Origin of the sequence: Paraburkholderia sediminicola (assembly GCF_046026675.1) — a bacterium.
Classification (GTDB): Bacteria; Pseudomonadota; Gammaproteobacteria; order Burkholderiales; family Burkholderiaceae; genus Paraburkholderia; species Paraburkholderia sediminicola_F.
Genome location: NZ_JAQQEY010000003.1, coordinates 288,357 through 343,329, shown reverse-complemented (window position 1 = coordinate 343,329; position 54,973 = coordinate 288,357). Strand labels below are relative to the sequence as shown.

Below are 54,973 nucleotides of genomic sequence, written 5' to 3'. Positions count from 1 at the left end.
GAATATCGGGATTATTGTCGCAGGCGTTGAAATCGCCAAGCCAGATTTAATGGGGATTGAAAGGTTTACGCGCCGCTTGCGTGGGCTACCGCACCTTCAGACCGGGAAAGTCGTTATGTAGTCGGCCATCCAGCATCCGGCCAGCGGCCTGTTTGCCGACGCGGCGCATCAGGGCGTCATCCGATCGGAAATCGCCATGGTTGTCGTTACACGACTTCACGATACGTACGAGGCCGCGGCGCATATCTCTCCCAAGGTCCCGGCCCGTGGCCGCGTCGATCTCGACCCACTCGCCGTGCTGTTTGAAAAAGAAGTGGATGCCCGCGGCGGCACACTGATTTCGCAACGACCGAGTCCACGCTGGATGCATTGGCCGTGCGTCTGGACCGCTCTCGCCCCCGACAATGACCCAGGCGATCTGGGTCAATAGCGCGACAGGGAGGGTGACCTCGCCGAGCAAAGGCTCCATTGAAAGAAACCGGACCCGCGCCGGCAGCTGGATCAGTTTCGGAATGTCGCGATCTGCCTCTTTCTGGTTGACCACGGTGGCACCGATCCAGACGTTCGCTGGCCAGCTGTTCGGCGTAAGCCATGCAGCCGGAACCATCCGCGCCACGTTACCGACACGTTTCGTGAGCAGGAGGTGATCGAGATTCGGCGTGCGCGAGACATATTCCCAGTGGCGTTCGCGCACCCCGGCGGGGGCAAACCTGTCGAAGAGGTCAGACATGCTGTTCGTGAAGACCCGCCGACGGACCCCTTCCTTCGCCGCTTTTCCGTCCCAGCGAAGCAGTTCGTTCCAGTGTTGTTCATTGAACTCGCGTTTGGGGGCGTCGTCACCCCAGCTATAGCCGAAGCGGTTGGCAAGCGCTTCCGCATAGCACCGGTCACAGGCGGGACTGATCTTGCTACACCCCCAGTGAGTGTTGAACGTGTGATCAGTCCATTCGATAGTTGAGTTTTCGCTCACGCAGCCTCCGTCATTGGCGAGCCAGCGTGAGAGTTCGCCGCGACCGGCGGTTTGCCTGCGGCGATGACGTCGATGAAGCCACGCGCACGTCTTTCGGCAGCGTCGAGCAGGGCAAAAAACCGAAGGGTATCGCCACATTCGCCGGTGGCCACATTGAGAGCGACGCCGAGAACTGGCTCATCCTCGGCGATCCGGAGCGCACGCAGTTCTGCTTCGGTGCTGACGACCCAGAAGTTCCAACGACGGACGAAGTACCACCATGTTTTCGCGCGCTCGAGCTCGTCCCAGGTCGCGCTAAAGTCGAGCACCGATCCGTGGTTGCTGAAGAAAACGCAACGCACGCCCGTGGAACTGGTTGTGGCAGCAACGATCTGGCGGCCGTGTGACATCGAGTCGGGAATCTGGCTGGACGCGCTAAGCGCTGGAAACCGACATTGCCAGTCGCGCGTCCTGGAAATGAGACGCTCCATAAAAAGAGTTTTGCCCTGCATGGGGACCTCGCGTTGATTGCGTGCGAAGAGCCGCACGTCTTGAGAACAGGTTGCCTGAGTTCTGGCGATGTCAAGGAACCGGTGCGCCGGCTGCTGGCGATGCACGGCCGGGACATGGTCTATGCTGGACTGACGCGTCGCGCGGAAAAGGAGGGGGCTATGTGGGAGTGCATCAGGTGCCATCTGCTGATCGACTTCAGCGCTGTCGAACCTGCGATCGACAGCTTCGGTATCTACTTCATCTGTCCGGTTTGCCGGCGCCGCAACAAGCTCATCAACGTTGGCAGGCGGGGGCGGATTGCGCTCCAGCAGACGGTGACCTGAGCGCGGCGATCGCGCAATCCGGGAGACGCTCTCCACTTACGTCAATGGCGAAGACACTGACCGCGGCGGGTCCGAAGTGCGAATGGGTAATTGTGCGCAGGACATAGCCGCGCCACGGCAGCAGTTGCTGTCGCGCAAAGTCGTCTGCGCGCGGATACCCGCGCGTCAGCAGCACGAAGTCGTAGTGGCGACCGACGAGACGCTTGCGCCAGTAGTCACTGGCCAGCCGGAACTCTTCCGGCTTTCGTCCCGCGCGTATCTTGTCGAAGTAGAACGCTTTCAGTGGCAGGAATAGAATCGTCGCGCTCACGGCGTTCCTTTCGCTGATACGGGTTGTGCCGATGCCCGTGCGATCCCGGTTCGCAGACCGTCTTTCCACGCGTCGCCTAGCGCAATGACCGTGTCGCTCGGTAAATTGGGGTGCGTGCGACGCAGCCATTGGCCGAACAGGCGCTGCTCATCATCGGACCATCGGCCGTCGTCTGATACGGCTGTGGGGCTTGTCTCCAGGTCGAGATCGATGCTCGCGAGCAGGCCGAGCACAAGGGCGCGCAGCCCATTGAGCCAGGCGGGGTCCGCAGACACGCGACCTTCTACGATGGCAGGGTTAGCCGCGTAACGGGCAATGTCGAGCGATTCGCGCAGGGTGCGCAGTGTGGTTACGGGCATACCGGTTCCTTGTTGATTGCGGGCAAGACCCATCTTGCCCAACCGTTCCGCAAGTCAAGCTTCGTTACCTGGCCCCTCCCCGCCACCGCTTCGTCTATTTCCGACGCCGTTTGATCTGACCGATCGTTTCGAGAAGCAGATCCGTGCTATCCGTGACGTCGATGAAATCGTTCGGGATATTTAGTGCGTCGCGCACGAGCGCAAGTTGGCGGCTGACGTTCTGAAATGCCGTCCGGTATTCGTCGAGCTCAGAGGCGTGGTCGAGCAGTTCCTCGGCCGCCTCGTAGACGCCGTCAGGGAGGCCGGGCAACGGCATGCGGGTGTGCACGCCGTGGCGCATGAAAATGTCGTGGATAGCGACGCGATTGATAGCCAGATATCGATGCGGCCGCACGGGTGCCAGGCCTTTGAGGAAATCGTCGGCGGCATAGCACCATTCGCGATTGCGTTCGTCGCGCGGCGCAAGCGATCGCAGCGCAGTCAATGCGAGGCGCTGGAACTGCTCGTCCGTCGTCGCGGGAGCGCCGTCAGGTCGCTGCACGCGCAGTCGCTGGCCGTCACGCCAGGCTTTCCGCAGAGCAGCTTGCATTTCGTCCGATTCGTTGGGATAGTTTTTGGTTACCCAGTCGTGACTCAGGATACGTTCTTCGTTCGTCCAGCCTTCGCAACCGTCCGCGCCGTCGCGATCGAGCGAAGCCAGCGCCGCGGTCGTTTTCTCCGTCAGAGCGGCCAGTCGGTCGCGCAGCGCTTCGAGCCACTGGCGAACCGAATCGGGGCGACCGTTCAGGACAAACGGAGCTGCCGCATAGCGTGTGAAGTTGAGCGTGTCCTGAAGGATCTCGGCAAGTCGAGGCAGCATGAAAACTCCAGTAAGACTTTGGGATGACATCGCGATCACGGTAGACCGCGCACCGCATAGTCAAGTCGTGGCGACACGTTTCGCGCCTACGCGTGGAAGCCGGATTGCACTGAGTGCCTCCCGGTCGACATCCCATTCGATCGCGGGAATCCGACGGGCGAGTCGCAGCGAGCGCTTCTGTTCCTTTCGCGCCTCGTAGGAGGCGAGGCCATTCATCCCGTAGACCTCGATATGGGTCGGCGTGTCGGTGTTGCGCATGACAAAGTCGGGCAACATCGAGTCATCCGGCGCCATGCGGAGAGGTTTGAGGAAATCCCGATGCTCGGCGACGAGGCGGTTGGCCATCGCCACCTCATGAATGGAATCGCACGGAATGAAGGTCGACGAGCAGAGCATGGCGGCCAGGTCGATCAGCTTCAGATGGCCCTTGGGTGTGCGTTCAACGAGAAGAAGGGCAACGACGCGTGCGGCGCGATCGCCGAGGGCGCCCCATGCATACCGGTAGGCGCGCGACGCATGGTCGATGAGGTTCGAGCTGGCGTAGTATATCCGCGAGCTCTGCCGCAGACTCAGGGCGTGGCCGTACTGCGTCGGCGCGATTTCGTTGATTTCTCCGATCACGAGGCCGCGATGGGTCGCGCCCTTATCGCCAATTGTGAGTCGCGCGATGAAAGAATCAAACTCCGCATTGATCGCAGCGCGATCGGCTTCGTCAAAGCGGCGCATGATGTGCAGTACCTTCTGCGCGTCTGCGCCGTTGATCAGTGCAGTGCCGGCCTCAGCGAGCAGCATTGCGTTGCATAGCCCCCAGTGACGCGCTGTGCCCAGACCCGTCCAATGGTTGAGGCCTGCCTCGGACCACAGCGTCTGAAGGAATGCGAGAAGGCTGGCCGACCTGCGGCTGGTACGGTCTGATGACTGTGCTGGCGAGCCGCGTGAGCCGGACGTCGTCTCGCGCAGGGTGAGCGAGACATCCAGCTTCACGTTCAGCCCTGTAGGCGTTGCCATGATCGCCGCCGTGCTGTCGCCGCCGCCAGGTGGCTTCGACGCGTTTAGGTCCTTGTGAAAAGCGCAACCGCGCTTGTGACGATGGCCGTCGTCTGGCCATCCGGCCAGGTGAAGCAGCGAGCCGTAGCGGCGAATCACGAGTTGCAGCGGAGGGATGTCGGTCTCGCAGAGGCAGACAGCGTAGCCGGGTGTGACCTTCGCCCGCTCAAGGCGTCTGACGTAGCGCGCCGGGTTTTCCTGGACGTCGCTCAGCGCAAACGTGTCGCCATCGAAAGATACGTTGAACATGTGAAAGCACCATAGGAAATGGCCGCGCATGACGGCCATGGTTCAATATGACAGGCTGGCCAGGATCATCGACCGGTGTCGCTCTGCTATGTGTCTGGCTTGTCCTGTGCCGGCTGCAGCGTAGCCGCAGCGGTGCCCGCATCCCTCGTCTTGCCAAACTTGAACGAGTGCGCCGGACCGTCGTCCGGTTCGAACTCGCGGCCCGTAGCCCTGTCAGTCAGAAACCACTCGCCGCTGGACAGTCTAAGAACGTGACAGCCCGGGTAGCGCTGCTCCATCACGGACAGTTCCCTGCGTTCGCGTCTCATACGAACTTCATCGATGACGCCCCGGATCACAGCGAGGATGGCGAGCGTCGCGATTGCGGCGGCGATGCAGGCAATCGGTGCCCACGACGGCCAATGCTGGGCCAGCGCCACGCTACCCAGCACGCGCCAGATGGCGGTAAGGAGAAGGGCGCCTGCGATCGTGGGGACGATCACGAATTCTAGGATCATCGGCTGCTCCACGCCGGCTTTGTCGCCGCGTTCGCATCTGTAGTCGATTGCAACGACAGCGTGCCGTCGCTTGCGCAATTGACGCTGCGGCGAATCCGGCGATGCACGTCGCGCCGGAAGACGTTAGCCAGACCGAGGTCAAATCCGAAACTGAAGCTGGCGCCCATCACCAGAATAAACACGGTCTGAGAGAGCACGATGAGCGTTGTGGCCGCGCGTGGGATATCGCCGGTTTGCAGGTGCGCGATAGCCGACATCGTCGCCTCGAAAGGTGCGGGTGCGATCGACGCACTGATTACCGACGCCCAGAACAGAACGAGTGGCACTAGCACGAGCGACACGGCCGCGCTGCGAAGGGCAAAACCGATGACATTGTGGAGCTGCGCCGCGTAGTTGTGTGGATCGCGGAGTGCATCGAGTTTGAGGCCAATGAGGTCTGTCCCGGTTATCTCGCCGACCCGCGCGCCATTGACAACGACGGCAAGCAGCGAGCCTGCACTCGACGCGTTAAGCTCGTTGACAAGCTTACGGATAACGTTGCGACGGGCCGCCTCGACGCATACACCGGCCAATATCGCCAGGAAGGCTGGCTGGAGATACCCGCCTTCATGGCAGAAGGGAAGTAGGAATGCGAAGACGCAAGCCGCGACGGCAGATGTGAAGGCGATGCTGCCGGGGGTGTTGACTGGGTAGTTCACGCTGGCCATATTTGGTCCCAATTCAGTTGTAGAAGAAAACGCGCGTTCAGACGATCACTTCGACTTCGGAATCGGACCCGCGCCAGAACGAACCGTCGACGACATCGAGCACGATCACGGTACGAGTCGCCCGATCATGACGGGTGACGAAGCCCTCGCCGAACCCGGAATTTTCTGCCGGATATCGCACGCGACGCTTCCACAGCGACGTGTCGTCGTGTGGCAGTGGCGGGGCGTGAAGCATTGGCTCGGGTCTCCGGAATCGTCCCCGCGCGCGGGTGTAATCCATTGTCGTTCCGGACGCAACCGCGATCGGGCGCAAAAGACGCAAGGTTTGCAGCCGCTTTTGCGAATCTCGCGTCAACGATGAAGAGAGCTTGGCGGCAGAACCGGGATTTTTATTCCGTTGCGCGAGTCGGATGCAGCGTCAGCTTGTATTGATCGCGCAGCGAGACGGTTACCGAATCGCCCAAAGTGATCTTTACGGTTGTGCTGTCGCTCCAGCCATGCGAGAGCGGGCGCTGCGTCGCGAAGCCATCGTTCTGAATCGTTTGCATGCCGTCCAGCGTCTGGCGATTCACCCACGCGGCGAGCGAGACGGCTTCAGGCGTTGTGTCGGCGAGCGCTAGCTGCAGCGTATTGCCGATGTCCTCGGTTTCGATGCGGCACTTCGGTTCATCAGTGACGATTCCTGAGTCCGGCCGGCACGACGCGACGTAGCTGACCCGGACGTAGCTGGTGCTCATATCCACCGGATTTCGTTTGGACAGGGCTACGCGCCCACTCGCGGCAACGTTTCCGGACGCGTCGACGAGCCGGTATTCAAGCGTATAGACGATCGGAGGCGCGTCGGCGGCTGCGGCCGTCGTGCCAGAAAGGATGATCGGTGCGGCGAGACAAACCAGCAGTTTCTTGAGCATGAGGGTTTTCAAATGGGTGAGTGTCAGAGGGCGGTTCGTGCCCACACCCATTTTGAATTCGCGCTTTCGAAGTCAAGGTCTCGAAAGGGCGGTCAGAGCATGCGTCTTTTCCAGTTGTCCCGTTGCGGCCAGATCGTTCGTCGGCCAGGTCGAAAGCCATACGTTTTCGTGAAGCATTCCGGCTTAAACCCGTCAACCGGTTGACGGTACGCAGGCGCTGCCAGCGCAATGAAAACGCCGGGGTGCACACATTGAGGCTCTGCAGGAGCGGTCTATCCACAGGGTTATGAACAGAATCTGTGGATAAGTCCGGTTGGCCGGTCGATAAAAGCTGCGTTGTTTGCGCGCCCATATTCGATCCGCGTGTGGCATCCGTGCCGTTACGATTGTCCGATCTTCCGCGTCTCAGACGCATCGACCCACGCCCCGCTATGCGGGTGCTTTCAACTACCCCGACGGGCATGCACGCCCGTCCTGGGTGTGTTCCCGTCTTTCCAGATACGGGAGCACCATGGCTCGCGAACGCATCCTCCGCTTCGCAATGATGTTGTATCAACTGTACGGTCTGTCGAATAGCGAGCTCGTACGTATCGCCAAGGCGAAAAGACGTTACTCGACGCACCACCGTGCAGCCGCACTGCGCCATCTAGTCATCGACGCACCGCTCGCGGTGACCGGCGGCCAACCGTTCGCGGAACGGCGTCGCCGCGTGCGCAAGCATTACGGCATCTGATCACTCGCTGTCCACACATCTTCATTTCCCTTTGGGGCATCAGCCCTAAGGGGCATGCCTCGTTCATTTCAGGAGTCGGGCATGTACAACCACTTCATCAATACTTTCATCGACGCGCAGACAGCAGCACACCGCCATTACAGCGCCGTCGCTGCAACAGAACGGCGCCTCTTCGGCGCGAGTGGTGACCAGGCGGTCAAAGTGCCTGGCACTCGCGAGGTTGTTGCCGAGCTGCGCCACGCGTATGAGACGCTGGCTGCGAGGATCATTGCGAAAGCGAGGCGTCAATTTTCGCGGGGTGAAGCGCAACCTGTCGTCAACCGGCAAGGGGTTTTCTCGCGGGCCGGGTTCGACATCGAACGCTCACTCACGCTGGGTGAGGTGCCGGACTTCGACCGCCTCTGGGCCGTCCTCGAGGCGCAACTCGGTGGCATCGGCGCCGCGGCCGGAGAGGAGCAATGAGCCGTCGCCAGCGGGTCGAGCGCGCGGCAATGGGCGGCGATCCATACAAGACCGCAATCATCAAGTCGATGCGAGAGTTTTCGCATTCGCATGATCCTTACTCCGTCTTCTCGGACTTCGTTGAAATCTGTGCGCTTGCGATCAGCAACCGTGTAGATAGCACGCAGGTCGAGCCACGCGAGAAGCGGTATCTGGAGATCGTCGGGAAGTACAAGCCCGAGGAGGTCCAGCGTTTTGCCGCGATGTTTGCGCAACTGCAACTGTGCTATCGCTCGCGCGTCGACGCCATCGGAGACCCTGGTGGCGCTTGGGTGCCGGATAACGGACTGGGCGACGTGCTTGGCGAGCTTTTTATGGCGCTCGAGCTGGGCAACGATCGTGCGGGTCAGTTCTTCACGCCTTACAGCGTGTCCCTGTTGATGGCAATGATGACGGCGGGCGACGGCGCCGATGTACGCGATAAGGGCTTCGTCACTCTGCAGGAGCCGGCATGCGGCTCGGCTGGCATGGTGGTGGCGACCGCGCAGACGATGCATCAGGCCGGTCTGAACTATCCCGAGACTCTGCACGCAACCTGCGTCGACATCGACCAACGTTGCGTTCATATGGCGTATGTGCAGCTGTCGTTGCTAGGTATCCCCGCGGTCGTGGTTCACGGCAATGCGTTGTCACTCGAGGTCTGGGGTGTCTGGTACACGCCGGCGCATGTCCTTGTCGGCTGGAATCGCAAGCTCCGGAGACGCCGTGAGGAGGAAACAGACGCAGCCTTGCGGCGCCGGCAAGAGGACGAAGCGGCGACGCCCCGTCCTGTGATGTCAGACCTGCCGATATCGAACGCGCCACAGCCGACGCCGGCGGCTTGCCTGGAACATCAGGAAGTTGCTTGCGAAGAAGACGACGGCGACGTTGCTGTCGCGGTCCGCAGCGAATGCGGAGTCCATGCAGCCGGTACTTGTGAGTCGGTCGTAGACCTCTTCGACCAGTTGACTGAAAACGCTCGCGCCGCTCATGGCGAGGTTACGATCTTTGATCGTATTGGGCAGATGACATTGTTCTAGTGGTTGGCTAATCTCTGGCGGCTATCCACGTGAGGAGCATTCACGAGAACGCGAAGTGTGTTTAGAGCCCGGTCTGACGACCGGGTTTTTTTTCGACTGTAGCGGGTCAAAGACGCTATGTTTTCCGCGTCTTTCCGCCGTATCACCGGTGTTTGCTGAAGGTATCTTTGCTGTACCTACCGCGTCTCTGACGCATCGATCCGCCGGCATGCCCGGCAAGACGCTGTTAAACCCCATCGGGAACCACTCCCGAACGGGAGCAGGTTCCCTCTCTGGAGAACCTGCAATGCAACAACCTACCCATCCTGTTGGACGTATCAAACGCGCGCACAATCCGCGGAAGTATTTCGATCCAGCCGAAATGGCCGAAATGCGAGCTTCGGTAAGAGCGGTCGGCGTTCTTCAGCCCGTCGTCGTTAGACCCCTTGACGAGCCTGGCTTTGATTTTGAACTGATCATCGGTGGCCGTCGTCACTGGGCCGCCAGCGAGGAGCTCGGGCCGGAATACGACATGCCCATCGTTGTTAAAGACGTGGGTGATGCCGAGGCACGCGCGATGGCGCTCATCGAGAACATTCAGCGCGCCAACATGGCGCCGTCTGAAGAAGCCGTCGAAGCAGCCGAACTGGTCGGAATCTACAAGGGCGATCGGGACGAAGTGGCTCGCATCTTCGGATGGAACCGCGCGACGCTTGATGCACGCCTCGCGTTGATGAACTGCAGCGCGGGCGTTCTCGATGCCCTGAACACGCGTCAGATCCTGCTTGGTCACGCTGAGCTACTCGCGGCGTTGTCCAAGGAAAATCAGGATCGGCTGCTGCCAGTGGTTGTCGCAGAAAAGCGATCGGTCGCAGACGTGAAGAAGGTGATCGAAAGCGCGTCCTGCTCCCTTGTATCCGCCATTTTTGACAAAGCAGACTGCGCGGCGTGTCCACATAACTCCACCACTCAGTCGGAGATGTTCGGAGAGTCGATTGCCACCGGCAATTGCACAAACCGGACCTGCTTCAACGAGAAGACGGAGAGGCAGCTTGAAGCGATCGCGGTGCCGTTGCGCGATGAGTTTCAGGTCGTGCGTGTCGTACGCGCTGGCGATAACAACACCCGCGTTCAACTCGCAGTCGACGGACCGAAGGGCGTTGGGCTGGAGCAGGCGAAGGCCTGCCATGCCTGCTCGAACTACGGTGCTGCGGTTAGCGGTTTGCCTGACGCCATGGGGAAGGTCTATCGAGGACAGTGCTTCGATACGGTCTGCAACATGAAGAAGGTCGGCGCTCGGATTCAGGCTGAAAAAGCTGCAACGGCACCGCAAAAGACTGCCGCTGACAAGGGCAAACCGGCGACGAAAGGGACGGGTGCTGCATCTGCCAAGACGGCGCCCGCGACTAACCCGCCTGCGACGGTCGTGGCCGAGTCCGAGAAGGTCAAGTCCTATCGTGTGAAGCTGTGGCGCAAGGCGCTGCGTGCCGACATTGGCATGAATCATGATCTGGCGCGCCAGTATCTGATCGCCGTGGTGCTCAGTGGTCATGCCCGACAGATTGACGATGCCGTCTATCGCAAGCTGTTCGAGCGGATCACTGGCACAGACGCGCCCGTTGCCAACCTGCCCAAGGCCGTCGAAGTCGTGCAGGCGGCAAGCGCCGATGCTCAGGCGAACCTGATGATCGGGATGCTGTTCTCCGCGATCGACGGACTCGATGTGACTTACCTGACGCAACTTTGCAAAACCCACGAGCTGGACCTGAAAAAGCACTGGAAGCTCGACAAGGAGTTTCTTGAGTTGATTACCAAGTCCGAAATGATGGTCGTGGCCGACGAGTTAGGCATTTGTGCCGCGCTTGGCGACAACTTCAAGAAGGTTTTCTCAAAATCGAAACCAGAGGTCATTGAGGCTCTGCTTGCCGTCGAAGGCTTCGACTACGCGAGCAAGGTGCTGAAGGTTCTCAAGTTCTGACGTGCGCCCGGGTCTACCGAAGCGCTTTCCCATTCAACGCCGCCATTGCGCGGCGTTTCTTTTTTCCGGAGTTTCCATGTTTCAGGCAATTGAAGCGCTGGTCCGTACGACCGGCAAGCTGGTGCTGTCGCTATCAATGGATGGCGACAGGATGGTTGTGTTTCTGACGCCTCAGGGCGACTCGAAAGAGGCTGTTCTGCGTCAACCGTTGATTCTGACGGCGACCGCAGCGGAGCTCGATGAGGGTTTCCTCGCCGCGGTTCGGTCGTATTCGAGTGCGCATAAGTCGCTCGATGAGCAGGTCGCGGCGACAACGGCGATCCTGCAGCAGGCTGAGAAGTCCCAGGCGGGGAAGGCGCAGAAAGCGCTGTCGAAGAAGGCGACGCCGGCATTGCCGGCGCCGGCTTCGGATAACGACGATGACGAGGAGTCTGATTCGGGCGAAACGTCAAAACCGGGCAGCGAAGCATCGATGCCGCAAGCGGCTGACAAGCCGGCCGGTACCGACCTTGCGCAACTTCTTCTGTGAGGTAAGCCATGTCTATCAGCATTGCAGCGCTGCTTCGCGAGTTTGCCTATAACGGCATGACTCTTCTGGACCCCGGGCCGTCGTTCTCGCCCGATCAGGTACGCGATCTGTACACCGCCCAGTATCCTGAACTGACGACCGCAGCGGTCGACGGTCCAGAAATGGCAGGTGAGGTCGCCCGCTACAAGTTTGTGCGCGCTGCCGGGGCTAAGGGCTCCGATGCGTAAATCCACCCTGCTCAAAGCCCTGTCCGATCCGGACTCTGGCTTCAACTCCAAGGAACCGCCCGAAAGGGCGGTTTTTTTATATGACGAGGATGTCAAAACATGCTGCTCGATTCTTCATCGGTTGATCGAAGCGTCGCTGCGTGCACCGGCGCGACATGGCAATCGTCACGCGTTGCCGCTCCCGGACGTCGACTTGCCACTGATTTTCTAACCCTTCCAGACCTTGATGACGGCATCCCGCCGTTAGCCAGGGTCAGCCACCGCGAGGAAGCGCCTTTCGTGGATCTCGTCATTGCCCAGTTCCAACACGGCCCGTTGCGTGCAGGTGATGTCAATGACCCGGTCGACGTGGGCGATGCGTTCCAGCAGGCCTTCTATGCCTGGGTGCAGCGGCAACTCCCTAAAACGCAGCGTCTCTGTTTCGGAGCTGAGCTAATGGACTCGAACGCGGTACGAGACGCAATCGAGCACCAGTACGAACGGAATGAGTTCACTCCGACCTCGCCGTTGCATCTGGCCATGAAGCTGCCCGAAGAACATCTCTATGTCATCGGGGCAAGGGGAGACGAGCTTGGTGGTGTCCACCCATTGTTGCTGCCCAGTGTGCTCCGGCTTATCGATCGGGCGTCGTGGAAGACGCTGTTTGTCCGGACGCCGGGCTGGTTTCTCAATGAGTTTTCCTGCTGGCATTGGGAAGGCGACGAAAACGCGTCCGACGATGAGGTGCGGGAACTCATTGCGGACTATCGCGGACTCGAAGGCGAAGATGCCGACCGTTATTTGCCGTCAGCGGTGAAGCCGGAGTTTTATCCGGATGAGCTGCGCCAGCCCGCCCGTATCGCTGGGAGGCGTCGAAAAAGCCCGCTGCTGAGCGAGTGCGAGCTCCTCAAACTGCGTACCCGTTGCCGCGGAATGGCCCGGCGAGTGTGTACTGAACTGATCGCTCTCACCCGCTTGCTTCGGCACGCCGGCAGGAGAGATCTGTTTCAGGGTGCTCACGACGGAAGTCCTGCCTATGCCGCCTGCAGCATCGCGTTGACCGACAGCGAGCGTATCGGCGAGCTGCTCGACGATCACTTCGAGCAGGAATCGCAGAGTGGGGAGTACACCCTCTACTCGGGCTTCAGTCCCTTTGCTTCGACTCGAGGCGCTATCCGTCGGCAGTACGCCGACTGGGCGCTCGCGTTCCAGATCGTTACCCATCTTGATCGCCTTCTGGCGCTCGTCACTCTTTGAAGGAAGATCCCATGACTGGTATTGCAAAAGGCAACACCGGCAGCGAAGTTCACCTGTCGTATGCCATTCTTTTTTATTCCGGACAGACGGGCGATCAGTTTGCGACCGTCCATCCTGTGTCCCACGACCCGAAGACTTCCCGCCCGCTGATTGGGGCTGGCCGTCCGCTGGATCGCAACGCGTTGCTGGACACGCTGCGCAATCTCGACAGAAATGCGGTGCCGAAGGCTGCGTTTCTGCCCGCGACGGTGCTCGCCGTATTGCCTGACGCGATCACATGGTGGTGTGCTCCTGCATCCCGCCGCGTGTTCGTCGACTGCAAGGAGCTCGGCAAGCGTAGCGCCGTTGTGCCGCATCCGGGTCTGGTCTTTCGGGCTGCGGCAAACGGCTTTAGCGTGTTTGCGCTGAAAGGCGCGGGGCGCCCTGCCCCAGAGTCGGAGCTCTTCGAGCCACCGTATTTCAACACCTGGGATAAGGGCCAAATCTGCATTGGCTCGGCGCACGTTCCGCGCCGTATCGATGTGGCGTCGATAGATGGTTGGGAGTCAGGTTTCTTCAATTCGGCTTTCACGCATCCGAATGTGGGCGGCAAGCGCGTCGACTACGAAGCGGGCTTCTTTGCGTTCTGGCGCGACATGCTCGATGGCAGGTTCGAAGGCGGGTATCCACTGGACGTCCTGGTTCCGGTCAAGTCGACGCTGGCTGACCTGATCAGCGGCAAGATCGGGAGCCAGCGATGAATCCGGTCGATCTGGTCCTTCAGCGTTCGTTCCCGTCGGTGATGGTGCCGGCGCGAGAACCGCTGGCCGCTATGGCGGGGCCCGGCGAGCGGCTGCTTGTCGCGGCCGACGGCGTGTATCTGGAAGTCATGCGGGCGTGGATTCACATCGTCAGGCGCATTGCGCGCTACGAAGTGGTTACTGCGATACCGTACGGCGCCGTCGAGCAGAAAACGCAGCTGCTCTGTGGACCGGTGCCCCCGGCTCTCGTTGGCGAATTTCTGCGGATGGCTCGCAGAACGCTTCCCAACGAGGCGGGAGCCTGGATCGTGTGGAACGCGGTGACGCTCGAGTTTCGACTCGTCGCGCTGCCGTCGCTCTCACACGGGCCAGGTTACCTCGTCTATGAGCGGCCGCCACTGGCGGACGGTGATTGTGTGGTCGTGGATTGTCATTCGCACGGAAGGGGGGAAGCCTTCTTCTCGCGTACCGACAATCAGGATGACCAGCACGACGTGAAGTTTGCGCTTGTGCTCGGTGAATGCCATCGGGAACCGTCGACGGCGCTGCGGCTATGCGCCAAGGGGATTTTCGAAAAGATAGCGACGATCCCCGAGCCGTGGGCAAACGCGCTTTCAGCGGAGGTGATGCGATGAGTCAGCCGATCACGCATACCATTCCGCAGGTGATGATCCAGCGGGCCTGGAAAGTCGTTGTTGTCGGGGCGGGTGGTACCGGAAGCGCATTTCTTCCGAGTCTCGCGCGTCTGCATCATGCGATGGTCGAACTGGGGCATCCGGGCGGTATCGAATGCACCGTGTTCGACGACGACACAGTGAGTGAAACGAACGTCGGACGGCAGGGGTTCTATCCGAACGACGTCGGCCAGCACAAGGCCCTTCTGATGGTCAATCGCCTGAACAACCTCATGGGGACCCGCTGGAATGCGGAGCCGCGGAGGGTGGATTCGAGCGTCAGGTTAGATGCGGATCTGGTCGTTGGATGCGTCGATTCACGTCGCGCGCGTCACGCGATTGTTCAGGCGGCGAAGCGGGGGCGTTGTTCGTATTACCTCGATTGTGGCAACGAGACGGATCGCGGCCAGGTCATTCTGGGCGAATTCGGCAAGGCACGGCATGACAGGTTGCCCCATCTGGGTGATCTGTTTCCGGACCTGCTGAACGCGAAGAATGACAAGGGCGACGACACTCCGTCATGCAGCATGGCGGACGCGCTGCGCAAACAGTCGCTCGTCATCAATCAGGCGATCTCGGTGCAGGCGTTCAATCTGCTGTGGACCCTGTTTCGCACCGGGTCGCTGACCTACTCGGCCGTTTTCGTGAACCTAGCAACGGGGCGAACGAATCCGATCCCGATTGACCCAGCGGCATGGGCGCGCTTCGGATACGAAGCGCCGCCCGCTCCGGTACCGAAGGCTCGCAAGAGCCGAAAGTCGAAGGCAAAAAGCTGAAAAATGTCGCCTCCACAAGGAGCGGCACTCCCTTTAAACAGCGCCGCCCCGTCAAACGGGCGGCGCTTTTTTGCTTTCTGGCGTGGCGTTTTCTCCGCGCGGAATGACGCCTGTTGGGTCTTCACTCGTAGTTATCCGATCGAACAGCCCGAAGCGTGGCGGACCGTATGTTTGTTTTGCGACGCCGTGGCAAGGATCGTTGAGGCGCGTAAGCTGGTGCTCGAGGACATCGCGCAGAGCGACGTTCACGTTGATAAGGCGGCTATCGGACCTGGTACTCCCCGGCACCACACCGATTCGTTTCCATGTCACGGCCGATCTGGTGTCCAGCGTCGTCGGAGTCACCTGCCCGACGTCTTGACGAAAACCGAAAGGTATCGCCATTTGGCGATGATTCCGGCTATCGGTAGGGAAGCGGGACCTTAGACTGTTCTCATTCCTCGCGCTTTTGCGCATCGACTTCACCGCACCGGCGCAGCTGGTGTGTCAGTTCTCTCCGCCGATCACTCGGTACGTTTGCGGGCGAATCATCGCTCGCGCTCTTCTTCCCCGTCAGGGCAACCTCCCTGGCGGGTCGGTTGCCCTTCATTTTTTAGAGGCAACCATGACGAATATTCAGACGCAACCGATCAAAGCAACCGTCTCTTCGGCTGCTGCTTACAGTAAGTCGCGCGAATTGCTGGATTTGGTGTACAGCCAGGGTTTCGACCAGGCAAAAACGGCGTATGCCTTTGATGCTTTCCTCGTTGATATTGGCAATGAATTTCCTGACGCCACCCAGGCAGAAGGGCGCATTGCCGGGACCGACGAACAGGTCTTCTGGATGGCAAACGGTCAGATTGTTGCGATCTGGAATCCGGAACTGGCTGTCGGCGTGAGCGGTTATACCAATCAGGTGCGCGTTGCTCCTGTCGTTCACTAAAACGCTTCATTTCAATCAGGTTCACCTTTCCGGGTGAGCCCGTCGCATCGTAGCAATACACCTTCCCCTGTCAGGGCAACCCCCTGACGGGCGGTTGCCGATTTTCTTCGAGGCAACCATGTTCAAGCTCATCACCAGCATCGTTCTTCTTTCCCTTCTGACGGCATGTGCCGGTACCGACTTCGGTTCACCGAATACGTATCAGCGCTACGACGTCCAGCGCGCAGGCACTCTCGAAGAGGGCACCGTCGTTCGCGTGCGCAGCATCACGATCGAGGCCAGTTCGGATAACTCCGGGCTGACTTCTCTCCTGAGCGCGGGGGTTGGTGCCTTTCTTGGCACTCGCACCATCGGCAGTGGTAACGGTCGTTACATCGCTGGTGCCATTACCGGTGCTGCTTCCGGCTTCATCACGCAGAAGATTTCGTCGGTCCTGTCGCATCACGCGGGGCTCGAGATCATCGTGCGCACGAACGCTGGTCGCACGCTGGTCGTCGCGCAACCCGACGATCAGGCGTTCGCTCCGGGTGACCACGTGCTTCTCGTGTCGTCCAACTCGGGACTGCGCGTCACGCATTAACGCAATTCACCACGCCGGCAACCGCTGGACATCACATGCATAGCGAGGTCTTCCGAAAGGGAGCCTCGCTTTTTTTCTTTTCGCGAGTCACTCATGCTGAAAATCCCCAAGGTGTTCTACGCCGATCGCCGCAGTGCGGGCGTGTCGACAGACGCCGTCATCACCGATCACGCTACGCGCATGTTGCGCCGCGTGGCGCGCGATCTTCGCCTTCGCTCCGGCGAGCACGAAATCGTCGCCGAGTCGGCACGCCGCGGTCGCGGCTGTCGCGTTACCCTCCGTACCCCCGCTGTCATGCTGGAACTCGCTGACTCGCCCACACGGCAATCAGTAGCGATGTCGTTCCGCACACGTCGCGGCCGCGCCGATCTGTCGGGTGGCGGCGACAACGCGGTACCGCTCGAGCAGCTGTCCTCTCGCGACGGTTACGATTCGTTGCTGGGCGGCCTGCGGCTCGCCGCTGGTCTCGACGCGGAACGCCGATAGGAGACGCCATGGAAATCGTGGATATCTTCGTCGAATACCCGTCGGGTATGAGCATCGCCGACCGTGCGACGTTCATTCAGCAACTCGAAACTGTGACGCCGTCCGAACGGCTCGCGGCGATTCTGCGCGAGTTGGCTACGTCCGAAGCACCGCCGGCAGTGACGGCGGTGATCGGTGGCGTCTCGGTGCGGCTCGATGCCCGGGTGGACGGCACGTTTTCTGTGTCGCGCGAGAGCGCTTCATCGAAAGAGTCTCGTTCCGGGTTTCGTCTGTTCAACCTCGGGCGTTCGTGGAGCAAGGACCAACGCCAGCAGTTTGGGCGCTTTGCTCATACGTTGTCAGCGGCCTCCGCCGTGGGCGCCATCGGCTACGGGCATTCGACAACGGTCTGGACGCTGGCTGCCGTGTTTAACGCTTCGGCGCTCGTCGTCCTGTTTGTGGTACTGTTTTTAATAGGCATGGATTCCATGAACGGAGAATGAACATGGGTTTAGGACTTTTTGCATTGGCCATTGGCCTGGCGGTATGTGCGTATGGCTCGTACATGACCAACCGGGGCCGCAAGGCAGATCGCGAGCGCAGTCATTCTCGTGTTTCCCACTAGACCAAAAACTGACTTTGGGCTGCGCTACGCAGCCCGCCAACAATCAAAGGCCACACCTTCGGGTGTGGCCTTTTTTCATTCTGGAACCCAACCATGTCTCAACTGATGGATTTACCCGTCGAGCTTGCCGCGGCGCCATTCGATCCGGTCGGAAAATCGGTGATCGATGTCGTCCGTCAAGTCGAACGGGCTCTTGCCCGCACGGAGATTGAGCCGGAATGGGTCTCGGTGGCTAACACCGTCGATGATCCCAAAGAAGAACAGTACGGGCTACGGTCCGCGACTGAATGGCCAGATACCTTCGCCCGACGCCGCCGGCTGAGCCTTTCCGTTGAGCGCGGGACGTCCGAAGGCTGGATCATCCAGGCAGACTTCGTCCGTTTCTTTGAAGATGGCGCAGGTAGCGGCCGTTGGCAGAGCTTCCCGCTGATGCGCATCAAATCGCTGTCGCGCTCGCAAGCCTGGACGGTTGCGGCGGTCGTCGCACGGCTGCTCGATATCGACTGAGCACCACCAGTTTCATCCTTTCCCATATGGGGCAATCGCCCCGCGGGGTGATTGCCTCTCCATTTTTCCGCAGGAGGCAAGCATGTACACCCTGACCACACCGATTTCCCAGTTCACACTTCAGACGTTGATCGAAGTGTTCCAGTTATTCCAGAGCGAACCGACTTTCAAGACGGTGGCCACGGCCGACGTCCAGCTTTATCGCGACGGGTGGCCGGTGAACGTGACCCGCTTCAATGGGGCGCTGACAATCCGTCAAACGCTATCGGCATCGGATTTCGCGACGGCACTCGTCGACGAGGTCGCGACGGCCTGGTTTGTCCGTGGCAACGAGATAGCCGCACCCTGGCAGGTACGCCCGCACCACTGGGAGAGCTTCCAGGCGCTGTTCGGCCTGGACAAGGATGTCCGGCTGCTGTTCTCGTCGAGCCAGATCGAGGCCGAGAAGGCAGCCGCAAAGTCTCGCGGCGAACACTTCCAGTTTTCAAACTGCGTCGGCAGGGCCGCGATGGAGCGCCTGGGGTTCGGGTTCAACGGCCCCCTTGAACCGGTTAGCCGTCAGATGAACGGCCGGCACGAGGTGCACGTCGCTTACGCGCTAGTGAGCAATCGACCGGTTCCAGAATCGGTCATCGCCGATTACCGCACGATGGACGACACGTTCAAATATGGCCTGGAATGGGCACGGCCGCTGCTCGATCTGCCGGAACTTCGTGGTGCATTGCACCCACGCAAGTGGGCGGCGCTGGCGCAAGTGCTCCGGCACGAGAAGATCACGCTCACCAGCGAGACCGTGCCCGTGTATGTCGACGCTGTGAGGTCACTGCCGGACGACGTCGATCCGCTCGCCGTCGACGATCGGCTCTATGAGGTCGGTTTGCTGCAATCACTGCCATTGCCAGACCGGTTCATGTCTCCGGTCGACGTCGGCACGCCGGTGTCGGAGCTCGCCGCGCGCTTGCGTGGACTGGCGGCCGATAACCGACGAACTGTTGATCTGAAGCGGGCCGAGGAGGAGCTTGCGAAAGGCCGCATTAGCAAACGGCTGTTCGAGCTACAGCGTCAGATGGTGCTTCTCGATCACGGCCGTTCGACTTATGAGTGGCCGAATCGGTTAGCGACGGGGGTCGCCGAGCGGAACGTTGGGTACCTGCTGTCGGTGCTCGATACGGCAGACGATCGCAACCGGATCAGCAAGCAGGCAGTGCGTGAGGTGCTTGGCGTGAAACTCCGCGGTCTGAAGCCAGCCGATCGGCGTCGGGCGGTCTTCGCACTTTGCGGCTTCGATGAAACGGCCCAGTCTGCATGGGAGGCCGCGGAGGCAGTCCGGCGCGAGGCGGAACAGCACGCGGAGGACGCGAGGCGGGCGAGAGAGGCGGCCGAGGGCTCGAAGTACCGACGTCCTGATGGCTCCCTCGTGAGCGGTGCGGCCCACGTCGACGAGTCGATCGCTGCGGGCGTTGTGGAAATTCGCGACTGGCGCAAAGGTGCGAGCAGGGAGTATGTGCTCGTGAACCCTGTCAGCAAGGAAGGTCGCGCGCTGCGCGCGAAAGACGGCACCCTGGCGTACGCCAGGACCGTGCTGGATGCGCGGCTCGCGGCCTGATCCTTTCGGTTACCGTTTCAGGAGCGAATTATGAAAGACATCATTGTTGATTGTCTTGGGCGGTTCGGCTGGCAAAAAGACCGGATTGTCGATGCTTTCAGTAAGACATTCGAGACCGTTGTCGCGCCGAAGCGGGCCAGCATCTGGTTGAGTTTCGATCAGGAGGGCAATCGGTGGTGGCTCACCAGGGGCGACTTCACCAGTGCCGGCGAAAATGTACTAGCTGCCAGCTACGCGATTTTTCCCGACGGCATGCTTCGGAGCGAAATCGAGCAGACCGTCGCGGCGCTTGTGGTCGAGATGGAGTGCAAGATCGCAGGAGCGTATTCGGTTCGTCTGTTAGGAAAATAAGCTGTAAAAACACCACCCCAAGAAGTATTCGTCGTCGTTTCTCAGCCCTCCGCGCGCAACTGCGTCTGGAGGGCTTTTTTATACCCGATTCCAGCGCCTTTTGTCGGCGCTGCTTTTAACTGGAGACCGATATGCGTTTTGACCGCAGACCGCGTGTCGAAGGCCTGACGTGGACCGCACGAAGGGAAGCTGCCTACCTGCGACGGCACAAGCGGGCTCAGGAGAAGATTGACCGCGAGTATCCGCTGTTCGCGCATCAGTTTGCACCGGCACCGATGAATGACGTCGACGCCGAGAAAGAGCGTCGCGAACGGATGGCGCTTGCAGGTGACCAGCGTATGCGCAACCTCGAGGCGAAGCACTGGCGTGAGGGCAGGGCCGCGGACTTCGCGTGTGAGCCGAGCGTTCGCGGGCAGATCATCGCCGAGTGGACAGGTTGGCGAGGTCCGGCGAGAGCCGGCTATCTCATCTACGTCGTCGAAAAGCACAGCGGGGCTGCTGACGAAAGAGCGCGGCAGTATCGCGCCAGAGTCGCGAAGTTGCGCGCACAGATCGAGAAGCAGCTCGATGCTGAGTGTTCCCTGGCGCTTTTCTAATAATCGTTTGAACGGGCCGGCGCTTACGCACCGGCTTTTTTTTTGAGCTACAGGTTTGCTCGCCTGCCCAAAGCTGGGTCGAAAATCGAACCTTTCTGCAGAGTGCTATCACGGGAGGGGCCTAGACTTCAGTAATCACCTGCGTCCATGACGCATCGATCCGCCGGTCTCCGGCATCCATTTGCCCCGTCGGGAACACGTCCCTTCGGGCGTTGTTCGTGGGGCTCACGAAGAGGTACCCCATGAACCAGCAACCCGCACGACCTGAAGAGCCGCACGTGACGATCGTTGACGTTGAGAATGCGATCAACGTCTGGCGTAACCGGTCGCCATCGCCAGTAAGCGACGACGAGCCATTGATCCTTTGCACCCAGGCACGCACTCTTGCGGACCTCTACGGGCGCATGATCGTGGAACGGCGCACGAGCGTGCCGATAGCGAAAATCTCCACCGCGCAGAAAACTGCGTTGGAACAGGCGAAACCGTAGTACTGCATTTTTCCGCGTCAATTGACGCATCGATCTGCCGCTTCGCGGCATTCCATCTTCCCCACAGGGACCACGTCCCTGCGGGGCGTCGTTCGTGTGGGGTTTTCTTTTTCAGGCAAACCCATGAACGCACCTGCATCCCCGGTCGCCACGCGACCCATAGTCAACCCATCCCAACTCATCGAACTCCTCACGGCCTATGTGCCGGCGCGTCTTCCAACACTCATCACCGGCATTCCGGGCATCGGCAAGAGCGACATCGTCGAGCAGGTTGCGAATGCGACTGGTCACGACTTGCTCATCAGCCATCCCGTTGTCGAGGACCCGACCGACTCCAAAGGCCTGCCGTTCCCCTCGGCTGACGGAAAAAGCGCGGCGCATCTGCCGTTCGGCGATCTGGAACTCGCCATGAATAGCAAAGCACCGCTTATCTGGTTTCTGGACGACCTCGGCCAGGCGTCGCAGGCCGTTCAGGCGGCGAAGATGCAACTGCTGCTTGCCCGGCGTGTTGGTAGCCATAAGCTCCCGCCGCATGTGACGTTCGTCGCCGCCACCAATCGCCGTACCGACAACGCAGGGGTGACAGGGATTCTCGATCCAGTCATTTCCCGTTTCGCGACGGTTGTCGAGTTGCAGACGTCGGTCAACGACTGGACGGTGTGGGCGGTTCGCAACGATGTGCCGGTCGAGCTGATCGCCTTCCTGCGTTTCCGTCCGGATCTGCTCGTGCTCCCGAAAAAGAGCCGCGATATCGAGAGCTCGCCGAGTCCGCGAAGCTGGGGGTTTTTGGGAAAGACGATGCCGGTCGTGCCCAGGGGATTGGAACTGCTCTCCTACTCAGGGACAGTTGGGTCAGAGGCTGCGTCCGAGTTCATGAGTTTTCTCGGAATCTACCGGCAGCTTCCATCGCCGGATTCAATCCTGCTCAATCCCGATACAGCCCCGATCCCGGAAAACACCTCCGCGCTCTATGCGGTGACCGCGGCTCTCGCCGCGTATTCCAACGAAGGCAACTTCGATCGCGTGCTGACGTACACGGACCGAATCATCAGTGGTGGGGGCCGCGAGTTCGGGGCTCTGCTCGTGCGCGATGCGCTTCGTCGCACCGCCACGCTCGCAAACACCGACGCATTCGTTCGTGCGCAGGGCGGCGAGATCGGCAAGATCATTCAAGGCAACTGATCCATTCTGTATTTCTGTTGTTTCTGGCTACGACCTGCACCCGCACGTCGTGGCCTTTTTCTTTCTGCTTCATCCATCTCTTACTTTTCTGGAGTTATCCATGAACATCACCGATATCAAATCGAAGGTCATGCTGTCGTCGGTCACGATCTCCGCGTGGCACGCCCGTTGTTTCGACGGGAAGGTTACTGAGGAGGTCGAGAAGTCGCATCAGGCCAAAGGCATCGGGCGCTTTAACAAGCGGCTTATGCCGGAGCATGCGCCGAGCTACAAGGAAGCGGTGTCGATCGGGAACCGCATCCGCGCGTACTACTACGATCATTCGCTGGACTACGACCAGCTGGGCGTACGCCTCCTGCCGACGATGATCTACATGGACTTCGCCGACCACATGCGCAAGCTGAAGGATGAGTTCGATCTGGCCGTTTCGGTTTTCCTGACGGACTACCTCGACCTGAAGGAACAGGCGCGCGCTGAGTTGAACGGACTGTTCAACGAAGCGGACTATCCGAGCCTCGCGCAGATGTCCGGCAAGTTCGGCATCAAGATGGCTGTGCTGCCATTTCCAGACGCAAGCCAGTTCGGTATTGATCTGCCGGAGAACGTACTCTCGTCGCTGCAGGGCGAGATCGATCAGCACGTGCTGGCCAGCATTTCGACGGCTAACAACGATCTGGTTGGCCGTCTGTACGAGGCTACCTCGAAGCTGGCTGACCGGCTGTACGCGGAAGGCAACGTCCGGCTGGACGTGACCAACCAGGTGCGCGAACTTTGTGAGCTGCTGCCGAAGCTGAATTTCAGCAACGATCCGAAGCTCACGCATATTCTCGATCAGGCGACGAAGCACCTTGCCGTTCATACCGGCGCGGATCTGAAAGATTCGCGCGTGCTGCGCTCACAGGTCGCTGCAAAAGCCCAGGAAATCGAAGGGCTGATGGCGGCGTTTATGGGCGGCACGCCGGAGCCGATGCAAGATCAGGCGCCGGCGCTGGAAGATCAGACGCCGCTTCTGCGACTCGTTGCCTGAGGTACGCATGGATCCGCGAATCTCAAAGCAGCGCACCGCGCTTGTTCTGGATCAGCCATTCTTCGGTGCGCTGGCGCTTCGTCTGACCGTCGTGGAGGATCCGTCCTGCGAGACGTTCTGGACTGACTCGGAGCGGGTAGGTTACAACCCGGCGTATCTGGCGAGTGTGAACGATCTCGAAGTTCGGGGCGTGCTGGCGCACGAAGTACTGCACGTGGCCAACGGTCACTGCTGGCGTATGGGCGATCGTGACCCGGACCTCTGGAACGACGCCTGCGATCATGCGATCAACCCGATCCTGAAATCGGCGGGATTCATTCTGCCGGCCGGGGCTCTGATCGATCCGCGTTTTTCCGGAATGGCGGCCGAAGAGATTTACTCGATCCTCGCGCAGGAGGCGCGGAAGAGGGAGAAGGGGAAGAAGGAGGGTGGCAAAACGGGCGGGAAGCCAGGCGACGAGTCAGGTGGACAATCCGGGGGCAATGCCCCGCCGCAATCCGCGAACGGCGCGAACACTCCGGACGCAACCCCGAGCCCCAAATCCGCGCCTTCATGCGGCGAGGTGCGTCAGTACAAGGGTGACGACAAGCCGGTGAAGGAAGCCGAATGGAAGGTTGCCGTGCTTCAGGCTGCGAAAGCGGCCCAGATGCGCGGTGGTCTGCCTGGCGGGCTGCAGGCGATGGTCGGGCAGGCAGTTGAGCCGATTGTCGACTGGCGCTCGATCCTGCACCGGTTTGCGCAGCAGGCGTCGCCGACTGATTACAGCTTCGCGATGCCTAACCGGCGCTATCTGCATCTGGGGCTGTACCTGCCGGCACTTCATGAACCGGCTGTGGGTGACGCGGTGTTTGTGCGCGATTCCAGTGGCTCGGTTTTCGACGAAACGCAGGCCCAGTTTGACGCGGAGATTCTCGCCGTGAACGACAGCCTGCGGCCGCGGCGCCTCATCGTGATGGATTGCGATGTGCGCGTCACCCAGGTGCAGATTTTCGAGCGGGGCGATCCGATCGAGCTTCTTCCAGTGCGAGGTGGTGGTGGCACGGCGTTCGTCGATCCGTTCACGCGCGTCGCGGAAGATGGGATTAATCCGGCGTTTCTCGTCTATCTGACGGATATGGAGGGACGGTTCCCGGATGAGGCGCCCGGGTTTCCCGTCCTGTGGGCATCGACCACACCGCTGCGGCGCGCGAAACAGGCACCGTTCGGCGAGACGATGGAAGTGATCTGTTGAGTGGGCTTGTTGCTGCTGCCCGTTTCCCTGACCCAAGCCCGGCTATCCAGCCGGGCTTTTTGTATGGACGCACGCTATTCGAAGAGGTCGGCCTGCCTGTAGACCGCGTTTGGCCTGTGCTTTTGCTTGTCCATCGGCTTTTCTTCGATACGGAAGAAGTCAGGATCCACGCCCGCGTGTTTGGCGGCCGCAAGCCAGTCGGGCATCGGACCGACCCCGTTCCAGTCGTTGCCTCGCGCATCACGATAAATCGGCGGGTGTGCGAGATCTTCTTCTATCGACGCGCCCAGCGCTTCGAATGTGATGCCGAACTCTGCCATGCGGCGGCGGATCCAGATGATGAGGCGGTCGCGCGCCTCGCCGTCAGCTATTTTCCCTTTCATTCTGAGATACCGGTTTGAGTTGCCGGATTATAACGAGAGGCAGAAAAAAGCCCGCCTCAAGGGCGGGCTGAATCCATATCGGAGGAGACATGGAGGAGACGGGATTAAGTATAAACCCGAATCCGGAAAGCTGCATGCATCGCCCGAACAACACTGAATTGCAAAACTGGCACTCAGGCGCGCTTGCGTGCGACCTGTTCGAAGGATTCGCCTGCCCGGAAGCGGTCAAGTCGGTCGCTGGCATCAGCGATTACCGATAACGGCGCGCGCTGCAACTGGTAATCGTAAGTGGTTGCGATGGTCGCAAACTGCGCGAATCCATCCTCGTCGAGTATCCAGACACCGGTGTCACGGCCGCGATCAAATGCCGCCGAAATGACGCTTTCCGCGCTCTGCATCTGATCGAATGTCGCCGCGCCATATCCAGCCTCGGCCAGCAGACCGGTGAGAATCATTGCCTGGGTCATCGTTTGCGCAGCCTGTACGTTGCCGCAGCCGCGCCTGAGCGCGTCCAGCGCGATGTGAACCTGCAGCGAAAACTCGTCGGCCGATGCGCGGGGCATCGGCAGCAACAGGGTCTTCGCGCGGCGCGCGCGGGCCGCCTGCGGGTTTCGGTTGAACGGAATCGTTTTTGCCATCGTTGAAAGTGGTTAAGTCTGGTCGTCGTCCGACGTCGAACGGCGCGCGGCCTTGAACGCCTCGACATAGCGTAGCGCCTGTTCGCATTGGTCAAGAGTGAGCGCGTGGATGGAGGCCGGCACCGGATCAAAGCCTGATTCGGTTGCAACCCAGCGGATCGCTTTCGCTCGGGCTTCGAACGCGTTCACACCGTCACGGCGGACTTTGCCCGCGACGAGCGGCTCGAGCGCATCGTGCAGTCGGCTCTTCGCATCCCGCAACGATGCATTCGCCAGTCGCCCAAGCGGCACGTTACGCGTGCTACGCGCATGGATACCGATCCATGCCTGACAAGCGGTGCAGATCCACACGGGCCCATGGTCATCGCGATAGGGATAAGTGTCATCATCGCAACGGGTGAGCGCGGCGCGCCCACCGCAGTAGTCACACAACGGTTGCGGCAAGGCCTTGACGGGTTTGCCTACGCGCACTTTGGCGCCTCCACGGCAGCTTCAGGGTGATTCATGACAGTAAGCGGATTATCGAAATGGGGCAAAAGCTATACGATTTTCGTGAGCTTACCGGGTTAAGCCCGTCAACCGGTTGACGACCCGGGGCTATGCCGACGATCAACGAACTGTGATCGGGCGCGGATTCGACGACGTTGAATAGGGAGACTCATGTTGGCGCGCCGCTGTGTCGCGTTGCTGGCAAAAGCTCCCTTATTTGGTCGCTCTTTCGGTCTGCTTCGGGCTTTGCCAGCCTGAACAATAGCAGCATGACTGAATCTGCCGAAAATCCCCTGCTCAAGCTGCGCCCGCTCGAAGAGAGCGCGGTCAGGATGTTTTTCGAATCGTTGATGCCGCTGCGAGAGCATTTCGAGGCGCCGGACGTTGCCGAAATCATGATTAACAATTTCGACAACGTGTTCGTCGAGCGGCGTGGGCAGATGCATCGGCTCGATCTTCGACTGAATCAGGCGACCCTCAACGGGGCCGTTCTCTCGCTTGCGGCGTCCGTCGATAAATCGGCGCGCGCCGGAACGTCACAGGGGATCATCAACGCCGGCCACAAGGGCTTGCGGATCGCAGCCGTGATGCATCCGACTGCGATTGACGGCAACGCCCTGTCGATCCGCAAACACCACGACAAGCACCTATCGCTTCCCGACTACGTTGCGATGGGCGCGTTCTCGCGGGTTCATGCGCTTCACGACCGCACGGACGAGAATCCCTTTTTTCCGGGCATCGAGAACGAATCGCTGATGGCCGCGGTGAGCGAGCTGATCCTCCAGCGCAAAAACATTCTTGTCGCTGGCGGCACGTCGACCGGCAAGACCACGTTCCTGAACGCGTTGGCCACGCAGATTCCTGCGGATCAGCGTGTCATTACCATCGAGGACACGATGGAGCTGAAGTTGCGCGTGCCCAACCTCGTGCGCTTCCTTTCAAACCCCGAGAAGGGCGTCACGACACAGGCGTTAGTCGCGCTGTGTCTGCGGTTCCGGCCCGACCGGATCGTCGTTGGTGAAGTTCGCGGGGGCGAGGCATTCGACTTCATCCAGGCGCTGAGCACCGGGCACGACGGCGGCCTCGGCTCGATTCACGCGAACAACGCGCGCGGTGGTCTGAGCCGTCTGGAAAGTCTCGCGATGCTCGGCATCCCGACTGGCAGCCGATGGGACCTTGCCGACATGCGCAAGTCGATAGCCGACTGTTTCAACTACGTCATCCATCTGCGCCGCACCGGCGAGATGCGCCACGTCTCCGAGATCGTTGAGATCAAGGGTTTCAAGGATGGGGATTATGTCCTCAATCGTGTTTTCTAACTGATTGGAGCTTTGCAATGAAGTATCTCGACTCAACCCGTACCCGACTGCGTGCGCTCGCCGCTGGCACGTTCCAGCGCTTTCTCAGCCGCCGGGAGATCCGCTCCACGCTTGTCGCCGGAGCGCTTGCCTTCTTCGCCCCGTTTGCCTCCGCGGTCAGCATGACGGACCTGGGGCCGGCCACGGATGTGATCTGCCTGATTCAGGCCTACATCAGCGGGCCGTGGCTGTATGGGATCGGCATCGTCCTCATCATCGTCGGCGCCGTAGCAATCGCGAACTCCGAAAGCACGATCGGCAAGATCATCTCATCCGTTTTCGTCGGGCTGGGTCTGGCGGCTTGCGCGGTGAACATCGTCAAGAACCATCTCGGCATCACATTCGCCTGTGCGTAATCCGACCAAGGTCAGTCGAGGTCTTTCGCTGCCGCGCCAGATGGGTGGGGCAGACCGCGGCCTCGCCATTGCCAACGGCACGATGACGGTGTTGCTCTGCTATTCGAGCATGACGCCGACCTTCCTCGTCGTTGGCATTGCCGTGCACTGGCTGCTGCGTTGGAAAAGCTCGAAAGACCCGTGGTGGAAGCAGGTGATGACGGTCTATAACCGCTACGCGGACGTTTATCAGCCGATGCCGACCACGAAGTTCTCGGCGCGTTTCAAGCGCCCCTACGGTTTCGATCAGGATCTTCAATGCTGAAGAAGAAGCTTCTGGCCCGCTCGATCCAGGAGATCGCGCCCTGGGCAACGATGGTCACGCCTGAACTTGTCCTGAATAAGGACGGGTCGTTGCTGACCGCCTTTACGTTCGGCGGGATCGACGCCGACAGCCCGAATACGGCGGACATATCGGCAGCGCGTGACAACCTCGACCGCGCGTGCAAGAACTTCGATCATCGCGTTACTGCGTGGTGGCGGCTGGCGCACCGCCGTGTCAAGGGCGAAATCGAGGGCGAATTCGCCGCGGACATCGACGAGCGTATCGACTCGATAAACCGCAAGCACGTGGGCAGCGGGAAGTATTTCCGCAACACGCATTCGCTCGCGCTTGCCTATACGCCCGAGACGGGCGTCAACAAGATTTTCGACAAGATTGCCTATCACATGACGGTGGGCGGCAAGTCGATGTTCTCGGCGATGCTCGAGGCGGCGAAGGATTCGATCCTGGCCCGTAGCGCGTTCGTGTTCGATATCGAACGGCTGACCACCGACATCAAGCGGTTCGAATCGGTGCTCGATGCCTTCAAGGGGAGCGTAACTCGCCTGAGGATGACGCGCCTGCTGCTACAGGATTCGCTCGCCTTCCTGCACCAGAGCGCCAATCCTTCCGTTCCGCCGCGCCGTGTCCGGTATCCGGTGACGATGCTCGACTCGCACCTGACCGAGAGCGAGATTACGGTTGGTGCGGACACACTCATGTTCGACTCCGCATACGGCAGGCGCTACGCCAGGATTGTTGCCGTCAAGGAATGGATGGGCTTTCAGGAGGCTGCGCTCGACGTTCTCGCCGAAGTCGATGCCGAGCTCGATGTATGCGTGATGTTCCGTTTCCTCGATACCGCGAAGGCAACCGGCTATATCGAAAAGATCCGGAAGTTCTACAAGATCGCCGCCTTCAATCCGTGGTCGATCCTCAAGGCGTATTTCTCGAAGGAAGAACAGAAGAACGACAAGGGACGCGAGCGCCTGGCTGACGAGGCGGAAGACGCGCTTGAGAAGCTGGTTGCCGACGGTCAGCAGTACGGATTCGCGAACGTCTCCGTCATCGTTTATGGCGACACATTCAAGGAATGCGAAGATGCTACCCGAGACGTCGTCGGAAAAATCGGTAGCGCAGGCTTCGGTGTGATTGTGGAGCGCGACAACCTCTTCGCAGCCTGGTCGTCGACACTGCCCGGACGCTGGGACCAGCAGCGTCGCCTGCAGTTTGTCGAGACAGCCGCGGCGTCCGACATAGCGCCCGTGCGTAGTGTCTCCGAGGGTAGCACGGTGAATGCGTGGCTCACTCAGCAGTCCGGCCAGAAGACCGGCCCGCTCACCATGCTGCCGACCCGTCACAAGACGCTTCAACGCGTCAACCTGCACCGACCCGGTGGCGCATCGCACCTGCTCGTCCTCGGGCCGATCGGCATGGGTAAATCGATCATGCTGAATTTCCTGATGTCGCAGACGGGGCGGCACGGCGCGCGCCGCGTCCGGTTCGACAAGGATCGCTCGACGCGGATTCCGACGGTGCTCGCAGGTGGCCGTTTCATCGACGCGACGGGCCGGTTTGAAGCCGCAACGTCGGTCAATCCGCTGTCCCTGCTGCACGATGAGAAGCACTATCCGTACGTCGCCGAGTGGGTGCAGATGGCCATCGAGGACGACCAGTTCCGGTGCACCAAGCCTCAGGAACGGACGATCTTCGAGGCCGTCAAGACGCTCGGCGACGGTTACGGTCCAGAGCTATGGACCCTGTCGTACCTGAACACGTTCCTGCCCGACGAGCTCCGTGAGCGGCTCGCCGTGTGGACGCAGGGGGAAAAGAACGGGCGCTTCTTCGATCACGCAGAAGACGCCTTTGCGCTGTCGGACGACATTTCGATCGAAATGGGTGACCTGTTCCTGAACTTTCCGGTCGCGGCGGCGCTGTTCATGGATTACGCGTTCTATCGGATTGCGCAATGGCTCGACGGCAAGCGCTACACGGTCATTGAGGTAGAGGAGGCCGGGTTCTTCTTCCAGAACGAGCGCTTCTACAAGCGCCTGGAAGTCTGGGCGGTCACAATCCGCAAGCTCAATGCCACGTTGATGATGGCGACCCAATCGCTCGCGCAGGTGGCGCGAATTGCAGACTTCGAGGTGCTCAAGGAGAACATCCCGAACATCCTCTACCTGCCCAACCCGGATGCAAAAAACAACCTGCACCTCTATCAGGACAAGTTCGGCCTGACGCTCGATCAGATCGCCATGATTTCTGACGCGGTCCCTAACCGCGACTACCTGTGGGTCACGCCTGACCAGACCCGGATGTTGCAGGCGAGCTTCCCAAAAGAAACGCTCGCCGTGCTGCGCTCGGACGGTCGCGCGCAAGCCGTGCTCGACAAGCACTACACGTCAGGTGCACCTGGCTGGCGCGAAGCGTATCTGCGCGAAATGATGACCCTCGACTGATAGCGGAGCCGACGATGAATCGCAGCGTTTTCCGTTTGCGGCGGCCCGCACTCATGTTGGCGGTCCGTCAGCACAGCCGCGCGCACTGGAGGCAGCGGCCGCCAATCCGCGTGCTCCGGTCACGAAAGAAATCACTATCCGCGTCACGCGGTCAATCCTTTGGAGGTGGACAACGATGAAGAAGACATTTATTCGGCTCGCAGTAGCGACGGGCCTGACGTTCGGCGCAGTGCAGGGAGCGTTTGCTCAGTGGGTCGTCATTGACCCCTCAAACCTCGCGCAGAACATGATCACCGCGATGAAGGCCGTGAAGACTGAGGTCTATCAGGACAGCAATATCGCCTACCAGTACCAGATGATGGCTAACCAGTTGCTGCAGGCGACGAATCTCGACCCGACGGCGATGAAAGCCCAGTACACCCAGATTACGGGTGACATCGACAAGTACAAGCAGCTTGCTGGCACGCTTACCGATATGTATGGCGATCTGCAGGACGGCAGCCAGTGGATTACCCACGTGCAGACGCTCATCTCGCGTTCCGGCAAGTCGAACGAGCAGTGGTTTGCGGATATGGGGACCCTCTATAACCAGAGAGACAAACAGGCGACCGCACTGTTCCAGATGGGCAACAACGTGATGAAGCATGCGGAAGATCTCGGCAAGCGTCGCCAGGATCTGCAGTCGCAGCTGTCCCTCACGCCGACTGCACAGGCGACCGCCGAACTGACCACTCACTACCTTGACATGGTCTCGAGCCAGATGAGCGATCTGCTTCAGATGACGGCTGGCAAACAGCAGCGCGATGCGCAGCAGCAGTCGGTCGCCAACGAGGACGATAAGGCGAAAGCCGCGGCCGCGAAGAGCTTCGTCGATCAACAGACTGCCGAACGCGCAGCGTACGGCTTCTGAGCAACGGGACACAGCAAACCATGCTTCGACGCATCAGGATTCTCATTGCTGCCGCGCTCGTCTCATTGATGCTCGGGCCGGCCACTTCGCCGACGGCATTTGCGCAGGCGACGACACCGGACGGCATCCCGCTGCCGGCAAACACACCGCCTGCAACGGCCACTGTGAACGTTGGGGACCTCATCAAGCCCGGCGAAATTGGCAAGGGCAACCAGAATGCGATCACCAAGATCTCTGGCATGTTCTCGTCGGTCATCGATGCGGCGGTTTCAGTAAGTGCATTGATCAAGCCGGAGGCCGACAAGTTCGCGAGCGGTCTCGCGGTGATTACGATCGTGCTCGCAGCTGTGAGGTACGCCGCGACACGCGATCCGGTGATGGCATGGGTCGTCCTGTTCGAAGAACTCGGAATACTGGGTATCTTTGCGGCGTTCTATGTTGGGTTTGCATCCTGGGCGCCCGGCTTCTATCAATGGTTCCTTGGGATGGCAAATACAATCGGTGGCGCCAACATGAGCAGCGCGCTCAGCATCATGGGTAATGCCGCGGGGCAGATCTTCGATGCATTCATCGGCGCGCTCAAAACAGCGAGCTGGACCCAATATATCGCGGTGCTGATGGCGGTCGGTCCATTGTTTTTTGCCTGGCTTGTGTTGTCGGTCACGTCGATCGTGTTCGTCTTCTTCATCAACCTCGGCCAGTTACAGTTCGCCGTCGGAACAGTAATGGGTCAGATCGCATTCGCACTTGGTTTCTCAACCTTTACGCGTGGCTATTTCAAGACGTGGCTGGATTACATGATCAGTGCGGGCATGTATGTGGTTGTGGCCGCAATTCTCGTGCGCCTCGTAACGCACACGTTGACCGATGCAATCCAGACGTCGGTGTCCGTGGGGCTTTCGACGCCCGGAGCAGCCGCCTATGTGTTCGACCTGTCGCTCTTTGTGTTCCTCGTGTCGTTCGAGATTCCTAAAATGGCAGGGATGTTCGGCGGCGGTGCAAATGCGAGCGGCTCGATCATTGGCAAAGTCAGCAAGGCGGCCACGGCGGGGATCGTATGACCGTGCTGCATTCCCCAATCGAAGCGGCGACGCTGGTTGCCGATCATCAGCGCCGTGTCGACCTGATCGAGCAGTGCGCCAACGAAGCGGGCAGGGCGGAGTTCCAGCGGAAGTGGCTGACCGTCCTCCAGCGTTGCGCGGACTGGTTTTCGTCAATGCCGCTGAACCCTGAGATCTATCGCGAACCGGGCGGCGCGTTCCGCTGCACCGTTGAGACGGCGTTCTACGCGATGCGACTCGCAGGCGGCCAGAAGTTCGGCACCAACCTGCCTTCCGAAAAGCGTCGCCGGATCGAGCCGCAATACAACTATGCAGTGTTCCTCGCGGCGGTCTGCTCGCGTCTGGACGAGCCCTACCGGCATTTCACAATCGAGCGCGAAAGCGATCGCTCGGCGTGGAATCCGTCGGTCAACGGCCCGGCCGGCCCGTGGCTGGGCAGCGCCCCGTATCGCGTCGCGCGTCGCTCCGCGCCGTTGCCGATCGAGCGGATGCGGACCGGCATGCTCGCCCAGATGCTGATCGGCTCAGAGCTGCTCACTGGCCTTGACGCTGAAGTGCTGTCGGAGTTGTTTGGCGCGATCAACCCGAGCACGAAGCCGCTTGAGGCCGAATCCCTGCTGCACAAGGTCATCCGGCAGGCGGTGGACACGGCCGTCGAGTTCGACCGCAAGGCACAGCGCGCCGTTTTCGAGCCAGTGCAGTTTTCCGTGCCGTCAGCCATTCACGTGGCCGCGCAATTGCAGCCGGCCGCCGCTGCGTCGCCTGCAGCAGCGGTATCGGCCGTAGCACCCGCGTCTACGCCGCCGGCGCCACCTGCCGCGGCTTCACCGGCCCAGGCAGTCCCTCTGGCACAGGCTCCGTCGGCATCGGTCGCCGCATCGGCGGGGGAGTCCGGAACAGGGCTCGGCGATCTGCAGTCCGGCCCGCCGGCAAGCGCTGCCGTGTCGCCGGCCGCGCCCGCCGCACAGATGTCCCTCCCGTTGTCGCAATCAGAACCGCGAACCCTGCTTGGAGCAATCGGCTGTGCGACAGACAACGACACTGCGCATCGACAGCACGTGGCCGCGGTCAATCCGGCCGCCATGCGCACATCGCCAGTGCCAACAGACAACACGGCCGGCACGGAGCCGACCGAGCTCTTTGACGAGGTCCTCAAAGGCACGCCAAACATGATCAGGGAGCTCTTCAAGGCGCTGCGCGAAGACGTCGCGGCGGGCACCGCAAAGGTCTCATGGAACGACAAAGGACTCGCCATTCCGAAGCGTCTGATTGGTAGCTATGGAGTCGCGAGCGACACGCTCGTTGAACACCTGCGCAAACGCAGTCTGCTCGTGGGCAATGACCAGGGCGAAATAACGCTCGGGCCACGTGCTGGCCAACTCATCATGGACAAACCCGCATGATCAGTTACATCAATCATTTTCGTCCGATCTACGAGGTCAGGTCGGCCGCTTTCTGGCTGTGCGCGATCTTCCTTATCCCATTGTCGGGCATGCCATACGGATGGGCGTTTGCGTTATTCGGGCTGCTCGTGCTGACGGTTCGCTCGTTGCAGATATGGAAGGCGCTGAAATTTCGCATGGCGATTTCGACGAAATGGCTAACCACGCTGCAGGTCCCGAAGCTGCTCGCCATCCAGGCGCGGATGCGAAAGGAAGTGAACTCGATGTATCTGGGCATCGGATACGAGTGGACGCAGAAGCACTGCCAGATCGCGCATGACATCATTCGGATGCCGACGACCGATATTCCGGGCTTGCCACGCTGGCTTGGGAAAACCGACACCGGTCGCAAATTTGAGGAGATGATCGAATCGATCTTCGCTCCCAAGGACAGCATCCGTGACCGGATGCCGCAGGGCTCCTCGTGGATCCACGGCATGGAGCCAAAGAAGGGGCTCGTACCGTTCCACTATAAGGCGATGGGGGGGCATACTGCTGTCGGCGGCACCACAGGTTCAGGAAAAACCCGGACCTATGAGGTGATCTCGACGCAGGTGATTCACACGCCTTCCGATGTGTTGCTGTGCATCGATCCGAAGAACGATGCCGATTGGCGAAAGCGCGTTGAAACAGAGTGCAAACGCACCGGCCGGAAGTTCCTTTACTTCAATCAGGCGAAGCCATCGGAGTCGATCCGGCTGAACCCGATCGAGAACTGGTCGCAGCCGTCCGAAATTCCCAGCCGCATCGCGCAGCTGATGGACGAAGGCCCGTTCCGCGACTTTGCGTTCCTGTTCATCGATCGCGCGGTAAAGGGCGAGTTGTACATCGGCGACAAGCCGAACCTCCGATCGATCCTGAAATATGCTCAATCGGGGATCACCACGCTGCTCGAGAAGAGCCTGAAACGCTTCTTCCGGGAAAGTGGCCTTCTCGACTGGGAGACACTCGTCGCTCAGGACACGGTCAAGATGGCCAACAAACCCGGTGTCTCAATCGTGGACGGTATGGTCGCGCTGTACAACGCGCGCTTTGTTGCCCTCGACAAGGGACACGAAACTCTCGACGGGCTGGTCGCCACGCATACCCACGACAAGGAGCACTACATGCGGATCATCGCGTCCGCGCTGCCTTTGCTGCAGATGCTGGCGACCGGTGAAACCGGCTTGATGCTCGCGCCGAAGGCGGACGATTTCGAAGACGAGCGCGAGATCTGGGACATCGACAAGATCATCAAGCAGAAGGCTGTGTTGTATATGGGCCTCGACTCGCTGTCTAACAACATCGTCCAGAAGGCTATCGCGTCGATGGTCCTCGCCGACGTCGCGGCAGTATGCGGTTCGATCTACAACTTCTACGATTCTCCGCCTGAAGTCGTGCTGATCATCGACGAGGTGGGTGAGGCTATCAACGAGCAGGTGATTCAGGTGCTCAACAAGGGGCGCGGCGCCGGCTTCAAGGCATTCGTCGCATTCCAGGCTCGAGCCGATCTTGAAGCGCGCCTCGGAAACGCCGCGAAAATGCTGCAGGTTTTGGGCAATCTGAACAACCAGATCATCTTACGCTTGGAAGACACCGACACAGCGCAGTGGTTCTCTGACAAGGTCGGGGAAACCGCGATCCGCAACCTCGTGATGACCGGAAGCACCAGCACGGGAAGCGAAGCGCACGTCGGCGAATTTACCGGCTCCGTTTCACGCTCGCTTCAGATGGAAAAGGTTCCTTTGATTCCTACTCGCCTGATTCATAGCCTGCCGAACCTGCAGTACTTCATGCGGATTTCGGGCGCTGCCGTGTATCAGGGCCGTATTCCAATCCTTCAAGGCTGAAACCTACGCATGTCTGCCGTATATAAAAAAATCATCCGCGACTACAAGCTGTCCTCCCGCCTGATCCCGGTCTTCACGCTGGCGCCGGAGCTTGAACTCGCCTGCGCGCGCGTGGCCGATTTCATCGGGGAGAAGTTCATGGGCGAGAGCGAGCCACTGGTCAAGGAGATGCTCGACAACGGGCTGGCCGCGTACAAGCGCACGCGCAAGACTGGCGAGCCGCACGTTGCGTTCATGCAGGGCCTGTTCGAGCATGCGCACCTGCTCTACTCACGACGCTACGTAGCACGCGACGGCGAGCGCTATCACGTGTGGCCCCCGATGCTCGAGTCGATCCCGGCCTTCGAGGCTCGACACGACGGACTGGAAACGGGCATGGTCGATGAGCGTTGCCCTGAAAGCATTACCCAACGCTCGGCGGCATTCCAGCTGGCCGCTCGCGCGCTGACCGGTGAAAACTTCCGTCTCTATTTCGAGGACTACGATGTCGCTCACGCGTTTTCTGATAGCGAAGCTCTCGCGGGTTGATGACGACTTTGCGCGGCGCGCGATGTCGACCGCGCAGGCCCAGGACGAGATCGACGCAACGCCTCCGCGGGAATTCTCGCGAGGTTCCGGGGCGATGGCCTATGCGCTTGCGCTCTTCATCAATCGCCGGCCGGTGCACTTCTATCTGGGGCTGACGGGCCTGATCGTGTTTACGTTGTACATGCTGGGACGTGTCGCAACGTTTCTTCTAGAGTGGGGAGTCCATCTCTATGGCAGGTAGCCGTTTCGTCTCGCACATAAAGTGGTGGTTCTTCTTCGTACCGCTGCTTGCCCTGTTCCTGATACCCGCCATTCCCGATCCGTCGCTCTTTTCCATTGCTCCGGAGGAGGCTGATTCGGTCGCGGCGATCGTCGGCGTGGAACGCGCCGAGGAGGCGGTAACGGCTACCAATGAGCGGTTCAAGCGATGGTTCGTACAGACGGGTCTTGTGCGTGCGACGATTGACGCGACCGGCAGCGGCGACATCGGCGATGGTGGCGTCTCCGACTTCGCGCACACATGGGTCCACAATTTTTGGCTCGAGGTTTATCGAGCCGTGTACCGTGCCACGGTCATGAAACTGTGGATTCTGGGCACGCTGGCATTCTGTGTGGCGGCGTTTGTCGATGGCTCGGTGCGTCGGAAGATCAAGGCGTCTGCCGCAGGCTTTGCGAGCCCCCTTTCGTTCCATCTGGCAGGGCACGGCATCCTTATGGTGTTTGGTTTGGCGTTTGCCGTGCTGGTTGCGCCGGTTCCATTGTTCGCCCAGGTCTGGGTCGTGATGGCGGCCGTCCTAGGCGCGCTCCTCTGGAAGGCATCTTCTTCCTATCAGTAGTGAAAGGTTGTCCCCGGAAAGCTGCGGCAAAACCACCACCTTTCCGGGTTAGGACCGTCAACCGGTTGACGGGCGTGTGGATTGCCTTCGTACCCTCGCGCTTGCCGGAAAGACGTCACGCAGGTCAGGTCGGCACGAATGCTCGCCGCGTACGATCACTCATCGCGGAGACGTCCGACTGCACCCGGCCACGAACGGCCAGTCGACATTGCGACCTGAATTGTTGACAATTAGCATTAGGCTGTCGAAGTTCACATTTCACTGGTACGGTTGCTGATGGAAAAAATAACCGTGAGAGAAGCAAGTAAGGACAGACAACGCAAGGGCGCAGACGAGGAAATTGAGTCGATCAACCAGTTGCCTTTTCTGCAACATTGTCTCGGGACCTTTGCCGCTATCTCACTCGCATTGATCTTTGGCTTCGGGGCTTACGACGACCTCCAGATCGCGCAGGCATTTGAGAAGGACTCAGTTATCGTCACAGGACGAGTGATACGGTTCGAACAGGGGCAAAATGGAAACGTTAGTCCAGTTCTCTCATACTCGTTTCAGGGCCGAGCCTATGAGCATCGCGTTCCAACGAAGGACGGACGTTACAACATGAACGAGCTTCGTGCCGGACATTTTGAAGTGCGCCTTGTTCGATCAAACCCGCAGGTCGCCTTGGTCAATACTTGGGAGCAACCACCCGTTTTCTTGCCATGGATTTTTATGGCAGGCGCTGCCGCTTTTATTTCAGTGGGCCTTTTAGCCAGTTTGATCGGGCGAATGGTCCGGCGGCAGTTTTAGGTCATGGGCGACTCAATACGACGTCCAATGACCATTTTGACGATCCTCGATGGCCCGACGGGGGTCGAGCTGAACAGACCGAATTAGGCAGAGGTCGGCCACAACCGGCCGTTCGACGTCAGCATCTGAATCGTTGGCAATCGATGCGCGGGCATACACTACGCATGACTTCGAGCAGCACAAGATTTGAAACATGACCACGAAACGAACCAAATCTCGGCTAGCCGGTGAACTCGGTCGCTTCGTACAGCAGTCCGCCCGCAAGGCTCAAGCCTCGGATCCGAACGACCGGCAATACGATCGCAAGCTCGAAAGGAAAATGAAGCGGCTTTCCCCGCCTGAGCTATCTGACCTTCTCTCCCAAGACGAGCAAGAGCCGGACGAGTCCGAGCGTGAGAAACGTTGAGGACGGCCAGTTTGGGCGGTCGACACCGTCCACCAATTGGGAACAACTCTTAGACCTGTAGCCTCCTACAAGCCAGTCGTGTACCCAAGGCAACCCATTACGCTAAAGAGCCCAATTGCCGTCAGGAATAAGCCCAACCAGAGGTGAACGAGGAGAAACTGGATGGGCGATTTGGACTTGTATACGACGCCGCCGCGAGTGTGCGCTTTCTCTTCTGTCAGATAAGCAGATATTGTTGCGAGTACTCCTGCAGCCGATGCAAGCAAGGTTCCAAGCCAGCCAAAGTGAATGGAACTGGATACGTATGCATAGCAGATCCCCCATGAAATCACGGCGAGCATGAGAAGAATCCAAACCAATTTTTTCATTAAAATTGCGGACGCGTGTATCCGAGCCGCGCGAGTGTAGGCACATGCGGCATCCTATCAAACACACAACCGTGCTGGAATGGCTGCTCTCGGGAGGTTTGAAAGACCGTTGTGGGTCGAGGACGGTCGGTCACGGCAAACCGGCGCCACGGCGTCGCGGACAACGTCGGACGAGTCCCTGTATCGCGGCGCAATCTCCGGGTTTTCTTCTTCGATCGTAAGTGCGGACAGCGCCTCGCCGCGATTCATGCGCACGGCGGCTCCATTCAACGCCGACTCTTCACGACCGTCTGAGCGTCCGACGGGAGGCCGGCGACCGACGCCGCGACAAGTGCTCCCATCCTGGGGCTGTAAAAGACAGGCGAAATCGCCTATGTTTTACCCCGATTGTCCCGCCCAACCTCGCAACAATAGGTTGCATGCCGCGCGCGTGCGCGAGCTCTCACCACAGGGACATATATGAGCACCATCAACGAAGAGACGAATCTCGCAGACGCCGAGGGAACGAGCGCTCACGGCGCCGCCCCCGATCCCAGCCGCGCGGTGACGGGCGCGGTCGGTGCAGCCGGTTTGAGCGTGCCGCCCACGACGGATGGCGCGGACGACGGCGAGATCGAGCGTGAGCTTCAGCAGATGGAAGACGCCGCGACCACCCTCCAGAAGGAAGGGATGATTAGCGAGTCCGAAGCTACCGAAAAACGCGATCAGGTCGCACGCACCCGCAAGCTGTTCCGCGATCTATCTTCGGCAGAACGCGCCGCGATTGTCCAGCGCCGCCGCGAAATCGGTCGTGAACTTATGAGCCGCCAGCTTTCCGGCGCTGCGGTAGTTCCTGCCGCAGTCCGTCTGAACCATACGCGTCTAAAGCCTCTCTTCGAGCAATGGTGGCCGTACCTGAACCGTATGAGTATCAATATGCAGCGCTTCGGGCGCTCGACATTCGGGGCGGAGGATCAGTCTGTCGTGACGGACTGGTTCGAAAAGCAGATAGGCGATCTGGAAGCATACGTGGACGAGCAATTGACGGTGGCGCAAGGCTTCCGCGACAAGACAGACTCGAAGATGCGCGCCCAGGGCGATATCGTGTTCACGCCGAGCGTCACCAAGCCTTCACTGGACATTGAGGTTGAGGCGTATTCACGGTTTTCGATGCGCCTGCTGTCGGTGATGCTGAAATTCGACAAGGTCATGGATAGCTTCGACTTCCTCGTCTGGAATGGCGTGCGCGATCAATCGGACGTCGACGAAGAAACTTCGCGCTTCCTGCGCAAGTTCCATCCGGTCGGCGTGCGTGGCTACATGACCCACCTGCGTCTGATGACTACGGTACGCGGCCGGTAATCCCGGGTCGATGCCATGCTCGATGAGCTGAATCCGCAACAGCGCGAGGTGGCGCAGTTGCGCCGCCATTGCGTTGCGATCGCATGCCCCGGAGCGGGCAAAACCAAAACCATTGCGTCTAAGGCCGCGCTGCTGCTCGCCGATCCATCGGCGATCGTCGGCGCCGTTACCTTCAGCAAGGATGCCGCGGTCGAGTTGCGCGACCGGATTCTCGCGCTGTCCGGGCCGGACGCAAAACGCCGACTCATCGCAGGCACATTTCACTCCTTGGCGTTCAGGCAGTTGACGCCACCCGGTGGAAGCAAGCGTGACATTGCGTCGGACGGAGACCGCATGGGACTACTCGGGCGGGTCATAGCCGAGCTCGGTCTCGCATGGAAGCCAGAAGAAGTCGTGCCGGTTATCGAGCGCATCAAGACGAATTTTGGTCGCGTGGAGGCGGGCACCGCCGATGCGCAGCTTTACGACGCCTACCAGGAAGCGCTCTCGCGAAACGGCAAGATCGATTTCCAGGACATGCTCCGACTGTCCGTCGCCGGCATGGAGAGAGGCGAGATTCAGCCGTACGGACTTACCGATCTGCTCGTCGACGAGTTCCAGGATACCGATCCGCTCCAGTATCGCTGGGTTGAACTCCATGCGAAGGCCGGCACGCACGTTACAGTCGTTGGCGACGACGATCAGAGCATCTACGGATTCCGGGCGGCGCTCGGCTTTCGCGGGATGGAAAGTTTCGCGGCTTCGTTCGATGCACAACGGGTCGTGCTCGGGAGTAACTACCGGTGCCGGAGTGAAATCCTGTCGGCAGCCGACAAGGTCATACGGAATAACGTCGATCGTATCCCCAAGGCGCTGCACGCAGAACGGGGGGCCGGCGGTAGCGTATCCACGCGCCGATCCGACGACGAGTACGCTGACGCGCTGGCAGCCCTCGAAATGCTTCAGCCGCTGCTGGCGGCGGGACGCTCTTGCGCAATCCTCGCGCGTACAAACCGCATACTTGATCCGATCGAGTCGGTCTGCCGGTCGCACGGCGTTGCGTATTACCGTGCCTCGGGCAGTTCGGTCCTGAATCGGCCGCAGGGCGCATTGATGTGCAACCTGCTGCAGATCGTCGAAGGGAGAAAGCGCAACGGTCTTGATGCCGTGCTTGGCTATACGGGCATGAGTTCGAGCGACCTCGGGGCGTTGCACCGCGACATGGGTCCTGAGCTGAAACAACGCCTGAAGAAGGATCTTGTCGCCCTCGGTATCGGCGAAGACACATCGACGGCATACCGCAGCTTCATGAAGCGCCTCGCCGAGTGGCAGGCGCTGTGCGAGCGCCGGTTTTACTCATTGGCACTTGAAGGCGTGCTGGAACTGATGATGACCTACGCGAAAGGCGATCAGGCTATCCGCGCAATTCGCGGCACCTACGACGTTATCTCGCGGCTGAACGGGTCGTTTGCCGAACGCATTGAATTCCTCAAGCGCGACAACAACAAGCCCGCTGACGGCGCACTCGTGCTCACGACGATGCACAGTTCAAAGGGCCTCGAGTGGGATCACGTCTGGATCACGCGCGCCGAAGAGGGCGTGGTGCCGGATGAGAAAAGCGGGGAGTCGGAGGAGCGACGGCTGTTCTATGTTGCCATGACGCGGGCGCGCGACGGCCTGGTCATTGCAACGATCAAAAAGAATCCAGTTTCACGCTTCGTTATCGAATCCGAAGTGCAATAAATCCGTGGAGTTTTCGATGCTCAACCGCCTGTTGGGGATACTTGGCTATCAGGCGCTTTTCTATCGGGCGTCGCAAGGCATCTAATCCGCGGCACTCCCTACGTAAATGTCGTTGCTGGAAAAAATTGGCCGGGACGTCGCTTACGACGTGCCCGGCCTTCTTTTCTGCAAGACCGATCAATTCATTTCTGGACTCATCGTGAGAATCAGACTGTAGCGGGCGCCGGCGAGTGCAGTTGATGTGGCGGTAACAGCGACACGAGGCGCCGCAGCGAGAAATTTCAGTGTGGTCATGGGTTTCATCATCAGGTTACTGAATGTTGGGCGCGGCGACTGCTGAATCGGCTGCCGTGGGCCAGGGGCGAGGAAAGCCTTTGCCGTTGTCGTCCGGAAGTGCCGGGAACTGTCCATCGCTTATTGGCACCGCTTCCGCAAGCCTGCACAGAAAGTCGTCATTCGCCTGCAGCCAGTCGAGAACCCATGGTTGTCGACCGAGAAACGCTGGCGCCTGATCGCGCAGCAACTCAGCGAGTTCGCGATTCTCGTCAATTCGTTTGTAGACGCCCCCGCTGCGCCAGCCGAGGATGTGACGCACCTTGTTGAGGGCGGGATGCGCTCTGTAAAACACGTTGCGCAGGGCGAGCGCGAGATTCCGCTGGATGCTCATCTCAGGATCCACTCGCCGATCGCGGGATCTGCTGAACGTTGCTCGCGGCGTTCTCGATGGTCAGTTCGCTGGCCTTGCGTTTGATCTGCCCTTCGAGCGAGGCCCGCTGGCCGAGGCGGATCGTGCCGCAGTAGAAGACGTTGCCCTTGACCCGACCGTTGATTTCGAGAATGCCGCGGGCGTGCACGTCGCCCTCAACGATGCCGTCTATGCGCACGTGTTCGCCTTCGACCTGACCTTTGACCATCCCGCCCTGGCCCACATGCAGTAACCCGGCATTCGAAATGAGATTGCCGTCGATGATCCCGAACGTGCTAACGCCGTGATCGAGAATCATGTCGCCGTGGATCGACACGCCGGCCGCGAGCAGAGTGACGCTAAGAGGTTGAGTTTTCATCGGTGCCTATCAGAAAAGTTGAACGTCGCCGCCCTTTGCTACCGGGGCTTTGGCGGGCGCGGTCTGTGTCGGCGCAGCAGGCGTCGCCGGCGGCTCGCTCGTATTGATGGTCGCGTGATGGGAGCTCAGATGCCGGATCGGACGCAATACGGGCCTGGCGGCTGGCGCTTCGGCGGCGCTGGCAGTGCGCTCGCTCGCGGGCGCAGGGGCTGGAACCACCGCTTGTTGCGCCTCAGCCGTTGCCGTTGGCCGGACAGGTGCCGACGGGGCGACTGCAACGTCTTGAGCGACTGGCTGCACAAGAACGGCTTGCGTTGGCGTCGCGGGGCGCTGTGCGTGGATCGACGATGCTGCGGCCTGCGCGAGCGTCCTGCTAGTGGGGTTGTCGGCGGCATTGCCGCCCGTAGACGCCGCCGTCTCCGGATGAATCGTAAGGGAGCGCGGGTCCACGCTCGCGAGGGCAGGAGCGGCTACCGGCTGCTGCCCGAAGTCCGACGCGGTCAGCGGTCGGGCCGGCGCAGCGTTGATTGCCGACTCGCTGGTCACGGATGCCTGTGCCGGAGCGGTTGTGGCTTGCTCGACCAGGTGGACTGGCGCCGCAGCGCTATCGTGCATGACGCGCCAGATTTTTGCCGCGCTCATGCCGCCACCGCCCGCGATGGCCGCGATCGCCAGACAGAGCAGGGCCGGTCGGCCAGCCTTTCTGAGTGTCGCGGACAGTCCGCTGAAGTTCCATCCACGCCCGGTGCCGAGACTGGATCCGCGTTCCGGCGCCGGCAGCGCTGGCATGGCCGACGCGTGGCCAGCGATGTCAATGACGACCGGGTGTGGCGAGTATTGCGCGTGGAGCGCCTGAATTTGCCGTATATCCATTGTTCGTCTCCAGAGTGAGAAGTCGAGCGTACTCATCCGGACAGGAAGTCAATCCTGCCAGGCGAAAAGTATCGGGTTGTGGCAATGCCGGTTACTGCTCGCGGCGCTCGCCGTCGAAGTCGTACTGGTCGTTATCCGGCATGCACACCTGGACGATGTGTTTGATCCGTTTCTCGGCGTTCGTGAGAATGTTGGCGCGATCGCTCGTCGAGATTTTTTCGGCGAGGAGCGCCTCAAGTGTTCCGACGAAGACCCGGTCGAACTGGGTGAGGCATCGCACCAGCAAGCCAGCCAGTGGGCGCGTGATGATCAGCTCGATGGCTTCGTGCGGCAGTTCAATTGCGCGTGCGTCGTGGCGGGAGATCCATTCGTTGGTTTTGCGAAACCAGTTGGCAGCGTCGCGCAGTGAGGACTCCAGCGCCCGGACCTTGCCCCCGCGTGCAACTGCGATCTTCGCCGCGCAGAAGTTGTAGTCGGAACGGATGAAATCACGCGCAAACTGCGAGCTATATAGCAGCACAGTGACGGCGTCAGATTCGGGAACGATGCGCGTGACGCGCGAGTCGCTTGTCAGACGCGCGATAGGCTTCAGCCCGCTGGACGCGGGAGGTGCTGGGGGCACCGGCGCCGCGCTCGATGCTGCGAGCGCAAGTGCGGGGCGTGCGTCGTCAGAGTCTGCCGGACGGTCCGGGTCTGACGGAAGTTCAAGAACGGCGGCCATGTGGTTTTCGGGTGGTCTCTCTCACCGGTCATTGTGCTCGCGTTTCGTCTGATGATTCCGGGCAAAAGCTGCGCTGATTTCATCATCTTTCCGGGCTTCGCAGGGACGTTTTTCGGCAATACTGACTCTACTTCTCGCGTCTCTGACGCATCGACCCTGACCCGGCTAGCCCGGAGTCCATCCTCTGTATAAGCCGTGCCCTTGAGCATGCTCCGACCAGTTGGCTTCTGGTGTGGAAACTTCTGTTGATGAGCGCCTCGCCCGCGCTCCCTATCTTTCAGTCATAAAACTCGTCACCGGCCGCCTGCATTTGCGCCGCGACATCGTTCGGACCCGGATACCGGGTGTTCTCTCTCCAGAGCCCATCTGGGTAGAACGATCGTAGTCGACTGATCCGTGATCCTGCGGCGGAATGAACTTTCCGAAAATGGGCTGTTGCGCAGCGTGACCATGCTGCGCGGGAACGACCTAACGTTCCCGACTGTGAGCCTCCCGGCTCCCTGGACACCACATCCCCGGAAGGGATGTGGTGTCTGGGTCATTTACCACTGAATCCGAAGCGCGTTCCTCTTACCGGGGAGCGCGCTTTTTTTTCGTCCCTTGACCACCGGAGGTGTCTTGCTGCTTCCTGACCGTCTCAACGCGCGTATTGCCGAAACGATCCGCAACACGATCGACGAGGAGCGTGCTTCTGCTGATACCGCCTCGCCAGTCTGGCAACAGCGGTGCGAGGTAGCCCGGATCGCAACGTATAGCGACCCCGAGCGCCGTATCTTTCTTTCCCACATTGCCGAAGTCCGCGGAGAAGCGTCTGCAACGAACCTGGAGCATTCAGCCAGGGAGTTGCGCACGTCGGCGATATTCTTTCTTGCGAGAAAACCATCATGAACGCTGTTCTCAGTTTGACCGGCGCTCCTCCCCGGAGCATCGTTGAAGAAAGAGCGCTTCGACCGCCCACGATCGGAAAGATCCGGCCCGGCATCAGGGTGCTCAAGCAGGCGATCGCCAGCGCGAATCCGAACGCGGTTGCGGCGTACGACGAGATGGTCGCTGCTGGCGACTCGTTCGAGGCGATCGAGAAGGTGCTCGAATCGCGGTTCCGTCTCAAAAACGCGTTGGTCCCGCGAAACTCTCCGTACTTCACGTGTCGGCGTTCCGACTTCACGAATCCCGATGTGGCGACCGAAATCCTTCGCCTGTACGGTGAGGATCGCGGGCAGGGGGTAAAGCTTTACCGTTTCCCGGTGCTATTCGCGTTCAACGACTGGATGGGCAACCTGCCAAACCAGATGACCGCGTGGGGTGCTACTGGCCGCAAGTTCTTTTCCGAGTACGGAAACGATGGTCAGCGGTACTGCAAGACCTACGCGAAGGTCGAGCGTGATCCCCGGGCGCAACGGGCAACGCGTACGTTTGGTGGCCGCCACATCATCTTCCGTCAGGACGATGCAATCCCCGACGGCATTTGCGATCCCGAGCGCTGCCCCCAGTATCAGACGCGCCAGTGCAACCTCTCGGCGAGCTTTATCTTCGCGGTCCCCGATATCAAGGGACTCGGACTGATCGAGCTGCCGACGAACAGTATCTACGTGCTGCAGAAAGCCTACTCGGCCATGCAGACCGTAGTACTCGCGCGCGGCAGACTGACTGGCACACGCTTCTGGATATCGAAGCGGGAATTCGATATCACGCGTATCGGTGACAACGGCGAAGCGATGCGGGCAAAGCAGATGCTCACGGTGCTGGACGCGGAGATCGACATTGGCTCCCTGCTGGACGGCGCCGACGATACCGAGCCGGCGCTGGAAGCAGCTAACCGCGCAGTCGCACTCGTCGAAGCGGGCGGCAACGTTCTTCCGCTGCGTGTTGACGGGAGCATCGAAACTGGTCACGCGGATGCTCTCGGCTCGATTCAGGGAGAGCCGGCGGCGCCTCAAGTCCTGTCTCAAGCCTCGTCAACCTCGCTGCAGGGGGCTGGTCAGTCTGACGCAGGGTCTCAGGTTCAGTCGCCAGCTTCCGGTTCGCTGCTAGAGCACGTAATGGGTCGAGCTGGTGAGGACCCAGGCCGCACCGCAGGCAACGAGCCGATCGAGGAAAAGCGGGACCGGATGTCGGATCTGCTCAAGCGGTTGGGTCTGGGCGCGGAAGACCGCAAACACGATTTCAAAGTGTTTGCCCATGCCCGTTTCGGGCGTGGCTGGGTTGAGCGCGCGCAGGATGTCGACGCTATGAACGAGCGGCTGGAACAGGCGCTTTCCGCTCCCGCGCTGCTCGATCAGGAAATCGCAGACGCCCGGCAACAGTCGTTGCTGATCTGATCGTCTTTCCATCACCTTTTGCCAGCCCTTCGGGGCTGGTTTCTCTTCTTCCACGAGAACATTTCAGCAAGCAGGCTTGCTCAAGTGCTTTCGACAGCGCATCCCGCGCATCGAAACAGTCCGCTCCGGCGGCCATCTATTGAACGACGGAGCGACCCATGCCCGACACAAATCGCTTTCGCGTATCGCTCGACGTACGCGTGCTTGATCAACAGGCGTTGTATGACGCTGCTTTACGCTATGCCAACGAGCCGGGAACTCTCCTGAGCGCGGTGGACACGGTGAATCTGCTCACGGACAACGGAGGTATTGACGTTCGGGCATGTCTTGCGACGCTCCTGGACCCCTGCGCTCCGCCTGCCGGAACCGAGATCCAGAACGCAACGATTGAACCGTTCTGAGTCTCGCGGTTTCCACCGGCCTTACGTTCTTCCCTTCTTTTCTTACCCGCGTCGTTTTCTGACGCCGACGCATTGAGGCTGCCCACGGGCGGCCTTTTTGCATTTACGGAGGCGAAATTGAAAGTCGCACATTTTTCTGATCTGCATTACTCACCGGACAACCTTGCGGAATCCGATCGCTGCTTCGCGTTCGCCGTTGGCGACGCGATCGATCGCAAGGCTGAGGTCGCGGTGATCTCCGGGGACGCAACCGATCACCGGCTCGATGCACATGCACCGTCCCTGCACGCGCTGGCTACTCAGGTTCACCGGTTGGCCAACGCGATGCCGGTCCTGATGCTTCAAGGCACGTTCTCGCACGAACCTCCGGGCACGCTCGATAACTTCGCGTTGATGGGTGGCGCGCACCATGTGCACATCGCTGATCGGGTGTCGCAGGTCGCGTTGATCGACGGAAAGTTCTGGGCATCGGAGGGGCCAGTTTTTTCCCCTGAGTCGTTGCGCGAGATTATCGGCGTGAAGCCTGAAGCGGTATTCACCTGCCTTCCTACGGTCAACAAGGGCCAGCTTGCTGTGAGCGTTGGCGCGCTCGCCGCAGGTACGGAACTGGGCGAAGTGCTTGCCGCATATCTGGCGGCGGCAGGCCGGGTGAATGCAGAGCTTCGCGAGGCGGGAATCCCGACGATTGGCGTGTCGCACGGCACCGTGAACGGTTGTACGACCGAGCACGGTGTGACGATGGCGGGGTTCGACCATGAGTTCTCGCTCAGCGCGCTTTTCGAGGCGCAATGCAGCGCGTTCATGCTCGGGCATATCCACAAGGAGCAGTTCTGGACGCGAGCGGGCCGGCGGATCGCCTACCCGGGATCAATCGGGCGGTTTCACTACGGCGAGGAGGGCGAGAAAGGTTATCTCCTATGGGGCGTGTATCCGGAAGAAGCGGACTCGCTGCTGATCCCGACGCCATCGAGGCAAACGATTAGCGTTGAGTTCGACGGACCTCCGGACATGAAAAAGCTGCAGGAGATCGCAGATAGCGCTGGCGACAAGTTCGTCCGCGTTCGCTGGCAGATCGACGAGGAGCATCGTCAACTGGTCGACCGTGATGCGATCGCAGCGATGTTTACTGGGGCTGCGGGTCTGAAGGTCGAAGGTCGTGTGTTGCCTGTGGTTCGTAGCCGTGCCCAGGGCATCAGCCTGGAAACGACTGTTGAAGCCAAGCTCACCCGTTGGTGCGAGCTCACGAATATCGAGCCCGCACCGGTTGTGGAGTGTCTTCAGCTGCTCGAGACCGGGGACGCGGAAGCGATCGCGGCCGGGGTACTCGCCGGCATCGACGCTTCACCTGTCGCACCGTCGCTCAGTCTGGTCGGCGCAACGCTGGTGCTGGCGGAGTCGCAGGAACCGGACGGCGGGCTGGCGGTCGGTATGCCGCAGGCGCCAAAACCATCCGAACCGACGACGTTGTCGTGGCTGACAGATGACCTGTTTGCGGCGTAGTGCCGCCTTTTCGTGGGAGTGGCCAGTACGGCGCTCCCGCGCGGACACAGCCGTGTTCCGATAGCCATCACGGGCTATCGAAACGAGGTTTCACCCGCGTCATCGACGCATCGATCGCAGTTCGCTGCATCCATTTTCTTTTAGACCCTGGCGGGGAGCGATCCCTACCGGGAGCACTCCGCCGTTTTTCTGTGGAGTGTGACTATGTTTGGACTGTATCCCGCTGGCTCCAACTGGGTCCGGCACTACAACGCAACCGCGACTGCCCGTTTGCTGCAGCAGGATCTTGTGAATCACGCACGATTTACTGCAGGCATTTTCCATCAACCCTTTGGCGCTGAACGCGGCGCCGTACTCGCTCAACGCGATAGCTGTCTTGTGCTGACGGATTCAACCGACTCCGATCAGCCCGAACTGGTCGTCGTACCCGACGTCGAGATGCAAAACCTCCTGTGGTCGTTCAACTCGGGGTATGCCAACCAGTGGGGCAGCCGGGAACTCAAGGTTCTGACGGGTTGCGACAACTGGGACAGCGTCCTCAAGCATGCGGCTGCGCAATTTGCGAAAGTCTGCGATGACGTCCAGAGGGCCGCTGACGGGACACTCGTAAAGCCGGCACCTGCCGAGGTCGCTTCGGTCGCTGCAAGGCCGGATCCAGTCCTGTCAGCTTCGTTCTCTAACGATGACGACGTGCCCTGGTTACCGTCAGATTACCTCTTCGATTCGCCCATTCCGGAGGGAGCGACATGCGACCTCTGAAACTGACGCTCGAAGGGTTCTACGGTGTTCGCGATGGAATGAAGCGCGAAAGCCTGACGCTCGATCTCGAATCGCTGCCGACGGGCCTCATTGCGTTGACAGGCGAGAACGGCGCCGGCAAGTCCACGATCATGGACAACCTGCATCCGTACCGGATCATGCCGTCGCGCGCGACGAAGCTGTCCGTCGACGCGTTCTCGTACTGGGACAACATTTCCGGTACCCAGGCCCTGAAAGAGTTCGAATGGGAGCACGACGGTATCCGTTACCGCTCGTCGTTCGCTTTTCGCAAGCCGGGAAAGGTCGGCAAGGCCGAGTACTACCTTGCCTGGCTCGCGTCAGACGGCACGTGGACACCGTTCACGCTGCCTGACGGCACCGTTTCCGACGGCAAGGGCGAAACCTACGACCGCTGTGTTGAGGCGATCTGCGGTTCGCTGGAGTCGTTCTTCACCAGCGTGTTCTCTGCGCAGAACCGGCGTCCGCTTGCGTCTTACGGCGCGAGCGAGATCAAGGGGCTGCTTGCCGAGTTGCTGAAGATCGATCACCTGCGCGCGCTGTCGGCGAAAGCTGGCGACGTGGCGAAGGTGCTCGGACGGACGCTCGCGGCGGTGCAACAGGAGCTCGTTGCATTGTCTGGCAAGCGCGCACGGATGGCAGAGACCGAACGCACAATCGTGACTGATGGTGAGACGCTGGCGGTTGCCCGGAAGGAGCGGGAAACGTTGCACTCGAGCGCCGCGAACCTCACTACGCAGCGTGCTTCCCTTGTTGCGAAACAGGGAGAGAGCGCTTCTGTCGAGACGCGGTTACGTGAATTGGCCGCCCGACGCAACGAGCTATCCGGCTCGCTGAAGACGGTCGCGGGTGAGCAGAGTGCTGCAACGCAGGGCGCGAACCGGCGTCGCACGACCATCCAGCAGACCATCGCTGGACATGAGGCCACGCTGCGGCAGCGCGACGCGATCCTCGGCGCAGCTACCGCGCGTGATGATGCCCAGTTGCGGATCGGCCGCGAGGAATCGCGCGTCGAGCCGCTGCAGGTAGCCATCGCAGAACTTGAAGCGAAGCGGCTGTCGCTGACCTCCCTGACGACAAGTCTTACCGGGCTCCAGTCGCAGGGAACATCGCAGGCGGCTCTGCTTAAGACACTGCAGCAACAGGCCGCGGTGATCAGCGAGGTGCCTTGCGCCGGACACGAGATGCACTCGACGTGTCCGCTGCTCGCGCAAGCGCGCAACGCCTCGTCGCAAGCGGCCGAGCAGGTCATCTCGTTGACAAAGCTTCGTGAAAGCTTCCGGCAGCAACGGGAGCAATCGGAGCTGCTGACGCCTCAGGTCGCCCAACTCGCGGCAAAGCAGGCTGAACTGCGTACTGTCAACGCCGCGCTTGCGGCGGCGCGCCTGGACTTCCAGAAAGCGACGGAGCTTGCGGCGCGTAAGCCGTTGCTTGATGCGGCTGTCACTGGCCTCGACGCTGCCCGGCAGGAACTGGCGGCTCTCGAGACCGGACAGCAGGAAGGGTTGATACGCCGGGAGGCGGAAACAACCCGTCTGAATGCCTTGCTGCTTGAGATTGATTCGGAAACTGCGCGCCTCGCGGCCGTTGATGTTACGGGCGCGATCGCGGAGCTTGACCGTCAGCTGACGGCCAACCGCGAAGCGCTTGTGGCGATCGATGCGCGGATCGAAGCATTGATCCGCGCGCAGGCAACGCGTGAAGCTGAACGCGATGCGATGGCGAAGGAGTTGCACGGTTTCGACGCAACGCAGTCACGCGCCGACCGGATATCCGACGATATTGCACGCTGGAAGCTGACTGCTAAAGGCCTCGGCAACGAAGGGGTCATCGCGCTGACGATTGACGACGCAGGCCCTGCACTCACGCAGACGGTCAACGACCTTTTGCTTGCGTGTTACGGCATGCGCTTTACCGTCGAGATTCAGACCCAGCGGGAGCTGACCAGTGGCGAATTGCGTGAGGGATTTGAAATCCTCGTTCACGACGCCGACAACGACAACACCAAGGCGGTATCCGTGATGTCGGGTGGCCAGAAGGTCTGGATCAACGAGTGTCTGACGCGTGGCATCGCACTGTACCTCGCACGCAACGCCGGGCAGCCGTATCAGACGCTGTTCAGCGACGAGTCCGATGGTCCGCTCGATCCGAAGCGAAAGGTGCAGTTCATGCGCATGAAGCGTGAAGTGCTGAAGCAGGGCGGGTACGAGCGGGAGTTCTTCATCTCGCAAACACCCGAACTGATTTCGGAAGCTGACGCTGTTATCGACGTCGAAGCGCTCGCAGCCTGAGCGTCAGATGTCGTTCTTCTTTAACCCTGTGGGGAATGCTCCCCACAGGGGCATTCCTCGGTCTTTTTTCAACGAGGAATGCCATGAATTCGAAACTGAACCTGTATGAGCGCACGTCGGCCATCACGGTTTCGACGCGCCCGGCACAACAGGGCATCGGCATGAACCACACGTACGAGCTGAACGGCACGCTCATGCATGACGTTCTGGAAAACGGCAAGTGGATCACGAAACGCGCTGTACCTGCCGGCGACGCGCAAAAACGCGCTGCATAAGCGTGCTCTCTATATGTACGCCCTTCGGGGCGTGCCTCACCTCTTTCCATCATGTCCAACTTTCTGATGCTGTTGCTCGCTGCTGCGGGCTCGTCGTCGTTGTGCGCCTGCTCGGCCAACGTTCCTCTCACCAAACCGGCCGCCCGTCCGGCGATCGTAATTCGACAGCCGAAAGGCGAGCAGGGTGATTTCGTGCTCTGCAACGATGGTCGCGTGCTCGTGTTTGCCGTATCCCATCCTGAAACCTGTTCCTGACGCGCGCCGCGCGTTCAACCATGTTCGGCCCCGCTTTCGGCGGGGCTTTTTTCCGTATACGCAAAAGGAGAAGTCGAAATGAAAAAGCAGATCCTCGCGGCAGCAATCGCCGCCTCGCTTGTAGCGGCAGGGTGTCTCTCGATAGTGTCGCCGGCGGTCGCCGCGGACCACGCAACGGTAGAGGTCGCGTTCTCACCGGACGGTGGCGCGGAGCGTCTGGTCCTACGGACCATCGATCGCGCGCAGCAGTCGATCCGTGTGATGGCGTACACCTTTACCTCGCCGGCGGTGGTGCGCTCGCTGATCCTGGCGAAGCGCCGGGGAGTTGATGTGCAGGTGACTGTCGACTATCGCAGCAACATTGAGGAAGATCGTAGCGGTCGTTCTCATGCCGCGCTCGGTGCGCTGGCCTACGCTGGGGTGCCTGTTCGTGTCGTGCGGGTCTTCCCCATACTTCATAGCAAATTTATTTGGACAGAGTCGGCGGTCGAGACGGGCAGTTTCAATTTCACGCAGCAAGCCGCACGTTTCAATTCTGAGAACGCAATCGTCGTCACAGGCGATAGCGAGACGAATCGGGCATATCTCGTCAACTGGAATCAGGTGAGCGCGCTTGGCGAGCCGTATCGCGCCGACTAGCGTGATCTCCTCCTAGACGTTCATCTACGAATTCTTTCTATCCCGAGCAGGGCAGCACGCCCCTGCTCGGGAGCGTCGTCCCGCTCGCACATCTATGTGGAGATTTGAATGACCTATTCCTGTAGCGATTTTGTCAGTGATGTCCAGAGGTGTCTCGTCGAATCCGGCGCGCTTGCTGCTGAAGCGGTTACTGTCGGGGACATCGGAGAGCAGGCGGACGCGTGCATTTCCGCTGTTGTCTCGCTCGGTAGACACGCGGCTGCCGGCAGGTTTTCGCGTGAACTGCTTGACTCGGTCGAGTCGTTGGGCGCGCTTGCCGAGCAGTTCGGCAACGAGGCCCTGGTGACGCTCTTCTACCTGCAAGCGGCAATCCTGAACGGCGCCTATGTCGAACTGGACCAACGCAACGCAGACATTGCAGCCCTGTTGCTGACGTTGCCGTCCGCAGCGGACTGGACGAAACACATCCAGATGATTGACGTATAAGCGGCACGGGTATCGACTCGCGCTCGCATCTAACTCTGGCGGGAGCCACGCGATCGGCAATCAGTTCCGTCGTTCCGCTAACAACTGACTTAGCAGGACGACTCCTTGACACCGCCCGCGCGTTCATACGAACCGCGGGCACTTGTTTTTGAGATACTGGTATGCGCGAAACACCGGCTCGAGTATGGGGGCGTTTCAGGAAACGGAAAATAAAGCACGTTAGTGGCGGCCGATCGTCGCAAAACGACCCACTGCGGTCGGTCGCACTGTCAGGGGTTCAACGGCAGATAACGGAGTGGTCCGGTCATCCAAGCCGCCTTCTCAGGGACAGCAGTTCGGCCTTTGCTGACGTTGAGGCCGGCTTGGTTCTACGTCAGCAATGTGACGGATTGCTGACGGTCAGGGCACCACACAGCGGAACGGCAGCTTTCTCCATCGGCGAACTCACATTTCCGACCCGTTCCGGTCTTTCAACTTTCAACGATGGTGGCCGGTCCCTAGCCGCTGTCTAGTCGCATATCGTTCAGCGGAACCCGCTCCTATCGCGGGACTGCGATGGGAGCGAAATTCGTTTTCTGTGGATTTCTAGCTAAAAGCGTGAGGTACCCGAATGAATGTTGATTGGCCCCTGCTTTCGCTGAAAGCAGGGGCTATCTATCTTGTCACTTCAGCGAGACACCAAGTCGAGGCTTCGTCGATTGGTCTTCGGACCAAACACGCCGATGGTAATCATCACGATGATCATGACGGCCGTGATCAGGGCGAAGACACCGGACGTGCCAAAACTGCGAAGCGTGAAAGCGATAAAGAAGCCGGAAAACATCGCGGACAACCGCGACAGGGAATAGACGAAACCTACTGCGCGAGCTCTGATACGGGTCGGATAGAGTTCGGCCTGATACGCATGATAGCCCGCCGACAGCAGCGTATTGCAAAGCGTCAGCAGCACGCCGAGCGAGATCAGAAACACACCGGACTGCACAACCGCACACATCCCGCCGAACAGTGCAACGCCAGCTGCCGACAACACAATCAAGGTCTTGCGTTCTATCCGGTCGGCAATGGCGAGTCCAATCAGCGGCCCGATAGGATTGGCGAATGCAATGATGAACGAGTACAGCAGACTGTGGGTCACTGTGATGCCTTTCGCCACCAACAATGTCGGCACCCACGAAGCGAAGCCATAGAAGCCGATCGACTGGATCAGGTGAAACGTCAGCAGGACAAGCGTTCTTCTAAGGTACGGCGGCTGCCAGATCTCGCTGAAACGGGACGGTTCCGGCACGTATTCGACATGGGCGTCAGACGCGTTTCCGTTGTCCTTCACCGGTATGCCAATTTTCGCTTCGAGCGCATCGAGAATCTGTCCGGCTTCGGCAAACCTCCCATGCTGCGCGAGCCAACGGGGACTTTCCGGAACCCGACGACGAATCGTCCAAACGGCGATCGCGCCCAACGCAC

At 60.3% G+C, this 54,973-nt stretch carries 65 protein-coding genes (1 of these 65 running past the window's edge); 46 read left to right on the top strand and 19 right to left on the bottom strand.

Annotation, left to right across the window (positions count from 1 at the left end; translation table 11 throughout):
- Positions 1–85 precede the first annotated feature (85 nt).
- The 10 genes from PQQ86_RS39720 to PQQ86_RS39675 all read right to left on the bottom strand — a co-directional run bounded on the left by PQQ86_RS39720 (position 86) and on the right by PQQ86_RS39675 (position 6,724).
- Positions 86–970: a phage Gp37/Gp68 family protein gene (locus PQQ86_RS39720; protein ID WP_408279727.1), complete on the bottom strand. Its 885-nt coding sequence runs from the start codon at positions 968–970 to the stop codon at positions 86–88.
- Entirely contained in the window at positions 967–1,461 is a 495-nt protein-coding gene (locus PQQ86_RS39715; RefSeq protein WP_408279726.1) for a hypothetical protein, read from the bottom strand. Before PQQ86_RS39715 ends, PQQ86_RS39720 begins: the two co-directional genes overlap by 4 nt.
- Positions 1,462–1,735: 274 nt before the next feature.
- Positions 1,736–2,095 carry an ASCH domain-containing protein gene (locus PQQ86_RS39710; RefSeq protein WP_408279725.1) on the bottom strand — a complete coding sequence of 120 codons (360 nt, stop codon included), beginning with the start codon at positions 2,093–2,095 and terminating at the stop codon, positions 1,736–1,738.
- Positions 2,092–2,454, bottom strand: coding sequence for a hypothetical protein (locus PQQ86_RS39705; RefSeq protein WP_408279724.1), 363 nt, complete (start codon positions 2,452–2,454; stop codon positions 2,092–2,094). Before PQQ86_RS39705 ends, PQQ86_RS39710 begins: the two co-directional genes overlap by 4 nt.
- A 94-nt stretch (positions 2,455–2,548) precedes the next feature.
- Complete coding sequence (locus PQQ86_RS39700) at positions 2,549–3,313, bottom strand: hypothetical protein (protein ID WP_408279723.1); 765 nt, start codon at positions 3,311–3,313, stop codon at positions 2,549–2,551.
- A 60-nt stretch (positions 3,314–3,373) separates the two neighbouring features.
- A complete protein-coding gene (locus tag PQQ86_RS39695; protein ID WP_408279722.1) occupies positions 3,374–4,609 on the bottom strand; it encodes a DUF1173 family protein in 1,236 nt (411 codons plus the stop codon).
- A gap of 86 nt (positions 4,610–4,695) precedes the next feature.
- Positions 4,696–5,106: a hypothetical protein gene (locus tag PQQ86_RS39690; RefSeq protein ID WP_408279721.1), complete on the bottom strand. Its 411-nt coding sequence runs from the start codon at positions 5,104–5,106 to the stop codon at positions 4,696–4,698.
- The gene (locus PQQ86_RS39685; protein ID WP_408279720.1) at positions 5,103–5,813 is read right to left on the bottom strand and encodes a hypothetical protein; all 711 of its coding nucleotides are present in this window, start codon (positions 5,811–5,813) and stop codon (positions 5,103–5,105) included. The genes PQQ86_RS39690 and PQQ86_RS39685 overlap by 4 nt, the downstream gene beginning before the upstream one ends.
- 37 nt (positions 5,814–5,850) lie before the next feature.
- On the bottom strand, positions 5,851–6,048 hold the full coding sequence (locus PQQ86_RS39680) for a hypothetical protein (RefSeq protein ID WP_408279719.1): 198 nt from the start codon (positions 6,046–6,048) through the stop codon (positions 5,851–5,853).
- A gap of 154 nt (positions 6,049–6,202) precedes the next feature.
- Entirely contained in the window at positions 6,203–6,724 is a 522-nt protein-coding gene (locus PQQ86_RS39675) for a hypothetical protein (RefSeq protein WP_408279718.1), read from the bottom strand.
- Between the two features lie 511 nt (positions 6,725–7,235).
- Here PQQ86_RS39675 and PQQ86_RS39670 point away from each other — a divergent pair.
- The 22 genes from PQQ86_RS39670 to PQQ86_RS39565 all read left to right on the top strand — a co-directional run bounded on the left by PQQ86_RS39670 (position 7,236) and on the right by PQQ86_RS39565 (position 24,696).
- Positions 7,236–7,457, top strand: a complete 222-nt coding sequence (locus tag PQQ86_RS39670; RefSeq protein ID WP_408279717.1) for a hypothetical protein — start codon at positions 7,236–7,238, stop codon at positions 7,455–7,457.
- A gap of 81 nt (positions 7,458–7,538) precedes the next feature.
- Positions 7,539–7,919 (top strand): hypothetical protein, encoded by a 381-nt coding sequence (locus PQQ86_RS39665; RefSeq protein ID WP_408279716.1) that lies wholly within the window; start codon positions 7,539–7,541, stop codon positions 7,917–7,919.
- Positions 7,916–8,977: an N-6 DNA methylase gene (locus tag PQQ86_RS39660; protein WP_408279715.1), complete on the top strand. Its 1,062-nt coding sequence runs from the start codon at positions 7,916–7,918 to the stop codon at positions 8,975–8,977. The genes PQQ86_RS39665 and PQQ86_RS39660 overlap by 4 nt, the downstream gene beginning before the upstream one ends.
- A 286-nt stretch (positions 8,978–9,263) precedes the next feature.
- Positions 9,264–10,934, top strand: coding sequence for a PRTRC system ParB family protein (locus PQQ86_RS39655; RefSeq protein ID WP_408279714.1), 1,671 nt, complete (start codon positions 9,264–9,266; stop codon positions 10,932–10,934).
- Between the two features lie 76 nt (positions 10,935–11,010).
- The gene (locus PQQ86_RS39650) at positions 11,011–11,463 is read left to right on the top strand and encodes a PRTRC system protein E (protein ID WP_408279713.1); all 453 of its coding nucleotides are present in this window, start codon (positions 11,011–11,013) and stop codon (positions 11,461–11,463) included.
- Between the two features lie 8 nt (positions 11,464–11,471).
- Positions 11,472–11,690, top strand: a complete 219-nt coding sequence (locus PQQ86_RS39645; protein ID WP_408279712.1) for a PRTRC system protein C — start codon at positions 11,472–11,474, stop codon at positions 11,688–11,690.
- A 99-nt stretch (positions 11,691–11,789) separates the two neighbouring features.
- The gene (locus PQQ86_RS39640; protein WP_408279711.1) at positions 11,790–12,926 is read left to right on the top strand and encodes a PRTRC system protein F; all 1,137 of its coding nucleotides are present in this window, start codon (positions 11,790–11,792) and stop codon (positions 12,924–12,926) included.
- A gap of 11 nt (positions 12,927–12,937) precedes the next feature.
- Positions 12,938–13,666, top strand: a complete 729-nt coding sequence (locus PQQ86_RS39635; RefSeq protein WP_408279710.1) for a PRTRC system protein B — start codon at positions 12,938–12,940, stop codon at positions 13,664–13,666.
- Entirely contained in the window at positions 13,663–14,301 is a 639-nt protein-coding gene (locus PQQ86_RS39630; RefSeq protein WP_408279709.1) for a PRTRC system protein A, read from the top strand. The genes PQQ86_RS39635 and PQQ86_RS39630 overlap by 4 nt, the downstream gene beginning before the upstream one ends.
- A complete protein-coding gene (locus PQQ86_RS39625; RefSeq protein WP_408279708.1) occupies positions 14,298–15,116 on the top strand; it encodes a PRTRC system ThiF family protein in 819 nt (272 codons plus the stop codon). Before PQQ86_RS39630 ends, PQQ86_RS39625 begins: the two co-directional genes overlap by 4 nt.
- Positions 15,117–15,720: 604 nt before the next feature.
- Positions 15,721–16,038, top strand: coding sequence for a hypothetical protein (locus tag PQQ86_RS39620; protein ID WP_408279707.1), 318 nt, complete (start codon positions 15,721–15,723; stop codon positions 16,036–16,038).
- A 118-nt stretch (positions 16,039–16,156) separates the two neighbouring features.
- Complete coding sequence (locus PQQ86_RS39615) at positions 16,157–16,618, top strand: outer membrane lipoprotein (protein WP_408279706.1); 462 nt, start codon at positions 16,157–16,159, stop codon at positions 16,616–16,618.
- A 93-nt stretch (positions 16,619–16,711) separates the two neighbouring features.
- Positions 16,712–17,104, top strand: coding sequence for a hypothetical protein (locus PQQ86_RS39610; RefSeq protein ID WP_408279705.1), 393 nt, complete (start codon positions 16,712–16,714; stop codon positions 17,102–17,104).
- Positions 17,105–17,112: 8 nt separating this feature from the next.
- A complete protein-coding gene (locus tag PQQ86_RS39605) occupies positions 17,113–17,586 on the top strand; it encodes a hypothetical protein (RefSeq protein WP_408279704.1) in 474 nt (157 codons plus the stop codon).
- Between the two features lie 215 nt (positions 17,587–17,801).
- The gene (locus PQQ86_RS39600; RefSeq protein ID WP_408279703.1) at positions 17,802–18,215 is read left to right on the top strand and encodes a hypothetical protein; all 414 of its coding nucleotides are present in this window, start codon (positions 17,802–17,804) and stop codon (positions 18,213–18,215) included.
- A gap of 82 nt (positions 18,216–18,297) precedes the next feature.
- A complete protein-coding gene (locus PQQ86_RS39595; protein ID WP_408279702.1) occupies positions 18,298–19,821 on the top strand; it encodes a hypothetical protein in 1,524 nt (507 codons plus the stop codon).
- A gap of 30 nt (positions 19,822–19,851) precedes the next feature.
- Positions 19,852–20,172 carry a hypothetical protein gene (locus tag PQQ86_RS39590; protein WP_408279701.1) on the top strand — a complete coding sequence of 107 codons (321 nt, stop codon included), beginning with the start codon at positions 19,852–19,854 and terminating at the stop codon, positions 20,170–20,172.
- Between the two features lie 131 nt (positions 20,173–20,303).
- On the top strand, positions 20,304–20,768 hold the full coding sequence (locus PQQ86_RS39585) for a hypothetical protein (RefSeq protein WP_408279700.1): 465 nt from the start codon (positions 20,304–20,306) through the stop codon (positions 20,766–20,768).
- A gap of 242 nt (positions 20,769–21,010) precedes the next feature.
- The gene (locus tag PQQ86_RS39580) at positions 21,011–21,256 is read left to right on the top strand and encodes a DUF3717 domain-containing protein (RefSeq protein WP_408279699.1); all 246 of its coding nucleotides are present in this window, start codon (positions 21,011–21,013) and stop codon (positions 21,254–21,256) included.
- A 123-nt stretch (positions 21,257–21,379) separates the two neighbouring features.
- Positions 21,380–22,438: an ATP-binding protein gene (locus PQQ86_RS39575; protein ID WP_408279743.1), complete on the top strand. Its 1,059-nt coding sequence runs from the start codon at positions 21,380–21,382 to the stop codon at positions 22,436–22,438.
- Positions 22,439–22,538: 100 nt separating this feature from the next.
- Positions 22,539–23,465, top strand: coding sequence for a hypothetical protein (locus tag PQQ86_RS39570; protein ID WP_408279698.1), 927 nt, complete (start codon positions 22,539–22,541; stop codon positions 23,463–23,465).
- A gap of 7 nt (positions 23,466–23,472) precedes the next feature.
- A complete protein-coding gene (locus PQQ86_RS39565) occupies positions 23,473–24,696 on the top strand; it encodes a vWA domain-containing protein (protein ID WP_408279697.1) in 1,224 nt (407 codons plus the stop codon).
- A 74-nt stretch (positions 24,697–24,770) separates the two neighbouring features.
- On the opposite strand, the gene PQQ86_RS39560 is transcribed toward PQQ86_RS39565, so the two are convergent.
- From PQQ86_RS39560 to PQQ86_RS39765, 4 genes are all read right to left on the bottom strand, one after another.
- Positions 24,771–25,079: an H-NS family nucleoid-associated regulatory protein gene (locus PQQ86_RS39560; protein ID WP_408279696.1), complete on the bottom strand. Its 309-nt coding sequence runs from the start codon at positions 25,077–25,079 to the stop codon at positions 24,771–24,773.
- A 173-nt stretch (positions 25,080–25,252) separates the two neighbouring features.
- Positions 25,253–25,717, bottom strand: a complete 465-nt coding sequence (locus tag PQQ86_RS39555) for a hypothetical protein (RefSeq protein WP_408279695.1) — start codon at positions 25,715–25,717, stop codon at positions 25,253–25,255.
- Positions 25,718–25,729: 12 nt separating this feature from the next.
- Positions 25,730–26,188, bottom strand: coding sequence for a zinc-finger-containing protein (locus PQQ86_RS39550; RefSeq protein ID WP_408279694.1), 459 nt, complete (start codon positions 26,186–26,188; stop codon positions 25,730–25,732).
- Between the two features lie 104 nt (positions 26,189–26,292).
- On the bottom strand, positions 26,293–26,652 hold the full coding sequence (locus PQQ86_RS39765; protein WP_459252440.1) for a hypothetical protein: 360 nt from the start codon (positions 26,650–26,652) through the stop codon (positions 26,293–26,295).
- Here PQQ86_RS39765 and PQQ86_RS39545 point away from each other — a divergent pair.
- From PQQ86_RS39545 to PQQ86_RS39475, 15 genes are all read left to right on the top strand, one after another.
- A complete protein-coding gene (locus PQQ86_RS39545; protein WP_459252439.1) occupies positions 26,539–27,525 on the top strand; it encodes a TadA family conjugal transfer-associated ATPase in 987 nt (328 codons plus the stop codon). The two genes, PQQ86_RS39765 and PQQ86_RS39545, sit on opposite strands and share 114 nt — an antisense overlap.
- A gap of 17 nt (positions 27,526–27,542) precedes the next feature.
- A complete protein-coding gene (locus tag PQQ86_RS39540; RefSeq protein ID WP_408279692.1) occupies positions 27,543–27,920 on the top strand; it encodes a TrbC/VirB2 family protein in 378 nt (125 codons plus the stop codon).
- Between the two features lie 40 nt (positions 27,921–27,960).
- Entirely contained in the window at positions 27,961–28,224 is a 264-nt protein-coding gene (locus PQQ86_RS39535) for a conjugal transfer protein (protein ID WP_234488151.1), read from the top strand.
- A complete protein-coding gene (locus tag PQQ86_RS39530; RefSeq protein ID WP_408279691.1) occupies positions 28,218–30,680 on the top strand; it encodes a VirB4 family type IV secretion system protein in 2,463 nt (820 codons plus the stop codon). The genes PQQ86_RS39535 and PQQ86_RS39530 overlap by 7 nt, the downstream gene beginning before the upstream one ends.
- 175 nt (positions 30,681–30,855) lie before the next feature.
- A complete protein-coding gene (locus tag PQQ86_RS39525) occupies positions 30,856–31,590 on the top strand; it encodes a DUF4141 domain-containing protein (protein ID WP_408279690.1) in 735 nt (244 codons plus the stop codon).
- Between the two features lie 20 nt (positions 31,591–31,610).
- A complete protein-coding gene (locus PQQ86_RS39520; protein WP_408279689.1) occupies positions 31,611–32,651 on the top strand; it encodes a type IV secretion system protein in 1,041 nt (346 codons plus the stop codon).
- Complete coding sequence (locus tag PQQ86_RS39515; protein ID WP_408279688.1) at positions 32,648–34,054, top strand: TraI domain-containing protein; 1,407 nt, start codon at positions 32,648–32,650, stop codon at positions 34,052–34,054. Before PQQ86_RS39520 ends, PQQ86_RS39515 begins: the two co-directional genes overlap by 4 nt.
- The gene (gene traD, locus PQQ86_RS39510; RefSeq protein ID WP_408279687.1) at positions 34,051–35,922 is read left to right on the top strand and encodes a conjugative transfer system coupling protein TraD; all 1,872 of its coding nucleotides are present in this window, start codon (positions 34,051–34,053) and stop codon (positions 35,920–35,922) included. Before PQQ86_RS39515 ends, traD begins: the two co-directional genes overlap by 4 nt.
- Positions 35,923–35,931: 9 nt before the next feature.
- A complete protein-coding gene (locus tag PQQ86_RS39505) occupies positions 35,932–36,450 on the top strand; it encodes a hypothetical protein (protein WP_408279686.1) in 519 nt (172 codons plus the stop codon).
- Entirely contained in the window at positions 36,407–36,691 is a 285-nt protein-coding gene (locus PQQ86_RS39500) for a hypothetical protein (RefSeq protein WP_408279685.1), read from the top strand. The genes PQQ86_RS39505 and PQQ86_RS39500 overlap by 44 nt, the downstream gene beginning before the upstream one ends.
- The gene (locus PQQ86_RS39495; RefSeq protein ID WP_408279684.1) at positions 36,681–37,286 is read left to right on the top strand and encodes an IncC plasmid conjugative DNA transfer DtrJ family protein; all 606 of its coding nucleotides are present in this window, start codon (positions 36,681–36,683) and stop codon (positions 37,284–37,286) included. The genes PQQ86_RS39500 and PQQ86_RS39495 overlap by 11 nt, the downstream gene beginning before the upstream one ends.
- A 276-nt stretch (positions 37,287–37,562) precedes the next feature.
- Positions 37,563–38,075 (top strand): hypothetical protein, encoded by a 513-nt coding sequence (locus tag PQQ86_RS39490; protein WP_408279683.1) that lies wholly within the window; start codon positions 37,563–37,565, stop codon positions 38,073–38,075.
- A 193-nt stretch (positions 38,076–38,268) separates the two neighbouring features.
- A complete protein-coding gene (locus PQQ86_RS39485) occupies positions 38,269–38,481 on the top strand; it encodes a hypothetical protein (protein ID WP_408279682.1) in 213 nt (70 codons plus the stop codon).
- Positions 38,482–39,308: 827 nt separating this feature from the next.
- The gene (locus tag PQQ86_RS39480; protein ID WP_408279681.1) at positions 39,309–40,190 is read left to right on the top strand and encodes an ATPase; all 882 of its coding nucleotides are present in this window, start codon (positions 39,309–39,311) and stop codon (positions 40,188–40,190) included.
- A 15-nt stretch (positions 40,191–40,205) separates the two neighbouring features.
- Positions 40,206–41,912 carry an ATP-dependent helicase gene (locus PQQ86_RS39475; protein ID WP_408279680.1) on the top strand — a complete coding sequence of 569 codons (1,707 nt, stop codon included), beginning with the start codon at positions 40,206–40,208 and terminating at the stop codon, positions 41,910–41,912.
- 310 nt (positions 41,913–42,222) lie between these two features.
- On the opposite strand, the gene PQQ86_RS39470 is transcribed toward PQQ86_RS39475, so the two are convergent.
- The 4 genes from PQQ86_RS39470 to PQQ86_RS39455 all read right to left on the bottom strand — a co-directional run bounded on the left by PQQ86_RS39470 (position 42,223) and on the right by PQQ86_RS39455 (position 44,570).
- Positions 42,223–42,579: a hypothetical protein gene (locus PQQ86_RS39470; protein ID WP_408279679.1), complete on the bottom strand. Its 357-nt coding sequence runs from the start codon at positions 42,577–42,579 to the stop codon at positions 42,223–42,225.
- 1 nt (position 42,580) lies between these two features.
- A complete protein-coding gene (locus PQQ86_RS39465) occupies positions 42,581–42,976 on the bottom strand; it encodes a bactofilin family protein (RefSeq protein ID WP_408279678.1) in 396 nt (131 codons plus the stop codon).
- 9 nt (positions 42,977–42,985) lie between these two features.
- A complete protein-coding gene (locus tag PQQ86_RS39460) occupies positions 42,986–43,849 on the bottom strand; it encodes a hypothetical protein (RefSeq protein ID WP_408279677.1) in 864 nt (287 codons plus the stop codon).
- Positions 43,850–43,940: 91 nt separating this feature from the next.
- A complete protein-coding gene (locus tag PQQ86_RS39455; protein ID WP_408279676.1) occupies positions 43,941–44,570 on the bottom strand; it encodes a DUF1845 domain-containing protein in 630 nt (209 codons plus the stop codon).
- Positions 44,571–45,188: 618 nt separating this feature from the next.
- Between PQQ86_RS39455 and PQQ86_RS39450 the strand changes: the two genes are divergently transcribed.
- The 9 genes from PQQ86_RS39450 (at position 45,189) to PQQ86_RS39410 (ending at position 53,512) form a co-directional block, all read left to right on the top strand.
- Complete coding sequence (locus PQQ86_RS39450; RefSeq protein WP_408279675.1) at positions 45,189–45,458, top strand: DUF7696 family protein; 270 nt, start codon at positions 45,189–45,191, stop codon at positions 45,456–45,458.
- Positions 45,455–46,888 carry a recombination directionality factor gene (locus PQQ86_RS39445; RefSeq protein ID WP_408279674.1) on the top strand — a complete coding sequence of 478 codons (1,434 nt, stop codon included), beginning with the start codon at positions 45,455–45,457 and terminating at the stop codon, positions 46,886–46,888. Before PQQ86_RS39450 ends, PQQ86_RS39445 begins: the two co-directional genes overlap by 4 nt.
- A gap of 158 nt (positions 46,889–47,046) precedes the next feature.
- Positions 47,047–47,289, top strand: a complete 243-nt coding sequence (locus tag PQQ86_RS39440) for a hypothetical protein (RefSeq protein ID WP_408279673.1) — start codon at positions 47,047–47,049, stop codon at positions 47,287–47,289.
- A 117-nt stretch (positions 47,290–47,406) separates the two neighbouring features.
- Entirely contained in the window at positions 47,407–48,789 is a 1,383-nt protein-coding gene (locus tag PQQ86_RS39435) for a metallophosphoesterase family protein (protein WP_408279672.1), read from the top strand.
- 204 nt (positions 48,790–48,993) lie between these two features.
- Positions 48,994–49,548: a hypothetical protein gene (locus tag PQQ86_RS39430; RefSeq protein ID WP_408279671.1), complete on the top strand. Its 555-nt coding sequence runs from the start codon at positions 48,994–48,996 to the stop codon at positions 49,546–49,548.
- Entirely contained in the window at positions 49,536–51,857 is a 2,322-nt protein-coding gene (locus PQQ86_RS39425; protein ID WP_408279670.1) for an AAA family ATPase, read from the top strand. The genes PQQ86_RS39430 and PQQ86_RS39425 overlap by 13 nt, the downstream gene beginning before the upstream one ends.
- A gap of 83 nt (positions 51,858–51,940) precedes the next feature.
- Complete coding sequence (locus PQQ86_RS39420) at positions 51,941–52,132, top strand: hypothetical protein (RefSeq protein ID WP_408279669.1); 192 nt, start codon at positions 51,941–51,943, stop codon at positions 52,130–52,132.
- A gap of 333 nt (positions 52,133–52,465) precedes the next feature.
- Complete coding sequence (locus PQQ86_RS39415; RefSeq protein ID WP_408279668.1) at positions 52,466–53,026, top strand: phospholipase D-like domain-containing protein; 561 nt, start codon at positions 52,466–52,468, stop codon at positions 53,024–53,026.
- A 108-nt stretch (positions 53,027–53,134) separates the two neighbouring features.
- Positions 53,135–53,512, top strand: a complete 378-nt coding sequence (locus PQQ86_RS39410; protein WP_408279667.1) for a hypothetical protein — start codon at positions 53,135–53,137, stop codon at positions 53,510–53,512.
- Positions 53,513–54,179: 667 nt separating this feature from the next.
- On the opposite strand, the gene PQQ86_RS39405 is transcribed toward PQQ86_RS39410, so the two are convergent.
- Positions 54,180–54,973 carry the 3' portion of an MFS transporter gene (locus tag PQQ86_RS39405; protein ID WP_408279666.1) on the bottom strand. 640 nt of this gene lie beyond the right edge of the window, so 794 of the gene's 1,434 nt are visible here — the last part of the coding sequence; the start codon falls outside the window, past its right edge; its stop codon occupies positions 54,180–54,182.

Coding starts and splice junctions, on each gene's coding strand:
- traD (WP_408279687.1), top strand. CDS start 34,051: ATGATCAGTTACATCAATCATTTTCGTCCGATCTACGAGGTCAGGTCG.
- PQQ86_RS39430 (WP_408279671.1), top strand. CDS start 48,994: ATGTTTGGACTGTATCCCGCTGGCTCCAACTGGGTCCGGCACTACAAC.
- PQQ86_RS39655 (WP_408279714.1), top strand. CDS start 9,264: ATGCAACAACCTACCCATCCTGTTGGACGTATCAAACGCGCGCACAAT.
- PQQ86_RS39650 (WP_408279713.1), top strand. CDS start 11,011: ATGTTTCAGGCAATTGAAGCGCTGGTCCGTACGACCGGCAAGCTGGTG.
- PQQ86_RS39640 (WP_408279711.1), top strand. CDS start 11,790: ATGCTGCTCGATTCTTCATCGGTTGATCGAAGCGTCGCTGCGTGCACC.
- PQQ86_RS39575 (WP_408279743.1), top strand. CDS start 21,380: ATGAACGCACCTGCATCCCCGGTCGCCACGCGACCCATAGTCAACCCA.
- PQQ86_RS39480 (WP_408279681.1), top strand. CDS start 39,309: ATGAGCACCATCAACGAAGAGACGAATCTCGCAGACGCCGAGGGAACG.
- PQQ86_RS39500 (WP_408279685.1), top strand. CDS start 36,407: ATGTCGCTCACGCGTTTTCTGATAGCGAAGCTCTCGCGGGTTGATGAC.
- PQQ86_RS39635 (WP_408279710.1), top strand. CDS start 12,938: ATGACTGGTATTGCAAAAGGCAACACCGGCAGCGAAGTTCACCTGTCG.
- PQQ86_RS39700 (WP_408279723.1), bottom strand. CDS start 3,313: ATGCTGCCTCGACTTGCCGAGATCCTTCAGGACACGCTCAACTTCACA.
- PQQ86_RS39680 (WP_408279719.1), bottom strand. CDS start 6,048: ATGCTTCACGCCCCGCCACTGCCACACGACGACACGTCGCTGTGGAAG.
- PQQ86_RS39415 (WP_408279668.1), top strand. CDS start 52,466: ATGAAAAAGCAGATCCTCGCGGCAGCAATCGCCGCCTCGCTTGTAGCG.
- PQQ86_RS39625 (WP_408279708.1), top strand. CDS start 14,298: ATGAGTCAGCCGATCACGCATACCATTCCGCAGGTGATGATCCAGCGG.
- PQQ86_RS39515 (WP_408279688.1), top strand. CDS start 32,648: ATGACCGTGCTGCATTCCCCAATCGAAGCGGCGACGCTGGTTGCCGAT.
- PQQ86_RS39465 (WP_408279678.1), bottom strand. CDS start 42,976: ATGAAAACTCAACCTCTTAGCGTCACTCTGCTCGCGGCCGGCGTGTCG.
- PQQ86_RS39525 (WP_408279690.1), top strand. CDS start 30,856: ATGAAGAAGACATTTATTCGGCTCGCAGTAGCGACGGGCCTGACGTTC.
- PQQ86_RS39505 (WP_408279686.1), top strand. CDS start 35,932: ATGTCTGCCGTATATAAAAAAATCATCCGCGACTACAAGCTGTCCTCC.
- PQQ86_RS39595 (WP_408279702.1), top strand. CDS start 18,298: ATGTACACCCTGACCACACCGATTTCCCAGTTCACACTTCAGACGTTG.
- PQQ86_RS39705 (WP_408279724.1), bottom strand. CDS start 2,454: ATGCCCGTAACCACACTGCGCACCCTGCGCGAATCGCTCGACATTGCC.
- PQQ86_RS39530 (WP_408279691.1), top strand. CDS start 28,218: ATGCTGAAGAAGAAGCTTCTGGCCCGCTCGATCCAGGAGATCGCGCCC.
- PQQ86_RS39690 (WP_408279721.1), bottom strand. CDS start 5,106: ATGATCCTAGAATTCGTGATCGTCCCCACGATCGCAGGCGCCCTTCTC.
- PQQ86_RS39675 (WP_408279718.1), bottom strand. CDS start 6,724: ATGCTCAAGAAACTGCTGGTTTGTCTCGCCGCACCGATCATCCTTTCT.
- PQQ86_RS39485 (WP_408279682.1), top strand. CDS start 38,269: ATGACCACGAAACGAACCAAATCTCGGCTAGCCGGTGAACTCGGTCGC.
- PQQ86_RS39555 (WP_408279695.1), bottom strand. CDS start 25,717: ATGGCAAAAACGATTCCGTTCAACCGAAACCCGCAGGCGGCCCGCGCG.
- PQQ86_RS39570 (WP_408279698.1), top strand. CDS start 22,539: ATGAACATCACCGATATCAAATCGAAGGTCATGCTGTCGTCGGTCACG.
- PQQ86_RS39440 (WP_408279673.1), top strand. CDS start 47,047: ATGCCCGACACAAATCGCTTTCGCGTATCGCTCGACGTACGCGTGCTT.
- PQQ86_RS39490 (WP_408279683.1), top strand. CDS start 37,563: ATGGAAAAAATAACCGTGAGAGAAGCAAGTAAGGACAGACAACGCAAG.
- PQQ86_RS39590 (WP_408279701.1), top strand. CDS start 19,852: ATGAAAGACATCATTGTTGATTGTCTTGGGCGGTTCGGCTGGCAAAAA.
- PQQ86_RS39600 (WP_408279703.1), top strand. CDS start 17,802: ATGTCTCAACTGATGGATTTACCCGTCGAGCTTGCCGCGGCGCCATTC.
- PQQ86_RS39565 (WP_408279697.1), top strand. CDS start 23,473: ATGGATCCGCGAATCTCAAAGCAGCGCACCGCGCTTGTTCTGGATCAG.
- PQQ86_RS39765 (WP_459252440.1), bottom strand. CDS start 26,652: ATGCATCTGCCCACGCCGCTCGACGAACACGTTGTCGAAATTGTTAAT.
- PQQ86_RS39605 (WP_408279704.1), top strand. CDS start 17,113: ATGGAAATCGTGGATATCTTCGTCGAATACCCGTCGGGTATGAGCATC.
- PQQ86_RS39630 (WP_408279709.1), top strand. CDS start 13,663: ATGAATCCGGTCGATCTGGTCCTTCAGCGTTCGTTCCCGTCGGTGATG.
- PQQ86_RS39615 (WP_408279706.1), top strand. CDS start 16,157: ATGTTCAAGCTCATCACCAGCATCGTTCTTCTTTCCCTTCTGACGGCA.
- PQQ86_RS39495 (WP_408279684.1), top strand. CDS start 36,681: ATGGCAGGTAGCCGTTTCGTCTCGCACATAAAGTGGTGGTTCTTCTTC.
- PQQ86_RS39660 (WP_408279715.1), top strand. CDS start 7,916: ATGAGCCGTCGCCAGCGGGTCGAGCGCGCGGCAATGGGCGGCGATCCA.
- PQQ86_RS39535 (WP_234488151.1), top strand. CDS start 27,961: ATGGGTGGGGCAGACCGCGGCCTCGCCATTGCCAACGGCACGATGACG.
- PQQ86_RS39585 (WP_408279700.1), top strand. CDS start 20,304: ATGCGTTTTGACCGCAGACCGCGTGTCGAAGGCCTGACGTGGACCGCA.
- PQQ86_RS39715 (WP_408279726.1), bottom strand. CDS start 1,461: ATGCAGGGCAAAACTCTTTTTATGGAGCGTCTCATTTCCAGGACGCGC.
- PQQ86_RS39670 (WP_408279717.1), top strand. CDS start 7,236: ATGGCTCGCGAACGCATCCTCCGCTTCGCAATGATGTTGTATCAACTG.
- PQQ86_RS39545 (WP_459252439.1), top strand. CDS start 26,539: ATGTTTTTCGAATCGTTGATGCCGCTGCGAGAGCATTTCGAGGCGCCG.
- PQQ86_RS39695 (WP_408279722.1), bottom strand. CDS start 4,609: ATGTTCAACGTATCTTTCGATGGCGACACGTTTGCGCTGAGCGACGTC.
- PQQ86_RS39540 (WP_408279692.1), top strand. CDS start 27,543: ATGAAGTATCTCGACTCAACCCGTACCCGACTGCGTGCGCTCGCCGCT.
- PQQ86_RS39520 (WP_408279689.1), top strand. CDS start 31,611: ATGCTTCGACGCATCAGGATTCTCATTGCTGCCGCGCTCGTCTCATTG.
- PQQ86_RS39475 (WP_408279680.1), top strand. CDS start 40,206: ATGCTCGATGAGCTGAATCCGCAACAGCGCGAGGTGGCGCAGTTGCGC.
- PQQ86_RS39665 (WP_408279716.1), top strand. CDS start 7,539: ATGTACAACCACTTCATCAATACTTTCATCGACGCGCAGACAGCAGCA.
- PQQ86_RS39620 (WP_408279707.1), top strand. CDS start 15,721: ATGACGAATATTCAGACGCAACCGATCAAAGCAACCGTCTCTTCGGCT.
- PQQ86_RS39425 (WP_408279670.1), top strand. CDS start 49,536: ATGCGACCTCTGAAACTGACGCTCGAAGGGTTCTACGGTGTTCGCGAT.
- PQQ86_RS39470 (WP_408279679.1), bottom strand. CDS start 42,579: ATGAGCATCCAGCGGAATCTCGCGCTCGCCCTGCGCAACGTGTTTTAC.
- PQQ86_RS39645 (WP_408279712.1), top strand. CDS start 11,472: ATGTCTATCAGCATTGCAGCGCTGCTTCGCGAGTTTGCCTATAACGGC.
- PQQ86_RS39610 (WP_408279705.1), top strand. CDS start 16,712: ATGCTGAAAATCCCCAAGGTGTTCTACGCCGATCGCCGCAGTGCGGGC.
- PQQ86_RS39410 (WP_408279667.1), top strand. CDS start 53,135: ATGACCTATTCCTGTAGCGATTTTGTCAGTGATGTCCAGAGGTGTCTC.
- PQQ86_RS39420 (WP_408279669.1), top strand. CDS start 51,941: ATGAATTCGAAACTGAACCTGTATGAGCGCACGTCGGCCATCACGGTT.
- PQQ86_RS39580 (WP_408279699.1), top strand. CDS start 21,011: ATGAACCAGCAACCCGCACGACCTGAAGAGCCGCACGTGACGATCGTT.
- PQQ86_RS39455 (WP_408279676.1), bottom strand. CDS start 44,570: ATGGCCGCCGTTCTTGAACTTCCGTCAGACCCGGACCGTCCGGCAGAC.
- PQQ86_RS39445 (WP_408279674.1), top strand. CDS start 45,455: ATGAACGCTGTTCTCAGTTTGACCGGCGCTCCTCCCCGGAGCATCGTT.
- PQQ86_RS39685 (WP_408279720.1), bottom strand. CDS start 5,813: ATGGCCAGCGTGAACTACCCAGTCAACACCCCCGGCAGCATCGCCTTC.
- PQQ86_RS39560 (WP_408279696.1), bottom strand. CDS start 25,079: ATGAAAGGGAAAATAGCTGACGGCGAGGCGCGCGACCGCCTCATCATC.
- PQQ86_RS39460 (WP_408279677.1), bottom strand. CDS start 43,849: ATGGATATACGGCAAATTCAGGCGCTCCACGCGCAATACTCGCCACAC.